General features: G+C 72.0%; 52 protein-coding genes and 2 pseudogenes (1 of these 54 cut by a window edge). 31 read left to right on the plus strand and 23 right to left on the minus strand.

What is annotated here, in order from left to right; translation table 11 throughout:
* The first annotated feature begins 98 nt into the window (after positions 1–98).
* From IH61_RS0123875 to IH61_RS0123890, 4 genes are all read left to right on the plus strand, one after another.
* Positions 99–1,082, plus strand: a complete 984-nt coding sequence (locus IH61_RS0123875) for an aldo/keto reductase (RefSeq protein ID WP_031073148.1) — start codon at positions 99–101, stop codon at positions 1,080–1,082.
* Between the two features lie 295 nt (positions 1,083–1,377).
* Positions 1,378–1,641 carry a hypothetical protein gene (locus tag IH61_RS0123880; protein WP_031073149.1) on the plus strand — a complete coding sequence of 88 codons (264 nt, stop codon included), beginning with the start codon at positions 1,378–1,380 and terminating at the stop codon, positions 1,639–1,641.
* Positions 1,638–2,702: a polyprenyl synthetase family protein gene (locus IH61_RS0123885; RefSeq protein WP_031073151.1), complete on the plus strand. Its 1,065-nt coding sequence runs from the start codon at positions 1,638–1,640 to the stop codon at positions 2,700–2,702. Before IH61_RS0123880 ends, IH61_RS0123885 begins: the two co-directional genes overlap by 4 nt.
* A gap of 13 nt (positions 2,703–2,715) precedes the next feature.
* Positions 2,716–3,876 (plus strand): oxygenase MpaB family protein, encoded by a 1,161-nt coding sequence (locus tag IH61_RS0123890; RefSeq protein WP_031073152.1) that lies wholly within the window; start codon positions 2,716–2,718, stop codon positions 3,874–3,876.
* 30 nt (positions 3,877–3,906) lie between these two features.
* On the opposite strand, the gene IH61_RS0123895 is transcribed toward IH61_RS0123890, so the two are convergent.
* Positions 3,907–5,025 (minus strand): beta-ketoacyl synthase N-terminal-like domain-containing protein, encoded by a 1,119-nt coding sequence (locus IH61_RS0123895; RefSeq protein ID WP_031073154.1) that lies wholly within the window; start codon positions 5,023–5,025, stop codon positions 3,907–3,909.
* Complete coding sequence (locus IH61_RS0123900) at positions 5,022–5,408, minus strand: hypothetical protein (protein WP_158845235.1); 387 nt, start codon at positions 5,406–5,408, stop codon at positions 5,022–5,024. The genes IH61_RS0123895 and IH61_RS0123900 overlap by 4 nt, the downstream gene beginning before the upstream one ends.
* A gap of 197 nt (positions 5,409–5,605) precedes the next feature.
* On the opposite strand from IH61_RS0123900, the gene IH61_RS0123905 reads away from it, so the two are divergent.
* The 6 genes from IH61_RS0123905 to mmsB all read left to right on the plus strand — a co-directional run bounded on the left by IH61_RS0123905 (position 5,606) and on the right by mmsB (position 13,378).
* A complete protein-coding gene (locus IH61_RS0123905) occupies positions 5,606–6,292 on the plus strand; it encodes a GNAT family N-acetyltransferase (protein WP_051837801.1) in 687 nt (228 codons plus the stop codon).
* Between the two features lie 369 nt (positions 6,293–6,661).
* Positions 6,662–7,681, plus strand: coding sequence for a LysR family transcriptional regulator (locus IH61_RS0123910; protein WP_078911348.1), 1,020 nt, complete (start codon positions 6,662–6,664; stop codon positions 7,679–7,681).
* Between the two features lie 85 nt (positions 7,682–7,766).
* Complete coding sequence (locus IH61_RS41315; RefSeq protein WP_051837802.1) at positions 7,767–8,945, plus strand: S1 family peptidase; 1,179 nt, start codon at positions 7,767–7,769, stop codon at positions 8,943–8,945.
* Between the two features lie 433 nt (positions 8,946–9,378).
* Entirely contained in the window at positions 9,379–10,473 is a 1,095-nt protein-coding gene (chvE, locus tag IH61_RS0123920) for a multiple monosaccharide ABC transporter substrate-binding protein (RefSeq protein WP_031073161.1), read from the plus strand.
* Positions 10,474–10,591: 118 nt separating this feature from the next.
* On the plus strand, positions 10,592–12,139 hold the full coding sequence (mmsA, locus tag IH61_RS0123925) for a multiple monosaccharide ABC transporter ATP-binding protein (protein ID WP_031073163.1): 1,548 nt from the start codon (positions 10,592–10,594) through the stop codon (positions 12,137–12,139).
* A 3-nt stretch (positions 12,140–12,142) separates the two neighbouring features.
* Complete coding sequence (mmsB, locus tag IH61_RS0123930; RefSeq protein WP_031073165.1) at positions 12,143–13,378, plus strand: multiple monosaccharide ABC transporter permease; 1,236 nt, start codon at positions 12,143–12,145, stop codon at positions 13,376–13,378.
* A 162-nt stretch (positions 13,379–13,540) separates the two neighbouring features.
* Here the strand turns inward: mmsB and IH61_RS0123935 are convergent, their stop codons facing one another.
* The 3 genes from IH61_RS0123935 to IH61_RS0123945 form a co-directional block, all read right to left on the minus strand.
* Positions 13,541–15,550: a PTS fructose transporter subunit IIABC gene (locus tag IH61_RS0123935; RefSeq protein ID WP_031073167.1), complete on the minus strand. Its 2,010-nt coding sequence runs from the start codon at positions 15,548–15,550 to the stop codon at positions 13,541–13,543.
* Between the two features lie 108 nt (positions 15,551–15,658).
* On the minus strand, positions 15,659–16,618 hold the full coding sequence (gene pfkB / locus IH61_RS0123940; RefSeq protein ID WP_031073169.1) for a 1-phosphofructokinase: 960 nt from the start codon (positions 16,616–16,618) through the stop codon (positions 15,659–15,661).
* Positions 16,615–17,376: a DeoR/GlpR family DNA-binding transcription regulator gene (locus tag IH61_RS0123945; RefSeq protein WP_031073171.1), complete on the minus strand. Its 762-nt coding sequence runs from the start codon at positions 17,374–17,376 to the stop codon at positions 16,615–16,617. Before IH61_RS0123945 ends, pfkB begins: the two co-directional genes overlap by 4 nt.
* Positions 17,377–17,729: 353 nt before the next feature.
* Between IH61_RS0123945 and IH61_RS0123950 the strand changes: the two genes are divergently transcribed.
* From IH61_RS0123950 to IH61_RS0123965, 4 genes are all read left to right on the plus strand, one after another.
* On the plus strand, positions 17,730–18,002 hold the full coding sequence (locus tag IH61_RS0123950; protein ID WP_031073173.1) for an HPr family phosphocarrier protein: 273 nt from the start codon (positions 17,730–17,732) through the stop codon (positions 18,000–18,002).
* A gap of 212 nt (positions 18,003–18,214) precedes the next feature.
* Positions 18,215–18,565, plus strand: a complete 351-nt coding sequence (locus IH61_RS0123955; protein WP_031073175.1) for a hypothetical protein — start codon at positions 18,215–18,217, stop codon at positions 18,563–18,565.
* A 203-nt stretch (positions 18,566–18,768) separates the two neighbouring features.
* Positions 18,769–19,359: a carbonic anhydrase gene (locus IH61_RS0123960; protein WP_031073177.1), complete on the plus strand. Its 591-nt coding sequence runs from the start codon at positions 18,769–18,771 to the stop codon at positions 19,357–19,359.
* Positions 19,360–19,406: 47 nt separating this feature from the next.
* Complete coding sequence (locus tag IH61_RS0123965; protein ID WP_234327311.1) at positions 19,407–20,870, plus strand: SulP family inorganic anion transporter; 1,464 nt, start codon at positions 19,407–19,409, stop codon at positions 20,868–20,870.
* Between the two features lie 85 nt (positions 20,871–20,955).
* Here the strand turns inward: IH61_RS0123965 and IH61_RS0123970 are convergent, their stop codons facing one another.
* Entirely contained in the window at positions 20,956–22,395 is a 1,440-nt protein-coding gene (locus IH61_RS0123970; protein ID WP_031073180.1) for an amino acid permease, read from the minus strand.
* Positions 22,392–23,069 (minus strand): FadR/GntR family transcriptional regulator, encoded by a 678-nt coding sequence (locus IH61_RS0123975; RefSeq protein WP_031073182.1) that lies wholly within the window; start codon positions 23,067–23,069, stop codon positions 22,392–22,394. The genes IH61_RS0123970 and IH61_RS0123975 overlap by 4 nt, the downstream gene beginning before the upstream one ends.
* A 297-nt stretch (positions 23,070–23,366) precedes the next feature.
* On the opposite strand from IH61_RS0123975, the gene IH61_RS0123980 reads away from it, so the two are divergent.
* Both IH61_RS0123980 and IH61_RS0123985 read left to right on the plus strand, forming a co-directional pair.
* Positions 23,367–24,275 carry a LysR family transcriptional regulator gene (locus IH61_RS0123980; RefSeq protein WP_051837808.1) on the plus strand — a complete coding sequence of 303 codons (909 nt, stop codon included), beginning with the start codon at positions 23,367–23,369 and terminating at the stop codon, positions 24,273–24,275.
* 226 nt (positions 24,276–24,501) lie between these two features.
* A complete protein-coding gene (locus tag IH61_RS0123985; protein WP_158845238.1) occupies positions 24,502–25,056 on the plus strand; it encodes a hypothetical protein in 555 nt (184 codons plus the stop codon).
* Positions 25,057–25,217: 161 nt separating this feature from the next.
* Here the strand turns inward: IH61_RS0123985 and IH61_RS0123990 are convergent, their stop codons facing one another.
* The 4 genes from IH61_RS0123990 to IH61_RS0124005 all read right to left on the minus strand — a co-directional run bounded on the left by IH61_RS0123990 (position 25,218) and on the right by IH61_RS0124005 (position 28,998).
* Positions 25,218–26,537 (minus strand): aldehyde dehydrogenase family protein, encoded by a 1,320-nt coding sequence (locus tag IH61_RS0123990; protein WP_031073187.1) that lies wholly within the window; start codon positions 26,535–26,537, stop codon positions 25,218–25,220.
* Between the two features lie 112 nt (positions 26,538–26,649).
* Positions 26,650–27,663: an NADP-dependent oxidoreductase gene (locus IH61_RS0123995; protein ID WP_031073188.1), complete on the minus strand. Its 1,014-nt coding sequence runs from the start codon at positions 27,661–27,663 to the stop codon at positions 26,650–26,652.
* A gap of 59 nt (positions 27,664–27,722) precedes the next feature.
* Positions 27,723–28,298 carry a TetR/AcrR family transcriptional regulator gene (locus tag IH61_RS0124000; RefSeq protein WP_031073191.1) on the minus strand — a complete coding sequence of 192 codons (576 nt, stop codon included), beginning with the start codon at positions 28,296–28,298 and terminating at the stop codon, positions 27,723–27,725.
* A gap of 4 nt (positions 28,299–28,302) precedes the next feature.
* Positions 28,303–28,998 (minus strand): type 1 glutamine amidotransferase domain-containing protein, encoded by a 696-nt coding sequence (locus IH61_RS0124005; RefSeq protein WP_031073193.1) that lies wholly within the window; start codon positions 28,996–28,998, stop codon positions 28,303–28,305.
* 161 nt (positions 28,999–29,159) lie between these two features.
* On the opposite strand from IH61_RS0124005, the gene IH61_RS0124010 reads away from it, so the two are divergent.
* Complete coding sequence (locus IH61_RS0124010) at positions 29,160–30,110, plus strand: LysR family transcriptional regulator (RefSeq protein WP_031073196.1); 951 nt, start codon at positions 29,160–29,162, stop codon at positions 30,108–30,110.
* Between the two features lie 76 nt (positions 30,111–30,186).
* On the opposite strand, the gene IH61_RS0124015 is transcribed toward IH61_RS0124010, so the two are convergent.
* From IH61_RS0124015 to IH61_RS0124025, 3 genes are all read right to left on the minus strand, one after another.
* Positions 30,187–31,989, minus strand: a complete 1,803-nt coding sequence (locus IH61_RS0124015; RefSeq protein ID WP_031073197.1) for a cellulase family glycosylhydrolase — start codon at positions 31,987–31,989, stop codon at positions 30,187–30,189.
* A 261-nt stretch (positions 31,990–32,250) separates the two neighbouring features.
* Positions 32,251–35,010, minus strand: coding sequence for a beta-L-arabinofuranosidase domain-containing protein (locus IH61_RS0124020; protein WP_031073198.1), 2,760 nt, complete (start codon positions 35,008–35,010; stop codon positions 32,251–32,253).
* A gap of 193 nt (positions 35,011–35,203) precedes the next feature.
* Entirely contained in the window at positions 35,204–35,623 is a 420-nt protein-coding gene (locus IH61_RS0124025; protein WP_031073200.1) for a ribonuclease domain-containing protein, read from the minus strand.
* A gap of 485 nt (positions 35,624–36,108) precedes the next feature.
* Here IH61_RS0124025 and IH61_RS0124030 point away from each other — a divergent pair, with 485 nt between their 5' ends.
* The 4 genes and pseudogenes from IH61_RS0124030 to rbsD all read left to right on the plus strand — a co-directional run.
* Entirely contained in the window at positions 36,109–37,509 is a 1,401-nt protein-coding gene (locus IH61_RS0124030; protein WP_031073202.1) for an RICIN domain-containing protein, read from the plus strand.
* Positions 37,510–37,666: 157 nt separating this feature from the next.
* A pseudogene (locus tag IH61_RS0124035) lies at positions 37,667–38,023 on the plus strand (substrate-binding domain-containing protein); the annotation flags it as partial.
* 79 nt (positions 38,024–38,102) lie between these two features.
* Entirely contained in the window at positions 38,103–39,020 is a 918-nt protein-coding gene (locus IH61_RS0124040; protein WP_031073207.1) for a ribokinase, read from the plus strand.
* Positions 39,017–39,403 (plus strand): annotated as a pseudogene (gene rbsD, locus IH61_RS0124045) (D-ribose pyranase); the annotation flags it as partial. The gene IH61_RS0124040 and the pseudogene rbsD, both read left to right, overlap by 4 nt.
* A gap of 98 nt (positions 39,404–39,501) precedes the next feature.
* Here rbsD and IH61_RS0124050 read toward each other — a convergent pair.
* The 5 genes from IH61_RS0124050 to IH61_RS0124070 all read right to left on the minus strand — a co-directional run bounded on the left by IH61_RS0124050 (position 39,502) and on the right by IH61_RS0124070 (position 45,802).
* Positions 39,502–41,067, minus strand: coding sequence for an alpha-L-arabinofuranosidase B (locus IH61_RS0124050; RefSeq protein ID WP_031073210.1), 1,566 nt, complete (start codon positions 41,065–41,067; stop codon positions 39,502–39,504).
* A gap of 175 nt (positions 41,068–41,242) precedes the next feature.
* Positions 41,243–42,472, minus strand: coding sequence for an ROK family transcriptional regulator (locus IH61_RS0124055; RefSeq protein ID WP_031073212.1), 1,230 nt, complete (start codon positions 42,470–42,472; stop codon positions 41,243–41,245).
* A 40-nt stretch (positions 42,473–42,512) separates the two neighbouring features.
* Positions 42,513–43,796, minus strand: a complete 1,284-nt coding sequence (locus IH61_RS0124060) for a sugar ABC transporter permease (RefSeq protein ID WP_031073214.1) — start codon at positions 43,794–43,796, stop codon at positions 42,513–42,515.
* Positions 43,793–44,572 (minus strand): ATP-binding cassette domain-containing protein, encoded by a 780-nt coding sequence (locus IH61_RS0124065; RefSeq protein ID WP_031073216.1) that lies wholly within the window; start codon positions 44,570–44,572, stop codon positions 43,793–43,795. The genes IH61_RS0124060 and IH61_RS0124065 overlap by 4 nt, the downstream gene beginning before the upstream one ends.
* Positions 44,573–44,707: 135 nt before the next feature.
* Positions 44,708–45,802: a sugar ABC transporter substrate-binding protein gene (locus tag IH61_RS0124070; RefSeq protein ID WP_031073218.1), complete on the minus strand. Its 1,095-nt coding sequence runs from the start codon at positions 45,800–45,802 to the stop codon at positions 44,708–44,710.
* A 301-nt stretch (positions 45,803–46,103) separates the two neighbouring features.
* On the opposite strand from IH61_RS0124070, the gene IH61_RS47815 reads away from it, so the two are divergent.
* The 3 genes from IH61_RS47815 (at position 46,104) to IH61_RS47825 (ending at position 47,294) form a co-directional block, all read left to right on the plus strand.
* Positions 46,104–46,466 (plus strand): BlaI/MecI/CopY family transcriptional regulator, encoded by a 363-nt coding sequence (locus tag IH61_RS47815; RefSeq protein WP_031073220.1) that lies wholly within the window; start codon positions 46,104–46,106, stop codon positions 46,464–46,466.
* A gap of 127 nt (positions 46,467–46,593) precedes the next feature.
* The gene (locus IH61_RS47820; protein WP_031073222.1) at positions 46,594–46,809 is read left to right on the plus strand and encodes a hypothetical protein; all 216 of its coding nucleotides are present in this window, start codon (positions 46,594–46,596) and stop codon (positions 46,807–46,809) included.
* 134 nt (positions 46,810–46,943) lie between these two features.
* The gene (locus IH61_RS47825; protein ID WP_031073224.1) at positions 46,944–47,294 is read left to right on the plus strand and encodes a hypothetical protein; all 351 of its coding nucleotides are present in this window, start codon (positions 46,944–46,946) and stop codon (positions 47,292–47,294) included.
* Between the two features lie 59 nt (positions 47,295–47,353).
* Here IH61_RS47825 and IH61_RS0124090 read toward each other — a convergent pair whose 3' ends face one another.
* Positions 47,354–48,451: an FAD-dependent oxidoreductase gene (locus tag IH61_RS0124090; RefSeq protein ID WP_031073226.1), complete on the minus strand. Its 1,098-nt coding sequence runs from the start codon at positions 48,449–48,451 to the stop codon at positions 47,354–47,356.
* Positions 48,452–48,512: 61 nt separating this feature from the next.
* Here IH61_RS0124090 and IH61_RS41320 point away from each other — a divergent pair, with 61 nt between their 5' ends.
* From IH61_RS41320 to IH61_RS0124105, 3 genes are all read left to right on the plus strand, one after another.
* A complete protein-coding gene (locus IH61_RS41320; RefSeq protein WP_051837811.1) occupies positions 48,513–48,983 on the plus strand; it encodes a MarR family winged helix-turn-helix transcriptional regulator in 471 nt (156 codons plus the stop codon).
* A gap of 127 nt (positions 48,984–49,110) precedes the next feature.
* A complete protein-coding gene (locus tag IH61_RS0124100; protein WP_031073230.1) occupies positions 49,111–49,968 on the plus strand; it encodes a thermonuclease family protein in 858 nt (285 codons plus the stop codon).
* 20 nt (positions 49,969–49,988) lie between these two features.
* Positions 49,989–50,213: a hypothetical protein gene (locus tag IH61_RS0124105; protein WP_031073232.1), complete on the plus strand. Its 225-nt coding sequence runs from the start codon at positions 49,989–49,991 to the stop codon at positions 50,211–50,213.
* Between the two features lie 86 nt (positions 50,214–50,299).
* Here IH61_RS0124105 and IH61_RS0124110 read toward each other — a convergent pair whose 3' ends face one another.
* Entirely contained in the window at positions 50,300–50,788 is a 489-nt protein-coding gene (locus tag IH61_RS0124110) for a carboxymuconolactone decarboxylase family protein (protein WP_031073234.1), read from the minus strand.
* Positions 50,789–51,087: 299 nt separating this feature from the next.
* Here IH61_RS0124110 and IH61_RS0124115 point away from each other — a divergent pair, with 299 nt between their 5' ends.
* From IH61_RS0124115 to IH61_RS0124125, 3 genes are all read left to right on the plus strand, one after another.
* A complete protein-coding gene (locus tag IH61_RS0124115) occupies positions 51,088–51,507 on the plus strand; it encodes a hypothetical protein (RefSeq protein ID WP_031073237.1) in 420 nt (139 codons plus the stop codon).
* A gap of 171 nt (positions 51,508–51,678) precedes the next feature.
* Positions 51,679–52,032, plus strand: coding sequence for an ArsR/SmtB family transcription factor (locus tag IH61_RS0124120; protein WP_031073238.1), 354 nt, complete (start codon positions 51,679–51,681; stop codon positions 52,030–52,032).
* 71 nt (positions 52,033–52,103) lie between these two features.
* The gene (locus tag IH61_RS0124125) at positions 52,104–53,474 is read left to right on the plus strand and encodes an MFS transporter (RefSeq protein WP_031073240.1); all 1,371 of its coding nucleotides are present in this window, start codon (positions 52,104–52,106) and stop codon (positions 53,472–53,474) included.
* Between the two features lie 13 nt (positions 53,475–53,487).
* Here the strand turns inward: IH61_RS0124125 and IH61_RS41325 are convergent, their stop codons facing one another.
* Positions 53,488–54,393: a hypothetical protein gene (locus IH61_RS41325; RefSeq protein WP_158845241.1), complete on the minus strand. Its 906-nt coding sequence runs from the start codon at positions 54,391–54,393 to the stop codon at positions 53,488–53,490.
* Positions 54,394–54,604: 211 nt separating this feature from the next.
* Positions 54,605–55,405 (minus strand): FadR/GntR family transcriptional regulator, encoded by an 801-nt coding sequence (locus tag IH61_RS0124135; RefSeq protein WP_031073243.1) that lies wholly within the window; start codon positions 55,403–55,405, stop codon positions 54,605–54,607.
* Between the two features lie 364 nt (positions 55,406–55,769).
* On the opposite strand from IH61_RS0124135, the gene IH61_RS0124140 reads away from it, so the two are divergent.
* Positions 55,770–55,849: the beginning of an ABC transporter substrate-binding protein gene (locus IH61_RS0124140; protein WP_031073246.1), read on the plus strand. The gene runs 1,288 nt beyond the window's last position; 80 of the gene's 1,368 nt are visible here — the first part of the coding sequence; its start codon is at positions 55,770–55,772; the stop codon falls past the right edge of the window.

Genomic DNA, 55,849 nt, shown 5'->3' on the forward strand with positions numbered 1-55,849 from the left:
GCCCGCCCCCGCCCTCGGCTGACCCGGCCCGATCCCGCCGCGACGGCCCGAGCGCAGGGCGCCCCCGCGGCCGTCACCCCTCGTGAGAGGCTCGCGCCATGGAAAAGCGTGTACTCGGCCGCACCGGCCGTCCCGTCTCGGTCATCGGACTCGGCACCTGGCAGCTCGGCGCGGACTGGGGTGACGTCCGGGAGGAGGACGCCCTGGCCGTGCTGGAGGCGTCCGTGGAGGCGGGCGTGACCCTGTTCGACACCGCCGACGTCTACGGCGACGGCCGCAGCGAGCGGCTGATCGGCCGCTTCCGGAAGGAGCGCCCGGACGCGGAGGTGTTCGTCGCCACCAAGTTCGGCCGCCGGGTCGAGCAGCTGCCCGAGCACTACCACCTCGCCAACTTCCGTGCCTGGGCCGACCGTTCACGGGCGAATCTGGGCGTGGACCGGCTGGACCTGGTGCAGCTGCACTGCCCGCCCACGCCCGTCCACTCCTCGGACGAGGTGTTCGACGCCCTGGACACCCTGGTGGCGGAGGAGCGGATCGCCGCCTACGGGGTGAGCGTGGAGACCTGCGCGGAGGCGCTGACCGCGATCGCCCGCCCGGGCGTCGCGAGCGTGCAGATCATCCTGAACGCCTTCCGGCTCAAGCCGCTGGAGCAGGTCCTGCCCGCCGCCGAGGCCGCCGGGGTAGCGATCCTGGCGCGGGTGCCGCTCGCCTCAGGGCTGCTGTCGGGCCGCTACAGCGAGCAGACCGTCTTCGCCCCCGACGACCACCGCACCTACAACCGCCACGGCGAGGCGTTCGACCAGGGCGAGACCTTCTCCGGCGTGGACTTCGCGACGGGCGTCGAGGCGGCCCGTGAATTCGCCGCACTCGCCCCCGAGGGCGCCACCTCGGCCCAGACGGCGCTCCGCTGGATCATCCAGCAGCCGGGGGTGACGACCGTGATCCCCGGCGCCCGCAACGTGGCCCAGGCGCGTGCCAACGCCGCGGCCGCCGCTCTGGCACCGCTGCCCGGGGCCACCCTCGACGCCGTCCGGGAGCTGTACGACCGCCGCATCCGCCCGCAGGTGCACGAGCGCTGGTGACCCGCGCCCGAGCTCAGTCCGCGCGGCCCGTCCGGGCTGAGCTCGGGCGCCGTCACCGGTTCTGTTAGCGCTAACATTCCGTTCTCGTCGTCCTCGCGCACCCCGGCAGAGGGGCGCGCGAGGACGACCGGGGCGCGATCGCCGTTGCGCCGGCGCCCCGGTGGTGCGCCGCCCTCCCCTTCGGCGGATTCACTCGTTCGTGGTCACTCGGTTGGATCTGCTTGCCCGGTCCGCCTCGAGGCTGCCAGAGTCGCCCCGATTCGTGGTGGCGCGACGGGTGGACGGGGTGGTCGAAATGGCACGGGAGAGCCGCCCGGAAGAGCAGGCGATGCTGGTCGCGGCGGGGCTGGTCGATGTCGCCGTGGAGGCGCTGGGCGCGGCGGTCGGCGGTCTGCGCGGGCTGCTCGGGCGGGCGGACAAACGGGACCTGGCCACGGACGTCCAGCACGACCTGGCCGCCCGGGGGCGGCTGGCGCTGGACCGGTACGCGACGCTTCCGCCGGCCCATCTGGAGCTGCTGGCCCAGCAGGTGAAGGACCGCAGGGCGGGCGACCGTTGACGGCGACGGCGACCGAGCGGTACGAGCCGGCCGCGTTCAAGGCCAGGGTCGACCAGGTGCTGGGCCGCTTCGTGGCCGAGGAGACCGATCAACTCGCCGCCATCGACGAGGACTTGGGCCCGTTGGCGGACCGGGTGGAGGCGGCGGTCGGCAGCGGGAAGCGGCTGCGTTCCGCGTTCTGCTACTGGGGCTGGCGAGCCGCCGGACAGCCGGACAGCGAAGCGCTGGTGCGCGCCGCCGCCTCGCTGGAACTGGTGCACGCGGCGGCCGTGGTGCACGACGACCTGATCGACGACAGTCCGTTGCGCCACGGCGAGCCGACCACGCACGTCGCGCTGCGTACGGCGCTGGAGGGCCGCCCCGACGCGGACGGCGCCGCCCGCGCGCTGGCCATGCTGGTGGGCGATCTGCTGATGGCGCTGGCCGGGCAGCTGTTCGCGGGCTGCGGCCTGCCGGCGGCCTACCTGGGCCGGGCCAGGCCCCTCTGGGCGCAACTGGCCCGGGAGTTGATCGCCGGGGAGTGCCTGGAGATCCTGCGCACCGGTGCCGCCCCCGACACGGACTCCTCCCTCCAGGTGATCCGCTACAAGACCGCCAAGTACACGGTGGAGCAGCCGCTGCTGATCGGCGGCGTGCTGGCCGGGGCCGGCGAGGGGCTGCGCGCGGGGCTCTCCACGTACGGGCTGCCGCTCGGCGAGGCGTTCCAGCTCCGGGACGATCTGCTCGGACTGTTCGGCGACCCGTCCCGTACCGGGAAGGCCAACCTGGACGACCTGCGCGCCAACCGCCCGACCGCCCTGCTCGCGGAGACCTGGCGGCTCGCCGGTCAGGCCGAACGCGAGTGCCTGCGCGGGCTGTTGGGCCGAGCGGACCTGGACCCGGACGGCCTGGAGACGGTCCGCGGGCTGATGCGACGGCTGCGCGCGCCCGAGCGGATCGAGCAGATGATCACGGCCCGGGTGGAGCAGGCCGCCGACGCCCTCGACCAGCTGAACCTGCCCCCGAGGGCCGCCGACGCCCTGATGGCGCTGGCCCGATCCGCGACCACCCGCCACCACTGATCGAGAGGACCACATGCGCTACACCGAGGAGTCGATGGACGCGCTGCGGCAGGTCGGCGACGAACTTGCCGACGCCACCGTGGCCACCCTCTTCGAACGAGGGGAGGTCGGGAAGTTCAACAACCTGATGCGGCACGTCTCGGCCTCCGGCGCGCCCCTCCCGGACGGGCTGCCCGAGACCGCCAGGGAGTACCTGGCGGTCACCAGCGCCCCGCCGGACTGGGTGGACTGGACCCTGATGGAGAAGGCCCGGCTGTTCTTCATCGACAACAACGTGCACATCTCCACCGCGCTCTCCTTCGCCGCGATGCCCGCCTGTTACCTGGTGCCGAACGTCGCCCGACTGCTCTCCGCCACCCACGCGCTGAACTACCCGTCCAAGCGCATGGCCGAGACCGGGCAGTTCACGGTCTACCTGATGCAGCCCGGCGCCTTCGAGGCCGGCAGCCGGTTCATCCCGGCCGCGCAGAAGGTACGGCTGCTGCACGCCTCGATCCGGCACCACCTGCGGCGCGAGGACCGGTGGGACGTCGGGACGTCGGGGGTGCCGATCTGTCAGGAGGACATGATCGGCGGACAGATGTTCTTCTCCATGCTGGTTCTGGACAGCCTGCACCGACTCGGCATCCACATGAGCACCGAGGGCGCGGAGGCGTACCTGTACGCCTGGCAGGTGGTCGGCGCGATGCTCGGGGTGGACCAGTCCGCCGTACCGCAGACCATGGACGAGGCCAGGGAGTTCATGGACCTCTACATGCTCCGGCACATGGGCCCCTCCGAGGAGGGCGCCCGGCTGACCAGGCAGTTGATCGACCTCTACGAGGAGGTCGTCCCCGGCACCTTCTTCGACCCGATCGTCTCCTCGCTGATCCGCTACCTGGTCGGTGACACCAGTGCCGACTGGCTGAACGTCCCGCGCACCGCCTGGGACACCGTGGTCAAGGCAGCACCCCATCTGCTCGGCGTACTGGAGACCATCGAGGACCGTTCCCCGCTCGGCGCCTGGGCGTTGGACCGCCTCGGCCACCTGACCACCATCTTCGAGATCTCCTCCCTCACCCGGGGGCGGGTCATGCACTACGCGATCCCCGAGCACCTGAGGAAGGACTTCGGCGTCTCCGGCACCGTGCCGTCGACCCGGCGCTGGACCCCGCCCGCCCCGGTCTTCGGGTGACCCTGGCCGGACCCGCCGGACGGGAGGGCGTCAGTCCCTGCGCAGCACCACCGTGGCGTTGTTCCCACCGAAGCCGAAGCTGTTGACCGCCGCCACCCGCAGCCCGGGGTACGGCGTCTCCGCTCGCGGGTGGTGGACGCGGTCGGCGGGTTCGGGAGTGGTGAGGCCGGGCGTCGGGGGGACGATGCGCGTGCGCAGGCTGAGCGCGGCGGCGGCCAGGGCGGGAACGGCGGAGATGTGCAGGAGATGGCCGATCGCGCCCTTGTGGGAGGTGACGGGCACCTCCGGGGTGTCCAGCTCGGCGGCGATCGCGGTGACGGCGGCCAGTTCGGCGGTGTCGCCCTGCGCGGTGCCGGTGGCGTGGGCGTGGACGTGGTCGAGCCGGTCGGCGCCGGCTTCCGCGAGGGCGGTGCGCAGACAGTCCGTGACGGCCCCCGGATCGCTGGCCGCGGGCAGCTTGCCACCGACCCGGCAGGCGGCGCCGGCCACGGTCAGATCGGCCCGCAGGCCGCGCTCCCGGGCGCGGTCGGCGGTTTCGAGGATGACGGCGCCGCCGCCCTCGCCCAGCGAGATCCCGTCCCGGTCGACGTCGAAGGGCCTGGCCGCCGTACGGGCGACCGCGCGGACCACGTCCATGCTGGCGTACTCGTACCGGTTGAGCACCGAGGCTCCGACGACCGCCACCAGCGGCGCCGCTCCGGCGGCCAGTGCGGTGCGGGCCAGCGCCACCGCGAAGGCCGCGGACGCGCACGCGTGGGAGAGATGCAGCACCGCCGCACCGTCGGGCCGGAGTTCGGCGGACGGCCCGAACAACTCCCATTCCTCCCCGTCGAGTTGCCCGCCACCCTCGGGGGCGGGCGCCTGCCCCACGAGGATCACCAGCGCTCCCGGCGGCAGGACTGGCAGCCGGGCCGACCGCTGTGCCTCCGCGAGGGCCGCCCGGGCGTAGGCGCTCTTCCTGGGCTCTCCCCGCGGATCGAACTCCGGTACCTCGCCCACGGGTTCGCCCCGGTAGCCGGGGGCGTCCGCGAACCGCCGGGCCGGGCCGAGGGCGCCGCGACCGGAGCAGAGCCCGTCCCAGTACGGGGCAACGCCGCTGCCGTACGCCGAGACGAGGCCCGTCCCGCTGAGCACGATCCGGCGGTTCATCCGGCCACCTCCGGGCAGGCGAGCAGGGCGGGGAGCACGGTCGCGGTGGCCAGGCAGCCGGGTACCGGCAACCGGTCGTCGAGCAAGGTGATGTCGAGTTGCACCGCGTCCTCCCGACCGGCGATCCACGGTCCGAGCGCCGGCCAGTCGGGGCCGTCGAGCAGGAAGCACGGGCCGTGGTGGCCGGCGGCCGTGGTCCAGGCCCGTACGAGTTCGGCCGGCTCCAGCGCGGTGGAGTCCGAGGGCCGCAGCCGCCGGGTGTCGTCGTGGCAGCGCCCGACGTAGCGACGAGCGGCGAAGGCGGTGTACTCCCCGCACAGCACGTACAGCGGTGCGCGCTCCCGGGCCTGCTCCGGGAGCTCGGCGAACGCCGCCGTGAGCACCGCGCCCACCGCCGCGGCCGGGGAGGGGTGAGGGGCGTGCTCCGGTGGACCGGAGCGTGCACTGAATCGTGGGCCGCTCGTCATGGGGCACTCGCTCCCGCCTGGTTTCCCGTCTTTCGCACGCAACCGCATGTCAAGTAGAGTGATGATTGAGTCATCACTTGTCAAGAACTGTCATCGACCCCCAGGGGGAGCGCATGAAGGGCAGATTCGTCCAGCTCGAACGACCGACGGCCGAGGACTACGCGCTGACGGCCCAGTGGTTCGGCCCCAACTCGGCGGCCTCCACGATGGCCGCGACCGAGGGCGCCGTCGTCTCCGCCGAGGACTTCAGGAAGCTCGACGAGAGCGGTGAGCTGCGCCAGTTCGCGGTCCGCGACATGACCGGCGCCACCGTCGGAGCCGTGCACTACAAGGCGCACGGCCCGGTCGGCGGCTACTCGCTGGGCGGAGCCATCGGCGATCCGCAGCTGTGGAGCCGCGGCTACGGCACCGAGGCGTTCGACCTGCTCCTCGACCACCTCTTCCACGCCCGGGGCGCCCATCGCGTCCAGTTCACCACCGCGCTGTACAACAAGAACGTGCTGCGCCTGGTCACCAAGGCGGGGTTCGTCCTGGAGGGCCTCCTGCGCGAGTACTACTACCTGGACGGGCAGCACCACGACGCGGCGATCTGGTCGCTGCTGCGGCACGAGTACTACGCGGTACTGGCGGACCTGCGGCGCACCGATCCGGGCTTCGTGATGCCGGACTCCATACCGGAGAAGGACAAGGCGGAGGCCCGCCGGATCGTCGCCGGCTACATGACGAGCACGGAGGGCGAGACCTCCGCCCGGCTCCTGCTGGAACGCGTCGCCGGGGAGACCTCCCAGCCCGCGGGCTGAACCTCCGCCGGGCCCGAGCCCGACCGCGCCGGCCCTTGAAATACGGATGTTAGCGGTAACATTGCACCGCCGCGGCGTGCTATCGTTCACTCCGGAGCCGCCGGACGGAAAACCCCTGGGCGGCACCGAAATGATCCCGGACGGCCTGTCGAGAAATGCACCGTCCGGGCCCTGAACCGAGCCCTTCCGGTCCCCTGACCTCCCCTTTCCCGCCATCCCCCGTAGCGGAAAAGGGCTGGCAGCCGCCTTGCGCGGTGGAGACCGGAAGGGTTCGCCATTCCCCCTCCGAATTCATCCGCACCCCGGACCTTCGTCGAATCTTCACGCCGGCCGCTATTCCCCGGCATTTCGGCCGTATAGGTTTCCGCCATGGAGCTGGAGTTTCGTCATCTGAGGATGATCCGGGCCATCGGCGACGCCGGGAGCGTGACCAAAGCGGCGGACCGCCTGGGCCTCGCCCAATCCGCGCTCTCCGCCCAGCTGAAACGGATCGAGACCGCCGTGGGCGGACGGCTCTTCGAGCGGAGCAGGGAGGGCGTGCGGCCGACCCCGCTGGGAGTCCTGGTCCTGGAACGGAGCCGGGTGCTGCTGCCCGCGATGCGCCAACTCCAGGAAGACGCCCAGCGCTTCGCGAACGCGGTGCGCCCCGACGGCGGACTACGCGTGGGGGCGACCCGCGGCGCGCTCCTGGGCGCACTGGTGGACCGGCTGACCGCCGCCCGGCCCGAGCTGGTGGTGAGCACCCAATCGTCCTCCTCCGCCTCGGAGTTGGCGGCCCGGGTGGGTGACGGGCGGCTGGACCTCGCGCTCACCGGGTGCTGCGGGCACCTGGAACCGACGGGCGACCAGCGCCTGGAGTGGTGGGAGGTCGCCGTCGACCCGGTGTTCGTCCTGCTCTCCGACCAGCACCCGCTGAGCCGGGAGCGGGAGTTGGAACTCGGCCGGCTCGCGGGCGAGCGTTGGGCCCTGCCGCCCGGCGAGAGCTGCTTCGGCGACTGCTTCGCGGCCGCCTGCCTGCGCGCGGGCTTCCTGCCCCGGTCGGTCTACGAGGCGGACGCGGCCTCCTGCCTCCACCTCGTCCGCTCGAACCGGGCCGCCGCCCTGTGCCGGGCGACCTTCTCCCCACCCCCGGGCGTCGTGGTGATTCCGCTGGCACCGGCCCAGTTGAGCTGGCGTCAGCTGCTCTGCCGAGGTCGCAACACACCGGCCCGGGGGCTGGCGGACGAGGTGCTCCACCACGCCAGACAGGCGCACGCGGACGCCGTCGCCGGGAGCCCGGTGTACACCGCCTGGCTGCGCCGGCACGAGGAGGAGGCGGGGCGGCCCGGCTCCGACCGGCCCTCCCCGCCCGACCGGCCCTCCCCGCCCGAGTGGCCGACGGCTCCATAGCACCGGCACAGGGGTCATTTGACATGTCCCGAACTCTTTCGGGCCTGGCTAGGGTTCCGGCAACCCCCACTCGAAGGAGACCCCAATGCTCCTACGCCACAAGGCCGTTGCCACCAGTTTCCTGGCCGTCACCGCCCTCGCCGCCGCCGTCGCCCCGGCGGACGCCGGCACCGGCCGGTCCGAGATCGCCCGGGCCATGACGGTCCGTCAGGCGCCGGTCGCTCCGGCCCCCGGCGCGCTGCTCCAGGCCCTCCAGCGCGACCTCCGGCTCACTCCGCAGGCCGCCGAAGCACGCCTGGCCGGCGAGGCCCGGGCCGCGGCGACCCAGGAAGCGCTCCAGCGGGCGCTCGGCGAGCGCTGGGCCGGAGCCTGGCTCGGCGAGTCCGACACCACACTGACGGTCGCCACCACCGACCCCGCCGCCGCCCGGACCATCACCGACAACGGCGGCCGGGCCACGGTGGTCCGCAACAGCCTCACCGCGCTCGACCGGGCCAGGACGGCGCTCGACGAGGCGGCGCGCACCGCCGCCCCGGAGAGCACGCCGCTCTGGTACGTCGACCCTGCCGCCAACGCGGTCGTCGTCCAGTCCACCGACGCCGACCGCACGAACGCCTTCCTGGCCCGGGCCGGCGTGGACCGCGCCCTCGTCCAGGTCGACCGGGCGTCCGACGCCCCCCGGGCCCTCGCCGACCTGGTCGGCGGGAACGCGTACTACATCAACAACGCCGCCCGCTGCTCCATCGGCTTCCCCGTCACCCAGGGCGGCCAGCCCGGCTTCGTCAGCGCCGGCCACTGCGGCCAGGCGGGCGCCGCCGCGGCCGCCCCGGACGGCACGTCCATCGGCAGCTTCCAGGGCTCGACCTTCCCCGGCAACGACTACTCCTGGATCCAGGCCGACTCGAGCTGGACCGCCCAGCCCCAGGTGAACAACTACGCGGGCTCGGCGGTGACCGTCTCCGGCTCCGCCGTCGCGCCCATCGGCTCCTCGGTCTGCCGGTCCGGCTCCACCACCGGCTGGCACTGCGGCACCGTCCGGCAGTTCAACGCGACGGTCAACTACTCGCAGGGATCCGTCTTCGGCCTCACCCGCACCAGCGTCTGCGCCGAGCCCGGCGACTCAGGCGGCTCGTTCATCTCGGGCAGCCAGGCCCAGGGCGTCACCTCCGGCGGCTCCGGCAACTGCACCTCCGGCGGAACCACCTACTTCCAGCCCGTCAACCCGATCCTCGACACCTACGGCCTGACCCTCGCCACCGGCTGATCCCGGTCCGGCCAGACAGGGCCGAGGCGCCCGCTTCCCGCCCCCGGGGGAAGCGGGCGCCTCGGCGTTCCCACCCGCGCGGAGGCCGTCCGCGCCCGGCGCCGACGGCCGGCGCCCCGCGACACCCCGCAGCGCCCCCGGCATCCATCGACCGTTCGCCTGATGTTCACGCATTTCCCCCAGGATGTCCCCCTGTTCCCGCCGTTCCCACCCGGGAGGGCCCACCGCCGGAAGGCCGCTACCCAATGGTGATCCAGCGGCCCTTGACGGGGCTCTTGTTAGCGTTAACACTTCATTTCACGCCAGGCCAGAGCTACTGCCACCCCGACGTTCCACAGCGCGAGGGACCGCTCCGGCCGGCCCTCTCGGCCACACCCAGCCGCCCAGTCAGGGGCGCACTGCGCCGGTCGCGGAACATCACCTTGGAGGAAGTGTGCGGAAGCTTTCAGCTGGCCTCGTCGCGGCGGGCCTGACGCTCACGTTGGCGGCCTGCGGCCAGAGCGCCAACGGTGTCGGGGACGGCGCAACCAAGGGCGACGCCAAGGGCGGGCTCATCGGCATCGCCATGCCGACCAAGTCGTCCGCGCGCTGGATCGACGACGGCAACAACATGGTCAAGGAATTCCAGGCCAAGGGCTACAAGACCGACCTCCAGTACGGCGACAACGTCGTGGAGAACCAGGTCTCCCAGGTCGAGAACATGATCACCAAGGGCGCCAAGCTGCTGGTGATCGCGGCCATCGACGGCTCCTCCCTCACCAACGTGCTGCAGAAGGCCGCCGACGCCCACATCCCGGTGATCTCCTACGACCGGCTGATCAAGGGCACCCAGAACGTCGACTACTACGCGACCTTCGACAACTACAAGGTCGGCGTCCTCCAGGGCGGCTACATCGTCGACAAGCTCGGACTCAAGGACGGCAAGGGCCCGTTCAACGTCGAGCTGTTCGCCGGCTCGCCGGACGACAACAACGCCAACTTCTTCTTCAACGGCGCGATGAGCGTCCTCAAGCCGTACATCGACCAGAAGAAGCTGGTCGTGCAGAGCGGCCAGACCGACTTCAACCAGGTCGCCACCCTGCGCTGGGACGGCGGCCTCGCCCAGTCCCGGATGGACAACCTCCTCAGCAAGGCGTACACCGGCGCCCACGTCGACGCCGTCCTGTCCCCGTACGACGGCATCTCGATCGGCATCCTCTCCTCCCTCAAGGGCGTGGGCTACGGCACCGCGAAGTCCCTGCCCGTCGTCACCGGCCAGGACGCCGAGCTGGCCTCGGTGAAGTCGATCATCGCGGGCGAGCAGACCCAGACCGTCTACAAGGACACCCGCCAGCTGGCCAAGGTCGCGGTCCAGATGGGCGACGCGCTGCTGACCGGCGGGAAGCCCGAGGTCAACGACACCACCACGTACAACAACGGCGTGAAGGTCGTCCCCGCCCAGCTGCTCCAGCCGGTGAGCGTCGACAAGGAGAACTACCAGAAGGTCCTGGTCGACAGCGGCCAGTACACCGCGGACCAGCTCAAGTAGCCCGGCGGGGCCCGCTCGACGGGCCCCGCGCCGACCCGGCGGTGCGACGGGGCCCGGGCTCCCCCGGGCTCCCTGCGGGCCCCCACCGCACCGCCTCGAACGATACGGACGCACAACCATGGCTGGACCCGTTCTCGAAATGCGGTCGATCAGCAAGTCGTTCCCCGGCGTCAAGGCCCTCTCCGAGGTGAACCTGGCCGTGGCGGCCGGCGAGGTGCACGCCATCTGCGGCGAGAACGGCGCCGGCAAGTCCACCCTGATGAAGGTGCTCAGCGGGGTCTACCCGCACGGGAGTTACGAGGGCGAGATCCTCTTCGAGGGCGAGCCCTGCCAGTTCAGGGACATCCGGGCCAGCGAGCAGCGCGGCATCGTCATCATCCACCAGGAACTCGCGCTGGTCCCGTACCTGTCCATCGCCGAGAACGTCTTCCTCGGCAACGAGCACGCCACGCGGGGCGTCATCCGGTGGGACGAGACCCTCACGCACGCCGGCGAACTGCTCCGCCAGGTCGGCCTGGACGAGAACCCGCACACCAGGATCGCCGACCTCGGCGTGGGCAAGCAACAGTTGGTCGAGATCGCCAAGGCGCTGGCCAAGAAGGTCAAGCTGCTCATCCTGGACGAGCCGACCGCCGCGCTGAACGACGAGGACAGCCGCAAGCTGCTCGACCTGATCCTGGAGCTCAAGGCGCAGGGCATCTCCTGCATCATCATCTCGCACAAGCTGAACGAGATCGCCCGGGTCGCCGACTCCGTCACCATCCTGCGCGACGGCCGGACCATCGAGACGATCGGGATCGGCGCGGAGGGCATCTCCGAGGACCGGATCATCCGCGGGATGGTCGGCCGCGACCTGGAGCACCGCTATCCCGAGCGCACCCCCGAGATCGGCGAGGTCGCCTTCGAGGTCGAGGACTGGACCGTCCGGCACCCGATCGACCAGCAGCGCACCGTGGTGGACTCCGCCTCCCTGAACGTGCGGCGCGGCGAGATCGTCGGCGTCGCCGGACTCATGGGCGCCGGCCGTACGGAACTCGCGATGAGCGTCTTCGGCCGCTCGTACGGGCGCTTCGCCGGCGGCCGGGTCCTGCTGCACGGCCGCGAGATCCGCACCCGGACGGTGCCGGAGGCGATCGGCCACGGCATCGCGTACGTCACCGAGGACCGCAAGCAGTTGGGCCTCAACCTCATCGACGACATCAGCCGGAACATCTCGCTGAGCGCGCTCGGCAAGGTCGCCCGGTACGGCCGGGTCGACCGGCACGCGGAGACCAGGGTCGCCGAATCGTTCCGGCGGACGATGAACATCAAGGCACCGACGGTGTTCACCCGGACCGGCACGCTCAGCGGCGGCAACCAGCAGAAGGTCGTCCTCAGCAAGTGGATCTTCGCCGAGCCCGAGGTGCTGATCCTCGACGAGCCGACCCGCGGCATCGACATCGGCGCCAAGGCGGAGATCTACACCGTCATCGCCGAGTTGGCCGCCCAGGGCAAGGCCGTGCTCGTCATCTCGTCGGAACTCCCCGAACTCCTGGGCCTGTGCGACCGGATCTACACGATGGCCGAAGGCCGGATCACCGGCGAGGTCGCCCGCGAAGACGCCACCCAGGAATCCCTCATGCGGCTCATGACCATGAGCGCCGCATCCAGCAACGAGCAGGTGTGAGGCATGGCCCAGACCGAGATCATCCCGGACTTCCCCCAGAAGGGCGTTGAGCCCGATCCGAGCCCGTCCATCGGCTCCGTGCTGGCCCGCGCGCTACGCGGCAACGTGCGCCAGTACGGCATGCTGGTCGCCCTGGCCCTGATCGTGCTGCTGTTCCAGGTCTGGACGGACGGCATCCTGCTCCAGCCGCTCAACATCACCAACCTGATCCAGCAGAACGGCTACATCCTCATCCTGGCGATCGGGATGATGATCGTCATCATCGCCGGGCACATCGACCTGTCGGTCGGCTCGCTGGCCGCCTTCGTCGGGGCGGCCGCCGCCGTCATGATGGTCGAGCACCACGTGTCGTGGCCCGTGGCCACGATCGCCGCGCTGGTGATCGGCGCCCTCGCCGGCGCCTGGCAGGGCTTCTGGATCGCCTACCTCGGCATCCCGTCCTTCATCGTCACCCTGGCGGGCATGCTGCTGTTCCGCGGCGCCACCCAGATCATGCTCCAGGGCCAGTCCGTGGCGCCGTTCCCCAAGGGCTTCCAGAGCATCAGCAGCGGCTTCCTCCCCGAGGTCGGCCCGCAGACCAACTACCACAACCTCACCCTGCTGCTGGGCCTCGCCGTGCTGGCCGTCGCGATCGTGCAGGAGCTGCGCGGCCGGCGCCGGACCGCCTCGTTCGGGCTGGAGGTGCTCCCGCTCGGGCTGTTCCTGGCCAAGCTCGCCGTCATCACGGCGGCCGTGCTCGTGTTCACGATGCTGCTGGCCAGCTACCACGGCGTGCCGATCGTCCTGCTGATCCTCGGCGCCCTGCTGGTCGGCTTCGGGTACCTGATGCGCAACTCGATCATCGGCCGGCACACCTACGCCGTCGGCGGCAACGAGGCGGCGGCCAAGCTGTCCGGGGTGAAGAGCAAGCGGGTCGTCTTCCTCGCCTTCACGAACATGGGCGTCCTCGCGGCGCTGGCCGGGCTGGTGTTCGCCGCGCGGCTCAACGCCGGCACCCCGCAGGCCGGCATCAACTTCGAGCTCGAGGCGATCGCCGCCGCCTTCATCGGCGGCGCCTCCGCCAGCGGCGGCGTGGGCACCGTCATGGGCGCGATCATCGGCGGCCTGGTGCTCGGCGTGCTGAACAACGGCATGTCGCTGGTCGGCGTCGGCACCGACTACCAGCAGGTGATCAAGGGCATGGTGCTGCTCGCGGCCGTGGGCTTCGACGTCTACAACAAGCGCCGCGCCGGTTCCTGATCCGGCCTGCGGAGAGTGAGGAGGACGGGCACGGCGCCGCGGCGCCGTGCCCGTCCTTCCGTGTTTGAGGCGCTCGCCGAGGGCCACGGAGAGCTGCGGAAACCGCGCAGGGCGCCCGCTCGACGGAGCGGGCGCCCTGCGCGGTCGGGTCCGGCTTCCGGATCAGGCGCCGGCCAGCCCCTTCTCGGTGACGGGGGACTCCGGTACCGCCGCGGCGGCGTCCCTGCGTATCCCCTTGAGCAGGACGACCACCACCGTGGTGACCACCGTGCCCGCCACGACCGCGAGCAGGTACAGCAGCGGGCTGCCGATCAGCGGGAGCACCCAGATCCCGCCGTGCGGGGCCCGCAGGGTGGAGCCGAAGGCCATCACCAGCCCGCCGGCCGTCATGCTGCCGACGATGTTCGCCGGGATGACCCTCAGCGGGTCCGCCGCCGCGAACGGGATCGCGCCCTCGGTGATGAACGAGGCTCCGAGCACCCAGGCCGCCTTGCCGTTCTCCCGTTCCTCGGAGGTGAACAGCCTGCGCCGGACGACGGTGGCCAGGGCCAGCCCCAGCGGCGGGGTCATGCCGGCGGCCATCACGGCGGCCATCACCTTGAGGCTGCCGGCGTCCGGCGTGGTGCCCGCGGTGGTGAGCGCACCGGCCGCGAAGGTGTAGGCGACCTTGTTGAGCGGGCCGCCCATGTCGAAGGCCATCATCGCGCCGAGCAGCACGCCGAGCAGGACGGCGTTGGAGCCGGAGAGCCCGTTCAGCCAGTCGGTCAGGCCGTTCATCGCCGAGGCGATGGGCGAGCCGACCACCACGAACATCAGGAAGCCGACCGCCGCCACCGACAGCAGCGGGATGACCACGACCGGCATGATGCCCCTGACCGCGCGCGGCACGTTCCAGCGGATCATCCACAGCACCAGGAAGCCCGCCGCCAGGCCCGACACGATGCCGCCGAGGAAGCCCGCGCCGACCGCCACCGAGACGGCGCCGCCGGCGATGCCCGCGGCCAGGGCCGCCCGGTCCGCGACCGCCCAGGCGATGTATCCGGAGAGCACCGGCACGAGGAAGCCGAAGGAGGTCTTGCCGGTCTGGAACAGCATCGCCGCCCAGCTGTGCGAGGAGGTCCAGTCGAAGTGGCCCAGCACGGACGGCGCGGAGGCGATCTCGTAGCCGCCGATGGCGAAGGCGAGGGCGATCAGCAACCCCCCTGCCGCGACGAAGGGGATCATGTAACTGACGCCCGTCATCAGGTACTTGCGCAGCCGCTGGGCCCAGTGCTCGCCCACCTGCGTGCGCGGTGCGGGAACCGGTGCGGCAGCGGGACGCCCGCTCCCACCGGACTCGGCGACCAGCCTGGCCGCCTGGGCGATCAGGTCGTCGGCGCGGTTGACACCGGCCTTCACCCCCACGTCCACGGTCGGCTTGCCGGCGAAGCGTGCGCGGTCCCTGACCTCCACGTCGTGGGCGAGGATCACCGCGTCGGCGGCCTCGATCACCTCGGGCGCCAGGACCGTCGTCCCCGCCGACCCCTGGGTCTCGACCTCGATCCGCGCGCCCGCCCGGGCGGCGGCCAGTTCGAGGGCCTTGGCGGCCATGTACGTGTGGGCGATGCCGGTCGGGCAGGAGGTCACCGCGACGAGCCGCAGCCCGCCGACGGGCCCGGCCGCCTCCGCAGCCACGGCCGCCTCCGGTGCCACGGCGGCCGCCGGAGCCGGAGCCGGGGCCTCCTCGCCGTTGATCAGGGCCGCGACCTCGCCCGGGCCGACGGCCCCGCGAAGGGCGCCGGTGAAGGCGGGGTCCATCAGCCGGCGGGCCAGCGCGGCGAGGATCTGCAGGTGGCTGTCGTCCGCACCGGCCGGTGCCGCGATCATGAAGATCAGGTCGGCCGGCCGCCCGTCCGGGGCGTCGAAGTCCACGCCCCCGGAGCTACGGCCGAAGGCGAGGCTCGGCCGCGTGACGTGGGGCGATCTGCAGTGCGGGATGCCGATGCCGTCCCCCATCCCGGTCGGTGCCTGGGCCTCGCGGGCGGCCACGTCGGCGAGGAAGCCGTCGAGGTCGGTCACCCGCCCCTCGGCGACCAGCCGCTGGGCCAGGGAGCGGAGGGCTTCGCCCTTGTCCGAGGGGGCGAGGTGGAGATCAACGAGTGCGGGTGCGGTCAGTCCGCTGGTGTCGCTCATCGGGTCGGTCCTTCAACTGGTGCCTGACAGTCTTCCCTTGCCCCCGGGAATGGTCGCCGTTCCGTCCCACACGGTCGGGCGGTTCCGCCTCCGGTGCGGAGGCCGTTCTCAGCCGCGCAGCGGTCGTGCGAGCGGGATGTCCGCCGTCACGACCACGGCGGCCGGGTCCAGATCGGCCGGGGTCGGCATGGCGCTCCCCGGCAGCTGTACGGCGGCGGCGCCGTGCGCCAGGGCCGCCACGAGTGCCCCGGGGCCGGTTCCTCCGGCTCCGAGGAAGCCTGCGAGCGAGGCGTCGCCCGCTCCCACGTCGCTGCGCACGACGGCCACCGGCGCGCTCCCGAACCAGCTGCCCTCCTCGGCGACGAGCAGCATCCCGTCCGCGCCGAGGCTGGCCAGGACCTGCTGGGCGCCGCGCTCGCGCAGCTCCCCGGCCGCGCCCACGGCGTCGCCGACGGTGGCGACCGGACGGCCCACGGCCTCGGCGAGTTCCTCCCGGTTGGGCTTGACCACGTCGGGGCGGGCCGCGAGGGCGGCCACCAGGGCGGGGCCGGAGGTGTCCAGGGCGATCCGGGCGCCGCCCGAGTGCGCCCGGGCGACCAGCTCGGCGTACCACTCGGGCTCCAGCCCGCGCGGCAGGCTGCCGCAGCAGGCGAGCCACTCGACGCCGTTCCCGGTGCCCTGTCCGAACCTGTGGGCGTCACGGACGAGTTCCAGCAGCGCGGCCGACTCGGCGGCGCTCAGCTCGGGGCCCACGGCGTTGATCTTGGTGAGGCTGCCGCCCCGCTCGGCGATCGAGACGTTGATCCGGGTGTCCCCCGAGATCGCGACCGCCTCGACGTCGATGCCCTGGCCGCGCAGCAGATCGCTGAGCAGCCGGCCGGAGGGCCCGCCCAACGGCAGGACGGCGGTGGTTCGGTGGCCGGCGGCGGTGAGCGCGCGGGAGACGTTGACGCCCTTTCCGCCGGGGTCGAGCCGGTCGTGCGTGGCTCGGTTGACCTCGCCCGGTGTGAGCGTTCGCAGCTCGTAGGTGCGGTCGAGGCTGGGGTTCGGGGTGATGGTGACGATCATGCGCGGATGACTTCCGGTCCGTGGTTCTCGATCTCGGCGGCCTGCTCGTCGGTCAGTCCGACGTCCGTGACCAGGACGTCGACCTGGTCGAGCGAGCCGAAGCGGGCGAAGTGGCGGGCGCCGTACTTGGAGGAGTCGGCGACCAGGACCACGCGCCGGGCGCCGGCGAGCATGGCCCTCTTGACGGCCGCCTCGGCGAGGTCGGGCGTCGACAGGCCCCCCTCCGGCGAGAAGCCGTTGGTGGCGACCACCGCGACGTCCGCGTGGACGTCGGCCAGGTCGCGCAGCGCCCAGGCGTCGACGGCCGCCTGGGTGCGGTGGCGCAGCCGCCCCCCGACCAGGTGGAGGGCGAGTGCGGGGTGGTCGGCGAGCCGGGCCGCGACCGGCAGGGCGTTGGTGACGACGGTGAGGGCGCAGTCGAGGGGCAGCAGTCCGGCCAGGCGGGAGACGGTCGTCCCGGCGTCCAGGATCACGCTGCCCTCGCTGGGCAGCAGGGCCAGGGCCGCCCTGGCGATGCGCTCCTTCTCGGGCGCGGCGGTGGAGTCCCGTTCGGCCAACCCGGGCTCCAGGTTCAGTGCTCCGGCGGGCAGCGCTCCGCCGTGCACCCGGTGCAGCAGACCGGCCCGGTCGAGCGCGCTCAGGTCACGGCGGATGGTCTCCTGCGTGACGCCGAAGTCCTCGGCCAGGGTCGGCACGTCCACCCGGCCCTGCTTCTGGGCGAGGCGGAGGATCTCTTGCTGCCGCTCGGGTGCGTACATGTGGGATTGGGTCCGTTTCATGTCCGTTTACGCCTGGTGGGGTCCGACCATACGCGCATCGGCCGGAAAAGCAAGAGACGGTTCCATGACGGTTCCAGGACGGACGCCGCCCCGGGCAGGACGCCCGAATGTGTTGACATCTCCGTGTAATCGGGCGTACAACCAACCGAAACAACACGCCAACGGGCGTGAAACCACAGACTGCCCGCCCCGCGACCGCCCCCGCACGCGGGGACCGGGCAGCGATCCGGCGGCCCGCGCCTCACCCCGCGCGGGCTGCCGTGGCCCCTCCCCCGTCGACCCGGCTCCCACCCGGATCGACGACCCCTACTCCTCCTCCTCAAGGACTCCCCATGCACTCGATCCGGATCACCGTCGGCTCCACCAGCGGCCTGCACGCCCGTCCGGCGTCCCTGCTCGTCCAGGCCGCCGCCCGCCAGCAGGCCAAGGTCACGGTCGGCCGCCCCGGCCAGCCCCCGGTGGACGCCCGCAGCCTGCTGTCCGTCCTCGCCCTGGCCGCCCGCCACGGCGAGACCCTGGAGCTCACCGCCTCCGGCGACGGGGCGGAGCAGGCCCTCGAGGTGCTGGCGGAGTTGCTCGCCGCCGACCTCGACGCGGCGGCATGAGCGGCACGAACAGCATGAGCGGACGGTGAGTTGACGTCCGCTTCGCGAACGGTTCACCGGTCGACCGCATTCCGCGCCCGCACCGCACGGATCATCACCAGTCGGCCGAAGTGATTCACGGACCGTTCACCGACAACCGGAACCCTGACCTGCCCGCGTCCGTCAGAATTGATGACAGTTCAACAAGTCTCCGGGCAGGGAAGGGAACCGCGATGTCCATGGTCAGGAGGATGATCGGCGCCGTCGCCGTCGCCCTCGTGGCCGTCCTGGGACTGGTGGTGCTCTCCCAGTCCGCGTCCGCCCTCACCCGGGAGGAGCGCTGCTCCGCCCGGGTGGCCGCGGAGGCGAAGCTCGTCGAGGAAAGGGTGGCCCCCGAGTGCCCTCCCGGCCTCGGCTGGACACGCGTCCGTAAGGTCGAACTCCCCGGGTCCATCCGGGAGTTGAATCCCTCCATCACCAGCGGTGCCTGCGCCGACGACCCTTCGCCGGCCCGCGCCCCCCGCACGCCGCACGCGGCCCTCAGACAGCCCTCGGCGGCGCTCCTCCAGGTGTTCCGCTGCTGATCGGCGCCGACCGCGCCCGCACGCTCACCGGCGGCGGCACCCCGAGGAGGGTGCCCCACCGCCCGTCTCCCCGCAGTCCACGACGGCCCGGCAGTGACCACGCATGCCGGCGCCGCGCTGAGTGCTGCCCTCGTACAGAGCGAGCGGGCACGGTCCCGAAGTCACCGTTCCGACACGACTTCCGAAGGGTCCGAGGCACCGACATGCAAGGATTCATAGACCACGCCCGCACCTTCCGCCGCCGTGCCGCCCAGGACGGCCACACCCTCCGGCACCTGGCGGAGGGCCAGAGCCCGCAGGCGCTGTTCATCACCTGCTCCGACTCCCGCATCATCCCCTCCGCCGTCACCGGCGCCAAGCCCGGGGACCTCTTCGAGATGCGGACCGCCGGCAACATCGTCCCGCCGCACCGCCCGTCCGCCCCGTCGGCCGAGGCCGCCACCATCGAGTACGCGGTCGAGGTCCTCGGCGTCGCCGACATCGTGGTGTGCGGCCACTCCCACTGCGGCGCGGTGGGCGCCGTCGTGCGGGGCGAGGACCTCACCGGGCTGCCCTCGGTGCGCGACTGGCTCGCCGACGGCACCGCCCTGACGACCGGCGGGGAGGCGAGCCACGACCTCGCCACCCCGGTGCAGCGGCACGTCCTGGACCAGCTGGAGAAGCTGCACACCCACCCGAGCGTCGCGCGCCGGGTCCGCGAGGGCCGGCTCGGCCTGCACGGCTGGTTCTACGAGGTGCACACCGGTGCCGTCCTCACCCACCGGCCGGACTCCGACGTCTTCCTGCCGCTGTGACCACCCCGCGGCCCACCACCACCGGACTCCCACCGATGAGGGCTCCCATGCGATTTCCCACGCTCAAGTACGACCTGACCGCCTCGTTCGTCGTCTTCCTGGTCGCTCTCCCGCTGTGCGTCGGCGTCGCCGTCGCCTCCGGCGTACCCGCCGAACTCGGCCTGATCACCGGTATCGTCGGCGGCCTGGTCGCCGGCGCGCTCCCCGGCAGCAGCCTCCAGGTCAGCGGCCCGGCGGCCGGGCTGACCGTCCTCGTCGCCGAGACCGTGCAGCGCTTCGGCCTGCCCGCGCTCGGGGTCGTGGTCATCGCCACCGGACTGCTCCAACTGCTGCTCGGCGCACTGCGCTGGGGCCGCTGGTTCCGCGCGATCTCCGTCGCCGTGGTCGAGGGCATGCTGGCCGGCATCGGCCTGGTGATCATCGCCGGTCAGCTGTACGCGATGGCCGACCGGCCCGCACCCTCGAGCGGGATGGACAAGCTCCTGGGGCTTCCCGGCCTGCTGCTCCGGCTCGTCTCCGGACCCGCCGTCCTGTACCCCTTCCTGATCGGCGCCGGCACCATCGCGGTGATCCTGCTGTGGCAGCGGCTGCCCGCCCGGATACGGGTCGTCCCCGGCGCGCTGGTCGCCGTCGCCCTCGCCACGGGCGTCGCCTGGCTGCTCCACCGTCCGGTGAAGAAGGTCGAGGTCCAGGGCCTGCTGGACGCCGTCCAGCCCCCCGGCGCCGGCGTGATCGGGCAGCTCACCCCGGCGCTGCTCGTGACGATCGTGGCCTTCACCCTGGTCGCCTCCGCCGAGAGCCTGTTCAGCGCGGCGGCCGTCGACCGCCTCCACGACGGACCGCGCACCGACTACGACAAGGAGCTCATGGCCCAGGGCGCGGGCAACGCACTCTGCGGCGCCCTCGGCGCCCTGCCGATGACCGCCGTCATCGTCCGCAGCGCCGCCAACGTCCAGGCCGGCGCCCGGACCAGGGCCTCACGCGTGCTGCACGGGGTGTGGCTGCTGCTCTTCGCCGCCCTGTTCCCGGCGGCGCTCGGCGTCATCCCCGTCGCTGCACTGGCCGGGGTGCTGGTGCACGCCGGATTCAAGCTGCTGCCGCTCGGACAGCTCGGACCGCTGTGGCGCGAGCACCGGGCGGAGGCGCTCGTCCTCGTGGCCACCGCCGTCGCCATCGTCACGGTCAACATGTTCGAGGGTGTGCTGATCGGTCTGGGCCTGTCGGTCGTCAAGGCCGCCTGGGAGACCTCCCGCCTGCACGTGGAAACGGAGGAACGGCCCGGCGGCCTCCTCCGGGTCCGGCTGACGGGCAACGCCACCTTCCTCCGGCTGCCCAAGCTCCTGGACGCCCTCGAAGCGACACCGGCCGACCGCGTCGTGGAGCTGGACCTCTCCGGGCTCCGGCACCTCGACCACGCCTGCCAGTCCGCGCTGACCACCTGGACCGACCGCCACAACGCCCATGCCCCCGAAGAAGTGCGGCTGATCCCCGCACTGGCCGGTCGCGCCTGACCGGGCGCCACCGGATGCGCCGCCGCTCCCGGGTCGGGAGCGGCGGCGCGCCGTCGGCCGTCGTCAGCCGCGGTTTCGGCCTCCGTCAGCCGCGGTCCCTGGCCGCTTCGCGCGCGAGGCGGCCGCGGATCGCGTACCAGCCAGCGGCCAGCGCGGCGGCGATCAGCGGCACGCAGAGCACGGTGGTGCGTCCGGCGCCGCCGTCGGCGTACATCAGGACCAGGACGGCGGCGAGGAAGGCCAGCGTCACGAGTTCGGTCCAGGGCGAGCCCGGCAGCCGGTACGCGGGCCGGGTCAGCTCTCCGGCCCGGGTCTTCCGCCAGAAGAAGAGGTGGCAGACCATGATCATGCCCCAGGTGGCGAGGATGCCGATCGCCGCGAGGTTGAGCACGATCTCGAACGCGTCCGCGGGCACGACGAAGTTGAGGCCCACGCCGAGGACGCACGTGCCGCTGGTGAGCAGGATGCCGCCGTAGGGCACCTGACTGCGGCTCATCCGGGCGGTGAAGCGCGGGGCGGAGCCGTTGACGGCCATCGAGCGCAGGATGCGGCCGGTGGAGTAGAGCCCGGAGTTGAGCGAGGACATCGCCGCGGTGAGGACCACCAGGTTCATCACGCTGCCGGCGGCCGGCACGCCGATGTGGGAGAGCACGGTCACGAAGGGGCTCTGCCCGGCGGTGTACCTGCTCCACGGCATCAGCATCGACAGCAGGACCACCGAGCCGACGTAGAACAGGCCCACCCGCCACATGATCGAGTTGATCGCCTTCGGCATGATCTTCTCGGGGTTCTCGGTCTCACCCGCCGTGACGCCGACCAGTTCGACGGAGGCGTAGGCGAACACCACCCCCTGGATGATCAGCAGCATCGGCAGCAGCCCGTTGGGGAAGACCCCGCCGTTGTCGGTGATCAGCGAGGGGCCGGGCACGGCCCCGTCCACCGGGTGCCGGGTGACCAGGAGGACGATCGCGATGCCCATGAACACCACGAGCGCGCTGACCTTCACGATGGCGAACCAGAACTCCAGTTCGCCGAAGATCCGCACCGAGATGAGGTTCACGGTGAGGACCGCCGCCAGGGCCACGAGAGCGATCACCCACTGCGGGACGTCCGAGAACAGGTGCCAGTAGTGGGTGTACGTGGCCACCGCGGTGATGTCGGCGATCCCGGTGGTCGCCCAGTTGAGGAAGTACATCCAGCCCGCGGTGTACGCCCCCTTCTCGCCCAGGAACTCCCTGGCGTACGAGACGAAGGCTCCGGAGGACGGCCGGTACAGGACGAGTTCGCCCAGTGCCCGCACCACGAGGAAGGCGAAGACGCCGCAGACGGCGTAGGCGATGAACAGGGAGGGCCCGGCCTGGGCGAGACGACCGCCGGCCCCCAGGAACAGGCCCGTGCCTATCGCGCCGCCGATGGCGATCATGTTGACGTGCCGGGGTTTCAAGGACTTGCTGTAGCCGGTGTCCCCGGCATCGACGTGACGGGTGGAGGGGCGCTTCTCGTCTTTGAGGAACTGCTCGCTCACGCCTCGGGTCTGCCTTCTGTCGGAGTGCCCGCGCCTTGGGGGCGCAGGATGTCGGTGAGGGTCGCCTCGACGCGGCGCAGGTGGTGGGACATGGCCTCCACCGCGTCCGGCTCGGAGCCGTCGACCAGTGCTTCGAGGATCGCGCGGTGCTCGCAGTCGGACTGCTCGCGTCGATCGCCCAGTTCGTTGAGGAAGGCCGACTGGCGCGCCAGCGCGTCACGGATCTCCTCGATCACCCGGCGGAAGACCGGGTTGCGGGATGCCTCGGCCACCGCCAGGTGGAAGACGGTGTCCAGCGCGACCCAGGCCGTGGTGTCGGTCTCCCGCTCCATCCGGTCGAGCAGGTGGGCCAGCCGGTCCAGGTCCTCCGGAGTGCGGCGCAGCGCCGCGTACCCGGCGACCGGGATCTCCACGTGGCGGCGCACCTCCAGGAGGTCGGCTGCGGCGTAGTCGCCGAAGGTGGGGCCCTCGACCGTGGTCGCCACGACGAAGGTGCCCTTCCCGGTCTTCGAGACGGTCAGCCCCATCGCCTCGAGGGCCCGGAGTGCCTCCCGCAGCACGGGCCGGCTGACCTCCAGGGTGCGGCACAGCTCCGCTTCGGAGGGCAGCCTGTCCCCCACCGCGTACTCGCCGCGCTCGATGGCCCCGCGGAGGTGGCCGAACACCGCTTCCACGGCGCTCACCCGCCGGGGTCTCGGACTGACTGTCCGGCTGTCTGACAGGTTCACTGAGGTGCTCCCCGGGGGATGGCGTTCGGTGGCGTGCCGTGGCATGGCGTGCCGTGGCGTCAACGGCTCGGATCCGGAGCAACTCCCGTGGGACGCACGGCCTGTGCCCGCTGCGAATGATCGACCGGCCGCGGCGCGGGGGCGGAGGCTTGCGCATCGGGGCGGCAAGCAAGAATCCTGCTGCCGTTCACCGTCAGGCACAAGCAAAGACATCTTCGCGACAGATAAGTGAGCGTTAACACCATGCAGAGACTCGACCCCCGCCTCCTCGCCGCCCTCGAAGCCGTCGTCCGCCACGGGTCCTTCAACTCCGCCGCACGCGAACTGGGTTACACCGCGCCCGCCGTCTCGCAGCAGATCGCCGAACTCGAACGCCGCACGGGCCTCAGGGTGCTCGAACGCCGGCCCGTACGGCCCACCCCGGCGGGCGAGGTCCTCCTCGGCGCCGAACAGGGGGTCAGGAGCGTCCTGGCCGCCGCGTCCGCGGAACTCGACGCCATACGCGCCGGCACGGCCGGTCAGATCCGGCTGGGCGCCTTCGCCTCCGCCGCCACCGGCATCGTCCCGAAGGCGCTGGCGCAGCTGCACAGGACGTACCCCGACGTGCGGGTCAGCCTCTCCCAACTGGAACCCGAAGCCGGCTACAGCCGCCTCAAGCGGGGGGACATGGACCTGGCCCTCAGCTACGACTACGACTTCATCCCCATGCCGCCGCCCCGCACGCTGCGCCGGACGCTGGTCGCACGGGACCCGGTCGTGGCAGTGGTCCCGGCCGGCCACCACCTCGCCGAGCGGGACGTCATCGACCTGGCCGACCTCGCCTCCGAGACCTGGATCGCGGCCCCGGAGGCGGCGCTGCGCCTGGAACTGCTCGCCCAGATCGCGCAGACACCCGGCTTCCGGGCACGCCTCGACTACGACGGGGACGACTTCAACACGGTGCTCGGCTTCGTGGCCGCGGGCCTGTGCGTCGCCGTCATGCCGAAACTGGCGCTCCCCCCGGGCGCCACCCAGGTCGTGGCGCGCCCGCTGGCCGACCCGCAGCTGACGCGGTTCATCTACGCCGTCCGCATCGACACCCGGCACGCCCCACGGGCCCTGCTGGCCCTGGAGGAGATGCTCGCGACGCAGGCCCTGGCCGCGGTCTCCTGACGGATGCCCCGGGGATCCCGGCCGGCCCCTCCCCCGGGGGCCGGCCGGGGGTGAGGGCGACGCCCCGGGGCCCGCCGCCGAGCGGTCACCCGAACGAGATCGGTACGTACGGACGATCGATCGCGAGGCATGGCACGCGGTCAGGGGATTCGCTCCCGACGCCCTTGACAGTGCGTCACAGGCTGAGAACCCTGGTGCGTACTCCAGGAGCGTGAGGGGCCACGGCATGCCATGGTTTGACGAGAGCGGGCGCCACCAGGGTTTCCCGGCGGCGGTGTTGGCCGACGGCAGCGAGCCGGCACCGCTACCGGACGGCCGGACCACCTGGTGGCTCTACAACGGTGCGGACGGTCCCCGGGCCGCCTCGGTGCGCGGTGGGTGCAGCTGCGGCTGGCGGGGTGAGCGGGTGCACCTGCTGGACTTCGGTGACGACGCGGCGACCGAGGCGATCGGCGAGGCCACCGGGCCGTTCGCGGACTGGGAGTGGCACGTCGACCTGGCCGAGGGCGTGGTGCCGCGCGAGGTCGAGGAGCTGGTCGCGGCGCTGGTGGACCGGATCTGCGACCTGACGGAGAGCAGGCCGTACGCCGCCGCCCGTGCGGCCGCCCGGTTCGAGCGCGCCGCGGGTTCGACCGCGCTGCTGGCCGGTCGCAAGGCCCGCAGCAGCATGATGACCTGGGAGTACATCGGCCGCGCCTTCGGCTGCGGGCCGGAGGCGGCGCTGGAGCGGTTCGGCGAGACGCTGAACGACCTCGACCTCGGCCTGGGCGACGAGGCGTAGACCGTCGGGCTGGACACGGTCGTGGCCCTGCCCGTCAGCGCGTGGCGCTGTTCGGTTCCGTGGCGGCGGATCGTGCGGCCGGGACGGGGCGGCAGCACGGGCACCCCCTTGCGGCGCAAGGGGGTGCCCGTGTCCGTGGGGTGCGGCGGGAGGTGGTCGGGTCAGCCCAGCGGTACGTCGAGGCGGGCGCGGCGGTGGCTGAACGTGGCGATGGAGTGGGGGCCGTGGTAGCTGCCGAGGCCGGACTCACCGACGCCGCCGAAGGGCAGGTCGGGTACGCGCAGGTGCGCCATGGGCAGGCCGAACCCGATGCCTCCGGACGAGGTCTCGGCGACGAGGCGGGCGCGCGTGGTCTCGTTCCCGGTGAAGCCGTACAGGGCCAGCGGCTTGTCACGGTCGTTGATGAAGGCGATGGCCTCGTCCAGGTCCGCGACCTCGACGATCGGCAGGACGGGGCCGAAGATCTCCTCCCGCATGACCGGGTCCTCGGCCTTCACACCGGTCAGAACGGTGGGTGCGATGTAGACGTCGTCGCGGTCGGTCGTGCCGCCGAAGGCGAGGGTGCCGGAGTCGAGCAGGGCGGCGACCCGGTCGAAGTGGCGCTGGTTGACGAGGCGTCCGTACGCGCTCGAGGTCTGCGGGTCGCTGCCGAACAGGCGTTCCACGACCTCGGCGAGGGCGGCCGCCAGGCGCTGGGCGGTGGCCGGGTCGGTCAGGACGTAGTCGGGGGCGACGCAGGTCTGGCCGGCGTTGCGGAACTTGGCCTCGGCCAGGCGGGTCGCGACCGTGTCGACGTCGGCGTCGCTGTCGACGAACACGGGGGACTTTCCGCCCAGTTCGAGCGTGACGGGCGTGAGGTGCTCGGCTGCCGCGCGCATGACGATGCGGCCGACGGTGCCGTTGCCCGTGTAGAAGATGTGGTCGAAGCGCTGGGCGAGCAGCTCGGTGGTCTCGGGCACCCCGCCCTCGACGACGGCGACCGCGTCCCGGTCGAGGTACTCCGGCACCAGGCGGGCCATCAACGCCGAGGTGGCGGGAGCGAGTTCGCTCGGCTTGAGGACGACGGTGTTGCCGGAGGCGAGCGCCCCGGCGACCGGGACGAGCGACAGCTGGACCGGGTAGTTCCAGGGCGCGATAACGAGGACGGTGCCCAGCGGTTCGTAGTGGGTTCCGGCGGTCGTGCCCTCCGGCAGCCCGGCCAGGGCGTGGGCGCCGAGCGGCTCGGGGGCGAGCCACTCCTCCAGGTGGGCGAGGGTGTGGTCGATCTCGAGGATCGGGAGGTCGACCTCGGCGGCGTACGCCTCGGGGCGCGGCTTGCGGAGATCGGCGTGGAGGGCGTCGGCGATGGCCTCGCGGTTGTCGGTGAACAGGGCGCGCAGTGCGGTCAGTTGGGCGCGGCGCCAGGCGAGCGGCTTGGTCCTGCCGGAGCGGAACGTGGCGCCCAGCGAGGCGACGAGGGCTTGGGTGTCGGTGTCAGACATGGCGGTGGTACTCCTGGCGCCGCTCAGCGGGCGCTGAACAGCAGGTCGGTGCCTTGGGCCGACCGGCAGACGGGGGCGGCGTCGCGGCCCCCGTCTGCCGGTCGGTCTCAGGTCAGGCTTGCGGGAGACGGACGAGCATCTTGCCGGTGTTGGCACCGCGCATCATGGCCTGGAACGCCTCGAAGGTGTTCTCGATGCCGTCGACGACGGTCTCGTCGGTGACGAGCGAGCCGTCCTTGAGCCAGCCGCCCACCTGTCGGGCGAAGTCCGGCACGAGGTGGTAGTGGTCGCTGACGTTCATGCCGCGCAGGTTGATGCGCTTGCCGATGGCGAGCGGCAGGTGCGACGGGCCCGCGGGCAGCTCGGTGGCGTTGTACATCGAGATGGCGCCGACCAGAGCGACGCGGCCGCGCAGGTTCATGGTCCGGATCGCGGCGTCGAGGTGGTCGCCCCCGACGTTGTCGAGGTAGACGTCGATGCCTCCCGGAGCGGCGGCGGCGAGCTGACCGGCGATGTCGCCCGCGCGGTAGTCCAGACCGATGTCGTAGCCGAAGTCCTCGGTCAGCCGCTTGGCCTTGGCCGGGCCGCCGGCCGAGCCGATGACGCGCGAGGCGCCGAGCTTGCGGGCGAACTGCCCGGCGACGGAACCGACCGCGCCCGCGGCACCGGAGATGAAGACGACGTCGCCCTCCTGGACCGGGGCGACCTCCTTGAGGGTTGCCCAGGCCGTCAGGCCGGTGGTGCCGAGGACGCCCAGGTACGCCTGGGCGGGAGCGAGTTCGGGGTCGACGAGCTGAACGTCGGCGGCGCCCAGCAGGGCGTACTCGCGCCAGCCGAGGAAGTGGGTGACGGTCGCGCCGACCGGGACCTCGGGGGCCTGCGAGGCGACGACGGTACCGACGGCCGAGCCGGTCATGGCCTCGCCCAGTCCGAACGGCGGGATGTAGGACTCCCCTGCGTTCATCCGCCCGCGCATGTAGGGGTCGACGGAGAGGTAGTCGTTGCGGACGACGACCTGGCCGGGGCCCGGGTCGGGCACGACGGCGGTCTCGAACGCGACGTCCGAGTCCTTCGGCTCTCCGACGGGGCGGGTGATCAGGTGCCATTCACGGCTGGAAAAAGACATGACGATCCTAGGGAGTGGTGTGGTGCGAGTGAAGGTGTGGTGCGAGTGGAACAGGGAGGTCAGCTGCCCGCGGTCACGGCGGGGACGGGCACGCCCAGCAGTCCTGCCACGAGGGCGTCGGATCCCGGGGGCAGCAGGCGGTGCGCGTCCGGCGCGTTCTCCAGGCCGACCACGAGCGCGATGCAGATGTCCGCGGCCTCGACGGGCCCGACCCCCGCGACGGTGCCCGCCTCGGCGAAGAGATCGGCGAGCAGGAGGCGCAGGTCGGTGGTGAAGGCGGAGCAGATCCCGCCGAAGAGGCGGGCCTTGTCGTCGAGGAGCTCGGCCGTGTGCGGGGAGTCCTCGGACAGGGCGAGGACGAGTTCGAGCTTGGCGGCGAGGACGCCCCGGACGCGGGCGGCGTACGGAACCGTGCTGTCGGCCGCCGCCCGGCGGGCCCGCGCGAGCGCCTGCTCGTGCAGGCGCCCGGCGAGCCGCCGGAAGGCGTCGTCCTTGCTGCGGACGTACTGGTAGACCGCGGACCGGGACACGCCCATGGTGGTGGCGATGTCGTCCATCGTGGTGCGCCGGACTCCGTACCTGGTCAGGCAGTCGTACGTGGCGTCGAGGACCTCGTCGAGCCGGTCGGTGCCCATCGGGTCAGGCCAGCTTCCCGAGCAGCTCGGCGGCGAGCGGGGCGGAGGAGGCCGGGTTCTGGCCGGTGACCAGGTTCCGGTCAACGACCACGTTCGGTGCCCACGGCTCGCCGACCCGGACGTTCACGCCGGCCTCGGTGAGGCGGTCCTGGAGCAGCCACTTCGCCTTGTCGGCGAAGCCGGCCTGGGTCTCCTCGGCGTTGGTGAAGGCGGCGATCTCGTAGCCGGCGAAGGTGTTGGTGCCGTCGGCCCTGGTGGCGGCCAGCAGCGCGGCCGGGGCGTGGCAGACCACGCCGAGCGGCTTGCCGGACTCCAGGGCGAGGGTGAGGAGGCGGCCGGAGTCGGCGTCGACCGCGAGGTCCTCCATGGGGCCGTGGCCGCCGGGGTAGAAGACGGCCGCGTAGTCGTCGAGGTCCACGTCCTCGATCCTGACGGGCGAGCGCAGCTCGTCGAAGCCGGCCAGGGCGTCGGCGACGCGGTCGGCGCCCTCCTGGCCACCGTTGACCTCGGGGGCGAGGCTGCCCCGGTCGACGGTGGGAACGACGCCGCCGGGGGTGGCGACCACGATCTCGTGACCGGCCGCCTTGAACGCCTGGTACGGAGCGACGGCCTCCTCGGCCCAGAAGCCGGTGGGGTGCTTGGTTCCGTCGGCCAGCGTCCAGTGGTCGGCGCCGGTGACGACGAAGAGGATCTTCGACATGAGGGGTGCTCCGAGCGTGCGGATCCCGTACGGGGATCGGGGACGGTACGTCGCCGCCGCTGACGCTTCCGAAGCGCTGACACTTCGCACTCAGTTCGTCAGTGCGGCGACTTCCTCGACGGTAGGCCCCTTTCCCATCGGAATCCAATAGGCTCGTACATGTGAGAGATAGAGATCCCAATGGACAGCCGGGAATACCGTCACCGCAGGGGAACGGCCTCCTCGATCTGAACCTGCTGCGCACGTTCCTCGCGGTCTACCGGGCCGGAGCCTTCACCGCGGGCGCCCGCGTGCTGGGGCTGTCGCAACCGACGGTGACGACGCAGATCCGCTCCCTGGAGACCCAGCTGGGCCGGGAGCTGTTCGAGCGGCTGTCGCGCGGCGTCGCCCCGACCCCGTTCGCCGACGAGCTGGCCGCGCGGGTCATGGAGCCGTTGGACGCTCTCGGCCCGGTCAGCGGCGGCGCCCTCTTCGGGGAGGGCGACGCGGAGCCCGTGCACCTGGCGGGGCCCGCCGAGTACATCACGCACTGCGTCATGCCGACGCTCGCCCCGCTCGTCGACAAGGGGGTGCGCCTGCGCATCGCCTTCGGCCTCACCGACGACCTGCTGGACGGACTGCGCGCGGGCCGGCACGACCTGGTCATGGCCACCCTGCGCCCACGTGGCCGCGCGCTCGCCTCCGTGCCACTGGCCGACGAGGAGTTCGTCCTGGTCGCCGCGCCTTCCTGGGCCGAGCGGATCGGATCGCGCCTCGCCACCGAGGGGCCCGCCGTCCTGCACGGAGTGCCGCTCGTCTCGTACGCCGATGACCTGCCGATCGTCCGACGCTACTGGCAGCACGTGTTCGGCAGGCGGTTGAGCTGCCGGCCGGCCGTCACGATCCCCGACCTCAGAGCGGTCAAGGAGGCGGTGGTCGGCGGCGCCGGATTCAGTGTGCTGCCGCGCTACCTGTGCGCCGACGACCTGGCCTCGGGCGCCCTGACCCTCCTCAACGATCCGGACGACCCACCGATCAACACCGGCTTCCTGGTCCAACGCCCGGGAGCGTCCACGAACCCCCACGTCACGCTGGTCCGCGACCACCTGCTTCGCTCCGCCCACGACGCCTGAGGGTCGCCGCTCGAGTGGGCGCACCCTCCGCCCGGCGGTGCACACGGCCGGGCGGGGGCGCGGTTCCGGTCAGGCGTCAGGCCGCCGTGCAGGCGAGTGCCGGGGCGGTGTTGGTGCCCGACCAGGTGGCCTGGACCCCGAAGGCGGTCGAACTGCCCGCCGCCAGCGTGCCGTTGTAGGCCAGGCTGGTGGCCGTGACGGTGCCGGCCGTCTGTTGGACGGTGGCGTTCCAGGCGCTGGAGAGCTGCTGGCCGTCGGGCCAGGTCCAGTTCACCTTCCAGGAGTTGACGGCGGTGTCGGCGGTCACCGTCACCGTGGCGGTGAAGCCCGAGCCCCACTGGTTGTCGAGGTGCCAGGCGGCCTTGCAGCCCGTGGTGCTGCCGCCGGTCGCCGTGGTGGCGTTCACGGGCGGGGAGGCGGCCGAGACGTTGCCGGCCGCGTCGCGGGCGCGGACGGTGTACGTGTAGGTGGTGGCGGCGGCCAGGCCCGTGTCGGTGAAGGTGGTGCCGGTGGCCGTACCGGCCAGGGTGGTGCCGCGGTAGACGTCGTACCCGGCGACGTTGCCGGTCGAGGCCGTCCAGGCGAGGGAGACGGTGCTCGCGGTGGTACCGGTCACGGTCGCAGCGGCGGGGGCGGACGGCCCGGTGCTGCCTCCTCCGTCGCCGGTGCCGAAGGCGGGTGCCTTGATGTCCGCCAGGTAGGCGTCCTTGGCGGTGTTGACCGTGGTCCAGTCGTCGTTCAGGATCCCTCCGGTGTCACCGGAGTTGGGGTTCCACGACCAGAACGTCCAGCTGATGCTGTCCGCACCGTTCTGCGCGGTCGGGCGCAGGTACCGCACCAGTTCCTTCAGCCATGTCCGGTCGACGCTCGCCTGGAGGGTGGTGCCGAACTCGCCGACCCAGACCGGTGCGATGTTCTGCTGGAAGAGGTAGCCCCAGTTCCGGTCCCAGATGCCCGGCATGTTGGCCGGGAACGACGGGTCGCCGAACCAGCTCTGCTGCCCCACGCTCGTCGCGTAGTCGTGCGCGGAGTACACCAGCCGGTTCGGCACCTTCAGCCGCACCGGGTACTGCCCGGCGCCCTGGAGGTTGCCGCCCCACCAGTACGAACCGCCGTTGAAGGTCTGGACGCCCTCGACGAGGACCAGCAGCTGGGGGTTGGCCGCCAGTACGGCGTTGCCCGCCCGCTCGGCGGCCAGGCGCCAGTCGACCGCGGTGTCGCCGCAGCCCCAGCAGGCGGGGTCGTGCGGCTCGTTGTGCAGATCGATGCCGATCACGGTCGGCTTGCCCGCGTAACGGGCGGCCAGAGCGGTGAGGTCGGCGATCCAGGTCGACTCGGGGACGGCGGCGGTGTACCAGAGCGCCGACTGCCCGGCGGAGTCCGGGCGGTGGCGGTCGAGGATGACCTTCAGGCCGCTCGCTCCGGCGAAGTCGACGATCTTGTCCATGACCTGGAGCGAGTTCAGACCCTGAAGATCGGCGTTCATGCCGCCGGAGGTGTTGAGGCTCACCGGCGAGGTGCCCTTGAACAGGTCGTCGCTGTAGGGCATCCGGATGGTGTTGTACCCCAGCGACTTCATCTGGGTGATCATGCTCTTGTAGTCCCGGGCCCAGAGGCCGTGCGGGGCGTAGGTGGCGGTCTCGAAGCCGAACCAGTTGACTCCCGCGATGCGCACGGGACGGTTCGCCTCGTCGAGCAGTTGACGGCCGTCGGTGTGCCAGTAGCCGGAGCCGGCCGGGGCGACCGGAGTGGCCTGGGCGACCGGGACGACCGGGGCGGCCTGGACCGGAACGGCCGCGGCGGCGGGGGCGGCGAGCAGGGTTGACGCGAAGGCGACGGCCAGCAGGGCGTCGCGGAGGCGGCGTACGGGGTGGAGCACGTCGCTGGTCCTCTCTGCGCTGGCCCGGCAGAGATCTGTGGGAGCGCTCCCAGATTGCGCTTCGCGGAGGGCTCCGTAGGGTCCTGCCGGGCAGTGGGGGGTGGTCCGAACCTGGACGCGGCCCGAACGAGGGAGTGGCCCGAACGAGGGGGCGGGCAGGCCGAGTTCGGCGATGTCCAGTGAAGCCATGAAGCGATGGGGCGTCAAGGGAGGCCACCGCGTTCGTTCCTTGAACGCGGTGGCCTCAGCCCGTCGACCCGGTCAGACGAAGCGCCACAGATGGTCGTCCGTACCGTTGTCGTCCCACAGGACGACCTGGGCGCCGGCGGCGGTCGAGGCCCCGGAGACTCCCAGGACCCGGCCGCTGACGGCCGACTGGAGGCGGAAGGTGTCGCCGCCACCGTGCCGCAGGCGCCATCGGTGGTCGCCGGCTCCGTCGTCGGCCCACTGAACGATCCTGGCGCCGTTCGCCGTGCCGCCGCCCTCGACGGCGAGGACCTTGCCGCTGTTGGAGTTCCTGAGCCGCAGGTAGCCGCCGGTGTCGACCACCGCGGTCCACAGGTGATCGGCAGTGCCGTTGTCGTCCCACTGGATCGCCGTCGCGCCGTCGGCGGTCGACATGCCCAGCACGCCGAGCACGAGGCCGCTGCCCACGTTCCGGATGCGCCGCGCGCCGGTCGGCACGAACCACCACTGGCTGGTCGGCGAGCCGGTGTCCGCGACCTGCACGGCCGAGGCCCCCGGGGTGAGGGACCCGCCGGCGATGCCGAGCGCCTTGCCGCTGTTGGCGTTCACCAGCCCGTGCGCGCCGTCGGCCGCCGCGACGACGGACCACCGGTGGTCGGCGGTGCCGCTGTCCGACCACTGGAGCACCTGGGCGCCGTCGGCGGTGGACATGTTCTGCACGCCCAGGACCTTGCCGCTGTTGGCGTTGCGCAGGCGGAGCGCGGTGCCGTCGGCCACGAGCGCCCAGTCGTGGTCGGCGGTGCCGTTGTCGCTCCACTGGAGGGCGGGGGCGCCGTCGGCCGTGGACATGTCCCGGATGCCGAGCAGCAGCCCGCTGCCCGCGTTGAGCAGGCGGAACCCGCCGCTCCCGGTGCTCCCGCCGCTCTTGGTGCGCCAGTAGACGGTGTAGTTGAAGCCCTGCGCGTCGTGGAACGGGACGAGGCGGACGGACGAGCCGTCGGCGGTCGCGGTGAAGGCGAGGCCGGAGGAGCCGGTCCGGGTGATCGACGCCGGGTCGAGGACCGGGAGCGCCGCGAGATCGGTACTGCCGTAGTCGCCGCACAGCACGACCGGACCGTAGGTGACCGCGGCGACGTCCGGGTTGTCGGCGGCGGCCCGGAGCTCTGCGCGCATGGGCAGGGTGACGGTCACCGTGTCGCCGGAGGTCCACGAGCGGGTGACGGTGGCGTAGGTGCCGGGCGTGGTGGCGATGTTCTGCACCACTCCGTTGACGCTCACACTCGCGGCGGACGCCCAGGCGGGGATGCGGACGCGCATCGACCAGGTGCCGCCGACGCTTCCGGTGACCCGGATGGTCGTGGTGTCCTCCGCGGGGTACGCGGTGGTCTGGGTGACCGTGATGCCCCGGTCGGCCCAGGTGAGGACGGTGGGAACGAACAGGTTCACGATGAGGGTGGTGCCGTCGTGGAAGTAGACGGAGTCCGCGAGCTTGGTGTTGGACTCCATGCCGGTGCCCTGGCAGCACCAGAAGCTGTCGTAGTCGGTGCTCCAGGTGCCGCCGCCCCAGGCCGGGCCCACGCCCCTGCGGCCGCCGGGCTTGAGCGGGGTGAAGTAGGTGACGTGCCCGTGCGGGTCGGCGGGGTTCTGGGCGCCGAGGACGTGGTTGAGCAGGGTGCGCTCGTAGAAGTCGAAGTACGCGGCCCGGTCGGGGTCCAACTGCCAGAGCTCACGGGTGAGTTTGAGCATGTTGTACGAGTTGCAGAGCTCGCAGGTGTCGTTCGTCAGGTAGGCGGCGATCGCGCCCGGGGGGCGGAAGTGCTCGGCCTGGCTGTTCCCGCCGATGGCGTAGGAGTGCGCGGTGGTGCAGATCGTCCACGCGTTGGCGGCGATGTCGTGGTAGCGGGCCGTTCCGGTCGCCCGGTACTCGCTGACGGCGCCGATCCACTTGGGGACCTGGGTGTTGGCGTGCAGGCCGCTCAACCGGTCCTGGCCGGCGGCCAGCGGGTCGAACACGGCGGCGTGGTCGAAGCGCTGGGCGACCGTGAGCCAGCGCGAGTCCCCCGTCTGCCGGTGGAGGTCGGCCAGGACCGCGTTCATGCCGCCGAACTCGGTCCCCATGAGCGCCTGCATCTGACTCGGGGTGAGCGCGCCGGTGCGCCGGTCGACCCAGGCGGCCAACGCCAGCAGGACGTCCCGCGCCTGGGTGCTGCCCAGGAGGCGCCACACGTCGAGCAGGCCCGCCATGGTCTTGTGGACGCAGTAGTACGGCACGTTGCCGTTGTTGAGCGATCCGGACTCCAGCCGGGCGAAGTCCGCCTCGGGGAAGCCCGCGAGGTATCCGGGGCTGAACCCGGCGGCGGCGTTGTTGGCCTGGCACTTGGCGAGCTCGGCCACCATGGAGACGGCCTTGTCGCGGCAGGTGGTGTCGCCCGTGCCCACGTACGCCTGGGCCCACGCGCTGAGGAAGTGCCCCTGCACGTGGGTGCGGAAGGGGAAGGTCGGGGCGTCCCAACCGCCGACGGCGGCAGCGGCGTTGGTGGAGAGCCGGTGATTCGCTCGGAAGTTGTACAGCAGGCGGTCGACGTCGACGAAGCGCAGGTATGCCAGGGTGCGGTTCTGGTTGTCGAGCCACCGGCCGGTGGTGAGCCGGACCTGACCGAGGTCGAACGGCGACGCCGGGGCTCCGACTGCGTCCGCGTCGGCGGCGGCGTCGGCGGCGGCGTGGGTGGCGGCGTGGGCGGCTGTCGCGGCGGGACCGAGGCCGACGGCCGGGGTGAGGGCCAGAGCGCCGGTCGCCTTGAGGACGTTGCGGCGGCTCAGGGGGGAATGCGGCATCGCGAGTGACCTGTTCCTTCCGGGGTGGGAGCGGAGGAAATCGGTTCGTGGTTCTCCGTCAGCACTCTTGTTAGCGCTAACACTGCCCCTTGCGCGTCACCACTGTCCAGATGTGCGACGTCCGGATGTGCGACCGCCCCACCTGCGCCGCTCCTCGACGGAGCCGGCGCGGGCGGGGCGGTCGGCGCCGCGCTTACAGCTGGTAGAAGTCCGTGTAGTGGTTCGGCGAGTACCAGACCGCACCGGTGTTGGAGTCGACGACGATCCGGTAGGCGTCCCGGTGGGCGCCGCAGCCACGGGGGTAGACGTCGTACTCGTAGAACGTGTCGCCGGAGGGCAGCTGCCCGTCGTTGTTGTAGAACTCGCCACCGGCGAAGCTGCACCGGCCGCCGGGCCAGTTGACCCAGCCGCGGCTGGTCGGGTAACCGAGGGAGGACCAGGTCGAGTTGGCCGAGGCGGCGGCGGAACAGCCGGAGATGTTGCAGGAGTTGAACACCGCCGCGTTCGCGGCGGGGCTGTAGAGCACGGACACGCTGAGGACGGACGAGACGGCGGCGACGAGCACCGCGAACCGCTTCGCCCAGGACAGCCGGGGACGTCGCTGAGTCAGCACAGGGACCCTCCAGGGAATTCAAAGTGCGGATGGACATGACATATTGCGGGGTCCGCGTAACAGCCGGATGTACCGCGGGTTGCGGGGGCGGACGCGTTTCCGGAAGAAACTGTGATCGTTAACAGATCCGGACGGAGGCCAACCCGCTCCCTCCCCGCACAGCCGGCCCGACGGTCATCCGCGTCGCCGCCGTCGTGAAACTTTCGCCGGGAGGATCCGCCCCGACCTGCCCCGTCACCGGGAAACCGGGAGAGGAGCCCGGCCGTTCCTTGACAGGCTCCTACCGCTGATGGAGCGTCACAGTTCGAAACGCGCCCGTAACACGAGCAGGCCGCCCCCGGAGGCGCGAGCCTACATGTGAGCGCTCACTCAGCTCGCTGCCCCGGTACCGAGGCGATCGTCCGGCCCTGCAACGGCGGCGCCGACCAGCGGTGGACCCTCGGACGGTCGGTCTCCGCTGCGAACCGCAGTGGAAAGGAAGAGACATGAAGCGCAGATCCCTCTTCGCACGGCTCCTGGCTTCGACGGTTCTCGTCACGGCCGCGATCGGCATGGTGCCGGGCACCGGCCCCAGCGCGGCCGCCGCCCCGGCCACGACCCCGGCTCCGGCCCAGGCCCAGGCCCAGGCCGCGACCGCCGTTCCGGCCACGACCGCCGCGGGCACCGGTGGCTGCGGCAAGGCGCCGGCCTTGGCCGGCGGCACCCACACGATCACCAGCAGCGGCCAGAACCGCAGCTACATCCTGCGAGTCCCCGCCAACTACGACCAGAACCACCCCTACCGGCTGGTCTTCGGGTTCCACTGGAGGGGCGGCACCGCCAACGACGTCGACTCCGGCGGCACCGACGGCTACAACTGGTCCTACTACGGCCTGCGGCGGCTGGCTGACAACACGGGCAACGCGAACAACGGCACCGTCTTCGTCGCGCCCCAGGGCTTCGACAACGGGTGGGCCAACTCCAACGGCCAGGACCTCACCTTCGTCGACGACATGGTCAGGCAGCTCGAAGCCGGGCTGTGCATCGACACGACCCAGCTCTTCTCCACCGGTTTCAGCTACGGCGGCGGGATGAGCTACGCGCTGGCCTGCGCCCGGCCGACGGTCTTCCGCGCGGTCGCGGTCTACTCCGGGGCGAACCTCAGCGGATGCGACGGCGGCACGCAGCCGATCGCCTACATGGGGCTGCACGGCCTGCGGGACAACGTGCTGCCCATCGACCTGGGACGAGGGCTGCGCGACCAGTTCGTCCGGAACAACGGCTGCGCCCCGCAGAACCCGCCCGAGCCGCCGTCCGGCAGCCTGACGCACACCGTCACCACCTATTCCGGGTGCAGGTCCGGGTACCCGGTCGTCTGGGCCGCGTTCGACGGGGCGGGCCACGACCCCGGCCCGATCGACGGATGCACCTGCGACGGCTGGCGCACCTGGACCTCGGGCGAGGTGTGGAAGTTCTTCAGCCAGTTCTCCTCCACCACGCCCCCTCCCATCCCCGGCGGCGACAAGGAGATCGTCGGCCAGGCGTCGGGCCGCTGCGTGGACGTCCCCGGCACCTCCACCACCAACGCCACCCAGACCCAGCTCTGGGACTGCCACGGCGGATCCAACCAGCGGTGGACCTCCACGGCGGGCAAGCAGCTCACGGTCTACGGCAACAAGTGCCTGGACGCCTCGGGTCAGGGAACCGCCAACGGCACCGCGGTGGTGATCTGGGACTGCAACGGTCAGGCCAACCAGCAGTGGAACGTCAACTCCAACGGCACGATCACCGCCGCCCAGTCGGGCCTCTGCCTGGACGCCACCGGCACGGGCACGGCGAACGGGACGAAGATCCAGCTCTGGGCCTGCTCGGGCGCGGGCAACCAGCAGTGGAGCCTGCGCGGCTGAACAGAGCCCCCGGGGGCGGGAGGACCGCCGCCGCCTCGAGGAACCCCGTCCGGGTATCGGCCGGGGTTCCTCGGGCTCGTCACCCTCAGGTCCGCCACCAGGGCCGGAATCGTCGACCTCGGCGGTCAGCGCGAGGCCGCCGCGCGGATCGCCGGGGCCGGCCGACTTCGACCGGGCCAAGGGTCTCGACGTGATGTCCAACCTGCTCCAGGCGCACCCGGACGTCCAGGGCGTCATCGCCGCGAACGACGAGATGGCGCTCGGCGCGGTGAAGGCGCTCGGGTCCAGGGCCGGTACGTCCGTGCAGGTCGTCGGCTTCGACGGAACCCCCGACGGGCTGAAGGCCGTCGAGCAGGGGACCCTGTACGCGTCCGTGCCCCAGCAGCCGTCGCAGCGCGGGAGGATCGCCGTGGACAACGCCGTCAAGGCGATCAAGGGCGAGAAGGTGGAGGAGACCGTCAAGGTGCCGGTGAAGGTGGTCACGAAGGAGAACGTGGCCGGGTTCAGCGGCTGAGACGGGAAGAGGGGTGGCCGGGTGCCCGCGGAAGCGGGGCTCCGGCCACCCCGTTCGGATGTCCTGATTGGGGAGTTTCATGTACGACTACGACGTGTTGGTCGTCGGGTCGGCCAACGTCGACCTCGTGATCGGTGTCGAGCGCAGGCCCGGGGCCGGGGAGACGGTGCTCGGGTCGGACCTCGCCGTCCATCCCGGCGGCAAGGGGGCCAACCAGGCGGTCGCGGCCGCGCGGCTCGGGGCGCGCACCGCGCTGCTCGCGCGGGTCGGGGACGATGCGAACGGGCGGCTGCTGCTGGAGTCGCAGCGGAACGCGGGGGTCGACACGCGGGGCGTCCTGGTGGGCGGGGCCCCTACCGGCGTCGCGCTGATCACCGTCGACCCGTCGGGGGACAACAGCATCGTGGTGTCACCCGGCGCGAACGGGCGGCTCACACCGGAGGACGTCCGGGCCGCCCGGCCCCTGTTCCACGCCTCGCGGGTGGTCTCGGCGCAGTTGGAGATCCCGTTGGAGTCGGTCGTGGAGGTCGTACGGCAACTGCCCTCCGGCACCAGGTTCGTGCTGAACCCCTCTCCTCCGCGGGCGCTGCCCGCCGAGGTGCTGGCGGCCTGCGATCCGCTGATCGTCAACGAGCACGAGGCCCGGGTGATCCTCGGCGGCGGGTCCATCGGCGACGATCCCGCCGACTGGGTACGGGAGTTGCTCGCTAGCGGCCCTGCCTCGGTCGTGGTGACGCTCGGTTCGGAGGGCGCGCTGGTCGCGTCCGCCGAGGAGGAGCAGGAGGTGGAGGTCGTGCGGGTCGCGCCGGTGAAGGTCGACGCCGTCGACACGACGGGAGCCGGTGACTCCTTCACGGCCGCACTGGCCTGGAAGCTGGGCGCGGGGGCCTCGCTCGCGGAGGCCGCCGCGTACGCCGCCCGGGTGGGCGCCGTCGCCGTGACGCGGCGCGGGGCCCAGGAGTCGTTGCCCACCGCCGAGGAGGTCGGGGCGCTGTGAGGAAGGGCGGGATTCTCAATCGCCATCTCGCAGGGGCCATCGCCGAGTTGGGGCACAGTGACCGGGTGCTCGTGTGTGACGCGGGGATGCCGATCCCGGGCGGGCCCCGGGTGGTCGACCTCGCCTTCCGGGCGGGCGTTCCGTCGTTCGAGGACGTTCTGACGGGACTCCTCGACGAGTTGGTGATCGAGGGCGCGCTCGCCGCGGAGGAGGTGCGGGCGGCGAACCCCGCCGCGGACGCACTGCCGGCCGGCTCCTTCGCCGAACTCGCGTACGTACCGCACGAAACGCTGAAGGAACTGAGCGCGGGGGCACGCCTGGTGGTGCGGACCGGGGAGGCCCGGCCGTACGCGAAGGTGCTGCTGCTGTGCGGCGTGTTCTTCCAGCACCCGGCGAGTAGCCGCACACGCGGCCGGCCGGCACGCCGAGGCAGGGGATGCCTCGGCGTGCCGGCCGTTGTGCGGGGGTGCTCACCCGGTGCTCAGACCCAGGGCCGGCCGACCAGCCAGCTGGTGTCGGCGGCCCAACTGGATGCACTGTCCCAGGCATTGGAGCCGCCGTTACCGGCGACGTAGGCGGTGTAGTCGTAATGACGGAGGTACTTCGTCGGGTAGTTCACCGACCGGAAGGACGTCCCTTGCCCGCTGTTGCCCGCGGTGGGGCAGAAGGTGGCGTCCTGGGCGAAGTTGCTGCCCCCGTCGTCGGTGTTCAGGTAGAGCTCGAACCCGTAGTGGCGCAGGAACTCTCCGGGCCTGTCGGCGGATTCGAAGGACAGGCAGGAGGTGTCGGCCAGGCCGGCTCGCACGATCCAGTTGGCGCGGGCCTTGTCGGTGGACGGGCTGGAGGAGTCAACGGCGGAGATGACGGCCTTGGTGTCGGTGTCGTTGTGGCGGAGGTAGTCGGCGGTGCAGCAGGCGGTGGTGGCCTGCAGGGAGACGCTGGAGCCGGGCGTCAGCGAGCCGCTGCCGGTCGGGGCGCTGCTGTATCCGGCCGCGGTGATGTTGGCCTGGACGGCGTTCTCGGTGGCGTCGCTCGGGTAGCCGGAGGTCATGACGCCTTCGTAGAAGGTGCCGGCGGAGCCGTTGCTGTTGTCGCCGCCGATGCCGAGGATGATGGCGCCCTCCTTGTGCATCGGGCGGTAGCCGGAGTCGCTGGGGCTCGGTCCGCTGTAGCCGGTGAACAGGCCACCGGACTGGGCGTTGCCGGCGCGGATGGCCCACTGGTTGGGCCCGCCCTTGACGATGGCGGTCACGAAGCGGTCGTTGATGGTGGGGTCACCCGGGTTCAGACCGCGGTTGGCGCCGGAGAACAGGCCGTTCTCCAGGTCGGCCATGACCCAGGGGCCGTTGCCGCTGCCACGGCCCCAGCCCGTGTTGGTGCCGAAGTAGATGGCCTCCATGTGGCCGTTGCCGGTGTCGGTGCCGCTGGTCTCGGCGTTGCCGTAGTCGAAGCAGCAGCCGCCGTTGGCGTGGGTGCCGTCGAGGACCGCGTACATGCCCTCCGGCTGGTCGCCGGTGGCGATGCCGTTGGTGTGGTTGTTCCGGTAGCCGGTGCCGGGGGCGATGTAGACGCCGTAGGCCCGGTGGCCGGCGACGGTGACCGGGGCCTCGAAGGCGTTGGCCAGGTTGTCGTTCCCGCCCGCGGCCGGCCCGGGAAAGCCGCCCTTGGGCGCCTGCGTGAGGCTGTTGCCCTTGCCGGACTGGTCGTAGATGACGGTGATGACGCAGCTGGTGGCGGCGCAGAAGGAGTCCTGGGCCGGGGCGTTGGCGTATCCGCCGGTGCTCAGCGGGCCGATGTCCCTGGTCGCCCCGTCGGAGGCGCGCCGCACCTGGTAGAGCGGGCCGCCGTACGCCCCGTACAGCGCCCGGGTGGTGCTGTGCGCGGCGACGCAGGGCGTGCCGCCCGCGGCGTAGATGTCGCACGGGCCCTCGGTGGCGGCCTGCGAGGTGGTGGCCGTGGCGGTGAGCAGGCCGGCGGCGAGTACGGCGGTGGTGCCGGTCGCGAGGATCGCGCGCCTGACGCGGCGTATCCACAATCGCTTGATCACGAAGAACTCCTTCACGGGGTGGGGCGTGAGGTGGGAGTGCAGTGTGAGGTGGGGTGAGGTGGGGTGGGGTGGGCCTTGGAGCTGCACGCCCTGGAAATTGTTATCGCTAACATCCACCGGGCGTCAATGCTCGTGCAGCTGATGCGGTGTCGACCCGGCCGGAATCGAACCGGGTTCAGGTGGCCGACGCGGAGCGGGTCAGCGTCTCCAGCGGGTTGGTCAGCACCTCGGTGAACGCCAGCTCGGCGGCGCCGATCAGGACGGTGTCGGCGCCGAGTTCGCCGACCCGCAGCCGCAGGTGCTCCCGTACCGCGGCGAGGGCGTTGGTGTTGATCCGGCTGCGCACCTGGGCGGCTGAGCCGAGGAAGACGTCCCGGAGCGTCCCGCCGAGGATGACCAGGTCGGGATCGAACACGTTGACCAGGTTCGCGATGCCGATGCCGAGCCAGTCGCCGACGCGGTGCAGCGCCTCGCGGGCGGTGATGTCCCCGCGGTCGGCGGCGGTGACCACCGACCGCACCGCCTCGGCCCCGGTGACGGTGGCGTCCCGGCCGGCGGCCTCCAGGAGGGCGCGCTCACCGGCCTCGGCCTCGAGGCAGCCGTGGGCGCCGCAGCCGCACGGCCGTCCGCGGTACGGGTTGACGGTCATGTGGCCGACCTCGCCCGCGTATCCGCGTGCGCCGCGCAGGAGTTCGCCCTCGATGATCACTCCGGCGCCGATCCCGATCTCGCCGTTGAGGTAGACCAGGTTCCGGGTGCCGCGGCCGACGCCCCTGCGGTGCTCGGCGAGTGCGGCGAGGTTGGCGTCGTTCGCGACCAGCACCGGCACGTCCAGGCCCGGCACACCCAGGCGGAGCCGCTCGGTGAACGCACCGGCGAAGTCGAGGTCACGCCAGCCCATGTTGGGGGTGAGGCCGACCAGCCCGTCGGGGTGGCGGACGATGCCGCGCACCGCCACCGCGATGCCGATGCACGAGCTGCCGGCCGGGGCGCCGTCCAGCATCTCGCGGGCGAATCCCGCGAGGACGGCGACCACCTGGGCGGGGTCCTGCGGGTGTCCGGAGGGCCAGGGGCACTCGCGGCGGTCCAGGAACACTCCGCCGAGTCCGATCAGGGCGGCCGCCAGCCGCTCCACGCCCAGGTCGACCGCCAGCACGTGCACCTGGGTGGACTCCGGTTTGACGACCAGTGAGGGCCGCCCGGCCCGGCGGGTCTCCTGCGGCAGTTCCTCACGGACCAGGCCCGCGGCCGTCAGATCGCCGACCAGGCCCAGGATGGTGCTGCGGTTGAGGCCGAGCCTGGTCGCCAGCTCGGCGCGCGAGGTGGGCCCGTCGTAGTGGACGTGGCGCAGCAGGGCTCCCAGGTTCTGCTGACGGACCTCTTCCTGGGAAGGACCGGCTTTCATGGCGGGGGGACTCTCATCGTCGGGCTGGACTCGGCGACCCTCATCGTAGGGCCGAGCGGCGGCGGGACATGGCGTCCACACCCGCCGCCACCAGCAGCACCGATCCCGTGACCGCGTACTTGACCCCCGAGGTGTAGCCCATCAGCCCCATGCCGTTCTGGATCACCGCGACGACCAGTCCGCCGAGCACGGCGTCGACCACCCGGCCGCGGCCGCCGAACAGGCTGGTGCCGCCGATCACGGCGCTGCCGACGGCGAGCAGCAGGACGTTGCTGCCGCCGGTGTTGGGGTCCACCGAGTTGCCCCGCGAGGCGGCGATGATGCCGCCGACGGCGGCCAGGCAGGAGCAGATGACGAAGGCGGCGGTGCGGATGAAAGCGACGTTGATGCCGGCCCGGCGGGCGGCCTCGGGGCTGCCGCCCACCGCGTAGACGTGCAGGCCGAAGCCGGTGCGCTGCAGGGTGAGGGTCCCGATCAGGAGGAGGACCCCGATCACGGGCACGACGATGGGAACGCCCTTGAGCGAGCCGACGAGGACGTTGCGGCTGCGCTCCTGGTTGAGCAGGTACACGGCCAGTCCGCCGAGCACGACGACGGCTCCGGTGCGAATCGCCAGCAGCGTCACCGGGGTTCCGGCGAGGCCCCGGCCGCGCCGGTCACGGCTGCGGCGCACCTGCACGGCGGCGTAGGCGGCGACGCAGCCGGCCAGCAGGACCCAGCCGATGACGGGGCTGAGGTTGTCGTTGGCGATGGCCAGGATGGTCGGGTCCTTGACGGAGACGTTGGTGCCCTCCTTCAGCAGCATCAGCACGACGCCCTGGAAGCCGAGGAACGCGGCCAGTGTCACCACGAAGGAGGGGATGCCGACCTTGGCGACCAGTGTGCCGATGAGCAGGCCGATGGCCGCGCCGGTCAGCATCGAGGCGGTCACCGCGGCGTACCAGGGCCAGCCGTGGTTCGTCAGCAGGATGGCCAGCACCGCGGCGCAGACCCCGCTGGCGTATCCGGCCGACAGGTCGATCTCGCCGAGCAGCAGGACGAAGACCAGCCCCATGGCGATGGCGATGCTGCCCGCGCTCTGGGTGAGCAGGTTGGCGAAGTTCAGGTTGGACAGGAAGACCGGCCGCAGCACGGCGAAGAACACGCACAGCACGACCAGGCCGGCCACGGCGGGAAGGGCGCCGAGCTCGCCCGCGCGCACCTGGTCCAGGTAGCCCCGGCCGAGGGCGGCCAGGCCGGCCGCCGGCGGCCGGCCCTCCGCGGGGTCGGATCCGGCGGGACGGTCCGGCCGCTCGGGCTTCTGCGGGGCGAGGGCGGCGGTCATGCGGCGGCTCCCTTGGGGGTGGTCTGCGGGCCCAGGTCGCCGCTGCGACCCGAGGTGATCAGTTCGACGACCTGGGCGTGCGTCACGTCGGAGGCCCTGACCTGGGCGGCCATCCGTCCGAGGTAGAGCGCGGCGATCCGGTCGGAGACCGCGAAGACGTCGTTCATGTTGTGCGAGATGAGCACGACGGCCAGCCCGTTGTCGGCCAGCCGGCGGACGAGTTCCAGGACCTGCGCGGTCTGCGCGACGCCCAGGGCCGCGGTCGGTTCGTCGAGGACCACCAGCTTGCTGTTCCACAGCACCGCCTTGGCGATGGCGACGGTCTGGCGCTGGCCGCCGGAGAGGCTGGAGACCTTCTGCCGGAGGGACTTGACCGTGCGCACCGACAGCCCACGGAGGGTCGCGGCGGCCATCTCCTCCATCGTCGCGTCGTCCAGCACCAGGCCGCGGCGCTTCTCCCGGCCCAGGAACATGTTCTGGACGATGTCGAGGTTGTCGCAGAGCGCGAGGTCCTGGTAGACGATCTCCACGCCGAGCGTGGCGGCCTCGCGCGGGCTGTGCACCTGGACGGGACGGCCTTCGAACAGGTAGTCGCCCGCGTCGAAGGGGTGGATGCCGCCGATGCACTTGACCAGCGTCGACTTGCCCGCGCCGTTGTCGCCGACGAGCGCCGTGACCTCCCCCGCGTGGGCGCTGAACGCGACGTCGTGCAGGACCTGGACGGGGCCGAAGCTCTTGTCGATCCCGCGCAGCTCGAGAATCGGTGTCTCTGTCATGGGTGAGGCTCCTGGGGATGTGACGGGAGTGGGCCTCGCGCCGCCGGCGGCCGGGGCCCACTGGTACGGCCGAGCGCTCACGCGCTACCCGCGGCCGGACTTCACTCGATGCCTGACTTCACTTGCTGCCGGCCCTCACTTGATGCCGGCCTTCGTGCACAGCGCGTCGTAGTCGCCGGTGCACAGCTGCGCCCTGGTGACGTAGCCGTCGGTGAGGACGTCCTGGATGTTGTTCTTGAAGACGGACAGGGGCGCGAGCAGCACCGACGGGACGTCGCGGTTGCCCGTCGGGTCGTGGACGGTGGCGTTCGTCTCGCCCTTCTTGCCACCGGCCAGGGAGACCGCGAGGGTCGACGCCGCGTCGGCCTCCTTCTTCACGGCCTTGTAGACGGTCATGCACTGGTCGCCCGCCAGGATGTTCTGCAGGCCCTGCACGGTGGCGTCCTGACCGGTGATCGGCACCTGCCCGTTGCGGTGGTTCTTGCGCAGCACGGCGACGGCCGAGTTGGCCAGGCCGTCGTTGGCCGCGAGCACGCCGCCGATGGCCGGCTGGCTGGTGTACATCTGCTCGAAGATGGTCTGCGCCTGGGCGTTGTCCCAGTCCGGCACCGACTGGTTGGGGCCCTTGGTGTACTGCCCGGAGGCGTAGAGCGGGTCGAGCACGCCGTTGTAGCCGTTGGCGAACAGCGTGGCGTTGTTGTCCGTCGGGGAGCCGTTGAGCTCGGCGACCACGGGGTTCTTCGCGCCCATGTCGGTCAGACACTTCGTCAGGCCCTCGCCCTGGAGCTTGCCGACCTGGGTGTTGTCGAAGCTGACGTAGTACTGGGCGGAGCCGCCGAGGGTGAGCCGGTCGTAGTCGATGGTGGCCACGCCCTGGGCCTTGGCCTTGTCGAGGACGGCCTTCCCGGTCCCGCTGTCGAGGTTGACGATGACCAGCACGTTCACTCCGCTGGTGATCATCTGGTCGGCGATGGTCTGGAACGCCTGCTTGTCGCCCTCGGCGTTCTGGATGTCGTAGTCCACACCCGCGGCCTTGAAGGCGGCCGCGAGGTACGTCCGGTCCGCGGTCTCCCAGCGCACGGACGACTTGCTGTCCGGCAGGATCACGCCGATCTTCGGCTTCTTGGCACTTCCCGAGCCGGTGCCGGAGCCCGAGGATCCGCAGGCGGTGACCGTGGAGAGCAGGGCCGCCGACACGGCGGCGGTGGCGAACAGGAGCCCCTTGCGCATGGGCAGGGTCCTTTCGAGGCGTGTCCGGCCGATGCCGGACGTGCGTGACTGAGGGAGGGGGTGCGGAAGGGCACGAGCCCGAACCAGGAGAAGCGGCCGGCCCTGTTTGTTGCCTGCGACAACATACGACTGCGAATGAGGTCCGCCAACCCCTCGCGTCGACCCTCGAACGTAACGATCGAGTCACCGGAACCCGGCCGCCGTCACATCCCCGCGTCCGGACCGCCGTTCCGGGGGCCTGTTCGCCGTGCCCCCGGCCGGGTAGGGTTCCCGCCACTGCGAGGGGACGGAGGGGAACGGGGTGGGTGAGCGGCGGCGCGAGTACGGGGCGCTGGAGGCCGAGGTCATGGGCCTGCTCTGGGCGTCGGCCGGTCCGATGACGGCGGCCGAGGTCCACGAGGCGCTCGACGACACGGACCTGGCCCCCAAGACGGTGCTCACCGTGCTGGTCCGGCTGCACGGCAAGGGCCTGCTGGAGCGGGAGCGGACCGGCCGGGCGCACGCCTACGCGCCCGTGCGCGGCCCGGCCGACCAGGCCGCCTCGCAGATGAACCAGGCGCTCGCCCGGGGCGCCGACCGCCTGGCGGTCCTTCAGCACTTCGTGGCGGGCCTCGGTCCCGAGGACGAACGGGCGCTGCGAGACCTGCTCGACACCCGCGAGTAGCGCCGGTCCGGCCCTCCGCCGAGATCGACGCCAACGGCAAGGTGTACGTCGCCCGGCAGGACTACCGCTTCCGCTCGGGCTGCCCGGCCAACGACATCGTCTGCGCCGCCTCGACGGACGGGACCACGTGGTCGGCGACTACCTCTCCACCTCGGTGGCCAACGGCAGGGCGGTGGCCGTCCTCGCCGTCGGCAAGGCGCCCGCCAACGGCCAAGCCTTCGACGAGGCCATGTACGCCGTCGCCGGGGGCCTCGCCCTCCGGGCCGGGTCCGCTCCCTGCACCACCGGTCCGGTGCTGTTCGCCACGCCCGACCGGGCAGACGCTCCGACCGTCCGCCCCTGATCGGCTCCCCCGCCGCCGCCCCATCGGCGCCCGGTCCGCTCACGTGGAGCGGGCCGGGCACCTTCGTCCCGGAACCGGCCCGGCGTCGCCGTCGTCCAACCCCGGAACCGTACGAGACCGGAGACGCCCGAACCGTGAAGACACCCCTCGCCACCTCGGCCGCCGTGCTGCTGCTCGTCCTGACCGCCGCCGGTTGCGGCTCGGGCGCCTCCCCCGCGCCCGCACCCGCGCCGGTCGGCACGACCGTCCCGAGCACCCCGCCCGCCGCTGTGGCCGGCGCATCGACGCCGGCCGCGCCCCAGCAGGGCGGCGCCATCGCCCCGAGCGCGCCCTCCTCCCAGGGCTCCGCACCGGCGGGCCTCCACACTCCCGGGACGACCGCGCCGCGCCCCGCCACCACGCCCACCCTGCCGCCGAACAACGGCGAGAACCCGGTCGACCTCCAACACCGCCCCGGTAGCGCACCCTCGCATCCTGCGGGCTGAACCTACAGCCGCCCCGCCCGGCGGCGCCCCGTCGACCGAGACCGGTCGAGAGGAGGGGGTCAGCCAGCGTGGTTCCGGCTGGAGGCCGCCACGGCGGCGAAGCCGTGGTCGAGCATCTCCCGCTCGTACGAGCGGAGGGCGTCCAGCAGGGGCGCGCCCGAGACGAGGCGCGCGGCGAGCAACCCCGCGTCGTGGATGGCCGTTCCCGCGCTGATCCCGGCCGGGGGCATGGGGTGCGCAGCGTCGCCGACCAGGGTGACGGGGACCGGCGGCCACGGGCCGGGGCGTTCGGAGCTCTGGATGTTCGCGGGCACGACGTACCGGAGGTCACCCAGGCGGACCAGGGCGCTCAGCGAGGGGTGCCAGTCCGCGATGCTGTCGGCGGCCAGGTTCAGTTGCTCGGCCGCGCCGAGGTCGAGGAGTTCGGGGCCGAAGTCGCCGGCCACGCTCCACATCACGTAGTCCTCGGCCTCCGGCAGGCCGAACTCGGCCGGGCTGCGCCGGAACTGCTGGGCGGACAGGGCCAGTTGGCGGCCGGCGGGGCCGACGATCCCCAGGAAGCCGCCGAGCGCCGGTTCCGGGGTCAGCGCCCGTACGTGCGCGGTGAGCGGGGTGCGGCCGTAGATCAGCCGGGTGTCGCGCACGGTCACCGGGAAGTCGGGCAGCAGTTGGCGCCGGACGCCGGAGTTGGCACCGTCCGTGGCGACCAGCAGGTCTCCCTCGGCGGTGGAGCCGTCGGCGAGGTGGACGCGTACGGTGCCGTCGTCGAGCAGGTCGTAGCGGGAGAAGGCGGCGCCGAAGCGGACCGAGCCCGTCAGGCCGCGCAGCATGATCCGGCGCAGCGTGAGCCGGTCGACGGTGAGGCCGGACGCCTCGGGGGGAACCTCGATCTCGCGGAACTCCCGCAGGTCGGGCCCGGCGAAGGCGACGCCTCGGGTGGTCAGGCAGGAGGTGGCACGGGCCTGTTCGTAGTCCGCCGGGGGCAGCCACCGGCGCAGCGCCGCGTCCCCGTCGGCGTTGATGTGGATCCGGTAGCCCTGTGCGCGGGCGTCGACGGCGGCGTCCCGCTCGAGGACTCGTACGTCGTGGCCGTGCCGGAGCAGGCCGTGGGCGAGGCACGGGCCGGCCAGGCCGGCCCCGATGACGAGAACGCGCATGATGCAACCCCAAGGTGAGATCGTCTCATGTGAGACCGTCTCGCACGCTAGCATCGCCCCCATGGAAGCTCAAGAAGCCCAACCGGTCGATCCGGCCGCCCTCGGACTGCTGCTGTACCGGGCCCACCAGCTCGCCCGCGCGAAGGCCAACCAGGCGGCCCGCCCGACGGGCCTCGAACTTCAGCACGCCGGGGTCCTGTCCGCGCTCCGGGAGGGCCGCGCCCGCAGCCAGCGCGAGCTGGGGGCGGCGCTCGGCATCGACAAGTCGACCCTGGTGCGGATCGTGGACGACCTGGAGGGCCGGGGCCTGGTGCAGCGGCGCCGGGCGCCGAACGACCGCCGGATGTACGAGGTCGCGATCACCGGGGAGGGCGAGCAGCGGCTCCGGGAGGCGGGCGAGCTGTTCAGCGGCGCGATGCTGGAGCTGCTGGAGGTCCTCGGCACCCGGGAGCAGCGCCATCTGCACGAACTCCTGACCCGGTTCGTCGCCCAGGACCGGAACCCGCCGGCCCCCGCCGCTGAATCCGAATAGGTGACTACGCCCGGCCGACCGCGTCGACCCGTGGCGATGATGACGTGTGCGACGACGCCGCCGCACGGCTCCCGGCAGGACGCCGGTCGAGCCGGCGTCGCCCACCCCTCATCCTGCGGAGGCCACCATGACCATGCTGTTGATCCAGGGCTCGTTCCAGGTGATCGGCGCCCAGCCGGACGGCGACTCGATCCACTTCACCCCCGACGACCCCAACGACTGGAACCTGCTGCACGGCACCAACACCGTCCACCACAACGGCCAGGGCCGCACCCAGCTGCGGCTGGACGCCATCGACGCCACCGAGACCCACTACGGGCCCAACCGCGACCACCAGCCGCTCGTCCCCGGCCACGCCGCCGCCGACGAACTGCTCGCGTTCCTCGGCTTCAGCAACATCCAGCGCGACGCGCACGAGACCATCACCGGCGTCACCCCGGCGACGGCCCCCGGCTTCATCCTGACCCGCGACGCCGACCAGTTCGGCCGCTGCATCGCCCTGGTCGGCGCGGGGCAGGGCCCGGCCGCCAGCGGCACCGACGTCGCCGTGGACGTCCCCCTGCTGCAGACCACCGCCAACCACCACCTGGTGAAGACGGGCCTGGCCTTCCCCACCTTCTACCGCAGCCTCTTCCCCGACCTGCGCAACGAGCTGACCACCGTCGCCGTCGCCGCCCGCGCCGCCGGGCTGGGCCTGTGGCCGCAGGACGTCACCACCACCGGCGTCAAGATCACCGGGCTGACCTCCGTCACCGAGGACGCCGTGATCCTGCCCAAGCTGTTCCGCCGACTGATCGACTACTTCCAGCTCGGCAGCTTCGACATCAGCGGCTTCCCCGCCTACCTCGCCCAGCGCGCCGACAAGTACACCATCCTGTCGACCAGCCACTTCACCACGGGCCTGGACCTCGTCGTCCAGGTCACCAACGGCGACACCCTGCGGATGACCAACCCGCCCGAGGACCTCGTCTTCGACGAGTCGTGACGGAGTGCCCGAGTGACGGAGTGCCGGACCGACGGAGTAGCGGAGCGGCCGGAGCCGTCACCGCCCACCGGATCAAGACCGCCGAACCGGGCACCCGCAACCTGGTGAACCACCTGGCCAACGAGGTCGTCGGCCTGTTCGACCGGCCGCTCTTCGCGTTCCGCGGGCCGCAGTCCGCCCTGGGGCTGGACACCTTCCGCGACGGCGCCTTCCGCACGGCGGACCCCCTCGCGGCCACCCTCTGACGCGCGCCACTACTCCCGTATTGGCACTACGGAAGTAGTGGCACTACAGAAGTAGTGCAGCGGCGGCGCGGGTCAGGAGGCCGGGCTCACGCCCAGGGGTCGCTGAAGGACCGTCCGGGGACGGGCTTGGCGATCAGGGCGATGGCGATGAAGAAGTTGACCTGCCCGATGGCCATCATCAGGGTGGCGAGCGCCTTGTCGTCGTACTGCCGCGACGCCTCGGCGTACACCTCGTCGGAGACCCGCTCGCCGTGCACCGACGGCTGGAGCACACCCTCCACCAGGGCGAGGGCGGCCCGCTCGGCGGCGGTGAAGTACGGCGCGTCCTGCCAGGAGGACACGGCGGTGATCCGCTCCTCGGACTCCCCGGCCTTGCGCAGGAACCCCGTGTGCAAAACGGTCAGGTAGGTGTTGGCGACGATCTGGCCGGCCCTCAGCTGGACCAGGCTGATCGTGGTCCGCGGCACCGTGCGGTTGCCGGTGGCCTTGAACAGTGCCGCCGACACCTCCGCCAGCTCGGGGACGAGCTCCAGCGGGTCCCGGGTCATCCGCGGGGTGATCGAACGCGTTTCCATCGTCATCTGCTTCCTCTTCGGCATCACGTGCTTTCACCGCCCATGACGGAGAGGGGCCGGGGAAGGTAACAACGCACCCGGCCGAGAGGAGTCCCCGGCCCGCCGGACCGCCTTCCTCCCTCACTGTGGTCTCGACCAATCCAGCCAGTGGTTCAGACCTGTCGAGATGATGCGGACCCCGTCGAATCAGGTGTCAACACCCGTGCCGCAAACGGAATATGGGACGCCGGACGCCGCCCGTGACTCCGGTACGCTGGCCACGGGTACCAGCCCGACGCGCACCGACCCCGGGGGACCGATTGATCCGCCTACAGCAGCGCACGTTCACCCTGATCCCGTGGCCCTGGCGGGCCATGTCCTGGGCCCAGGTGCCCGAGGGGCTCGAGTTCACCCTCTACGACGTCGTCGGCCCGACCGTGCGCGGCGTCGAGGTGGCGGGCAGCGAGGAGGACGCCACCCGGTGGAAGGTGGGCCACGACGCGTACCAGAGCCTGCTGAGCCACGCGGAGGAGGTCGTCCGCCACGCCCACGGCGTGCGGTGCAAGCCCGGGTTCATGGTGGACATGCGCTCGGTACGGCTGTGGCGCTACGGGATGCTGCCCCACCGCAGGGCCCGCTCCCGGCGGCTGTTCGCCGAGTGCGAGGCCCTGATGCGCAAGGCGGAGGGGGCCTACCGCCCGATCCTCGAGGAGATCGAGGCCCTGATCGCAACCGCCTGAGCCCGCACCGGAGTGGGATCCCGGTCCGGCATCCGGCCGTGACGCGGCCTCGCCCAGGCCGGCGCCCTCCTGCCGAGTCGCCCCGGACGCGTGAAACCACATGTACGCACCTCTACCCCTCTACCCCTCTGCCCCTCTGCCCCTCTGCCCCTCTGCCCCTACGATGACCGCATGAGTACCGGCGCCGATCCAGCAGATGCACACCGCTCGCAGCAGCGGGGCGAGGAGCGGCTGGACGCCGCCGTGTCCGTACTGGCCCTGCTGGCCGACCGCACGCGACTCGCGCTGCTGGAGCGGCTCGGGCGGGGGGAGGCGGACGTGACGACGCTGACGGAGGTCAGCGGCGCGGCGCGGCCCTCCGTCAGTCAGCACCTGGCCAAGCTGCGGCTCGCCGGGCTCGTCACCACGCGCAAGGACGGGCGGCGGGTCGTCTACTCGCTGCGGCACGGGCACCTGCGGCGGCTCGTCGACGAGGCACTGAACGTCGCCGACCACCAGATCGCGCACCTGCCGCCGCACGACTGAGCCCCCGCCCCGAGCGAGGGCCGAATGCCATACAGGTGCACACGTATGCACGTGTTATTTATGCTGGTTCCATGCTGAGCGTGCTCCGCAACCGCGCCTACCGCCACCTGTTCACGGCCCAGGTCGTCGCCCTCGTCGGCACCGGGCTGGCCACCGTGGCACTCTCGCTGCTCGCGTACAGGATCGCGGGCGACGACGCCTCGGCGGTGCTCGGCACCGCGCTGGCGATCAAGATGGTCGCCTACGTGGCCGTCGCGCCCGTCGCGGGGGCACTCGCCGGGCGGATACCCCGGCGGGCGCTGATGGTGGCCATGGACCTCACCCGGGCCGGGGTCGCGCTCGCCCTGCCGTTCGTCGACCAGGTGTGGCAGGTCTACGTCCTGATCTTCCTGCTGCAGGCCGCCTCCGCCGCCTTCACCCCGACCTTCCAGGCCACCATCCCGGACGTGCTGCCCGCCGAACGCGACTACACCAACGCCCTGTCGATGTCCCGGCTCGCCTACGACCTCGAGTCGCTGTTCAGCCCGGCGCTCGCGGCGGTCCTGCTGTCGGCCGTCTCGTTCAACTGGCTGTTCGCCGGGACGACGGTCGGGTTCCTCGCCTCCGCCGTCCTGGTCGTCTCGGCCGTCCTGCCCGGACCGGCGCCCGTCGAGCGCGGCGGCGGGATCTACGCCAAGGCGGCGTTCGGCTCGCGGCTCTTCCGGGCGACGCCCCGGCTGCGGGCGCTGCTCGCGCTGGACCTCGCGGTGGCGGCGGCGGGTGCGATCGTCTTCGTCGACACCGTCAACGTCGTCCGCGACCACTTCCACCGGCCCGCCGGGGCGGTCTCGCTCGCCCTCGGCGCGTACGGCGTCGGCTCGATGCTCGCGGCGCTCGTACTCCCCCGGCTCCTCGACCGGGTCGGCGACCGCGCGGTGATGCTGGCGGCGGCCTTCGCCCTGCCCGGCGTCCTGGCCGCCGTCACGGCGATCACCTCCGCCTCCGCCGACACCGGCACGTGGTTCGCCCTGCTCGCCGCCTGGGCCCTGGTCGGCGCCGCCAGCTCCGCCGTCCTCACCCCGGGCGGGCGGGTCATCCGCCGCTCGGCCGCCGACCCCGACCTACCCGCCGCCTTCGCCGCCCAGTTCTCCCTCTCCCACGGCTGCTGGCTGCTCACCTACCCCCTCGCCGGCTGGCTCGCCGCCGGAGCCGGACTGCCCGCCACCGCCGTCGTCCTCGGCCTCCTCGCCCTCGGCGCAGCCGGTACGGCGGCCGCCCTCTGGCCGCCCCGCGACCCCTCAGCCCTCGGCCACACCCACACCGACCTCCCCGCCGGCCACCCCCACCTCGCCGACGCCCGCCCCGCCGCCCACGGCACCTGGCGCCACGACCACCACTACGTCATCGACCAGCACCACCACACCTGGCCCCGCCCCGTCCGCACCCACACCCCGGCCGCCTGAGGCGGTTGAACCGTCAGCCGTCCCAGCTCTCGAAGACGTGGGTGTCCACCAGGTAGCTCGGCGGGAAGCCGAGGCCGACGTCGGTGAGCAGGCGAGCGAGGAACTCGCCCAGGCCGCAGTCGATCCGCTGCCAGCCCGCGGTGTACTCCTTACGAACGAGCACGGGCCAGGCGGACGGGTCGTCCGCGCCGGTCTGCCAGACGAACTCGACCTCCTGCTCCGAACTGCCCCACTGGAGCAACCCGTGCGGCGCCGGGAACGCCGGGTGCGGATCGAACCGGTCGGCGCCGCTCCTCGACCAGCCGATGAGGTCCAGGCCCGTGTGCGGGACGAGCAGGTCGACGTATCCGTCGAAGCTGCCCGGGCCGAACGCGTCGACGATCTCCTTGTAGTCGTCCGGCAGAGCGGTCCCCAGGGCGGCCTCCACCGCCTGCCAGTCGACGGCGGGGCGGTCCCTCGGCTTCCAGCCGGTGATCGCGCAGAGCCTCTCGGTCCAGGAGCTCTCTTCGGGCAGCCCGGCCCACGCGGGGTCGGGCCGCTCCGCGACGACCACGACCGGCTGGGTTCCGGCTCCGGCTCCGTTGCCGACGGCGATCCGGCCCAGGCCGATCCAGTGGGCCCGGTACCCCCAGCCGGCCAACTCCACCAGCTCGTCGCCGAACGGCTCCAGCAGTGAGAGGCCCCGCGCCTCGGTCACGGTCGGGTCGACGAAGCGGTCCATGGCCAGGCTGCGCGGCCGCCCCGCCCACTGCCCGAGCGTGGCCCTGAGCCCGGCCAGCTCGTCCGGGTCCGTGTCCTCGGGAAGCCGAAGGACCGTCGGCCGCCCCTGACGGTCCGGATCGTGGCTGTCCAACAGGTCCCGGACCATCACGACGAGTTCGGTGTGCGACTGCTCTGACGGCTCTGGTATCGAAGGCATCGAAGATATCGAAGGCATCGGACCAGTCAACACCGTCACCCTGTCAGTCGTCGGCGGCGACGAGGAGGGTGAGGACCCCGGTGTTCCGGCCGATGAGGACGAGTTCGTGGAACTCGATGTCGATGGGGCCGTAGTCGTGGCGCGCGGCGCACCGGCGGAGGTAGTCGCCGCTGCGGGCGACAACACTCCCGCCGTCGGGCGGTTTCCGGCGTCAGCCGAACAGGCGTCTCTGGATCTCCCGCCGGTAGTCCTCGAGCGTCCGGTCGAGGTGTACGACGGTGGCTGCGGCGGCCTCCTCGGGGCGGCCGTCGCGGATGGCCCGGTAGATCGCCTCGTGCTCCTCGACCGCGGACTGGGCGCCTTCGCCGAGCGTGTCGTGGAGACCGATGGCGCTGGACTGCCGTTGCAGTCGGCGTGCGTCGCGTACGGCGCTGAGGAGGAAGGTGTTGTGCGCGGCGGTGGCCACGGCCGTGTGGAAGTCTTCGTCGGCCTGGTTGAACACGTCCACCCGGGCGTGGTCGACTCCGTGCCGGCACTGCTCCGTGGCGATTTCGATGGTGCGCAGTTCGGCCGGTGTGGCACGGGTGGCCGCGAGGCTGCTGGCGGCGGTCTCCTGGACCTTGCGGAACTCGAACAGCATGAGGACGTGGTCGATGTCGACGGGGCGGAAGAAGCCGCCCCAACGGCTGGTGATGAGCATGCCCTCGTCGTCGGCGACGAACAGCCCGCGCCCCTTGTGGGCCCGGACGCGGCCGAGTGCCGAGAGGATCTTCACGGCTTCCCGCACCACCGCCCTGCTGGTGTTGAGGATCTTGGCCAGGTCCTGCTCGGTGGGCAGCCGGTCGCCGGGCTCCAGGCGCTGCCCGGCGATGTACTCGAGGATCTGCTCCGACACGATCTCGTACCCGGGGCGGTAGTCCCGACGCTCCTCGACCGAGCCGTTCACCGCTGCCGCGACAGCGGGAGATGCCTGCGGAGGCACGGCCGTGTCGGTCGTGGGCGTCTCGTTCATCTGTCCTGCCTCCGGGTGACGGCGCGAGGGGCGGCTGATCGCTGTGGAGCCGGCCCATCGTACCGCAGGGGGCGATGAATCCTACTCATTACCCAGAGCCCGCCGGCCTTGATCCGAAGGTGGAATCGGGCAGAACAGGGATGAACAGGTCGCAAATCCACTGAAATAGCGGGACATCGGTCGGAAACCTCCCTGAAATGAGGCTGCGACAACCCTTGACGCCCCTCGAAATAGGGCGGCTAATTTATCCCGAGGCTGACGGCGGACCATCAGCCCTTCGGCACCCGACGCCCGGCCTGGGACGGCTCGGCGTCACCCGTCCCCCACCTCCCGACGTGTTCGGGCCCCTGCAGTGGAGTCGCTCATGACCGTCAACCAGCCGCAGGCCGGCAAGGCCAAGGCAGCACTGTCCAGCAGGAGACGAGCGGTGGCGGTGGCCGCCTG

The sequence above is a fragment of the Streptomyces sp. NRRL WC-3742 genome, from assembly GCF_000720635.1.
GTDB lineage: Bacteria > Actinomycetota > Actinomycetes > Streptomycetales > Streptomycetaceae > Kitasatospora.

Excerpts from the sequence above, each read along its gene's own strand:
- IH61_RS0123875 (WP_031073148.1), top strand. The coding sequence starts at position 99 with ATGGAAAAGCGTGTACTCGGCCGCACCGGCCGTCCCGTCTCGGTCATC.
- IH61_RS0123880 (WP_031073149.1), top strand. The coding sequence starts at position 1,378 with ATGGCACGGGAGAGCCGCCCGGAAGAGCAGGCGATGCTGGTCGCGGCG.
- IH61_RS0123890 (WP_031073152.1), top strand. The coding sequence starts at position 2,716 with ATGCGCTACACCGAGGAGTCGATGGACGCGCTGCGGCAGGTCGGCGAC.
- IH61_RS0123895 (WP_031073154.1), bottom strand. The coding sequence starts at position 5,025 with ATGAACCGCCGGATCGTGCTCAGCGGGACGGGCCTCGTCTCGGCGTAC.
- IH61_RS0123905 (WP_051837801.1), top strand. The coding sequence starts at position 5,606 with ATGAAGGGCAGATTCGTCCAGCTCGAACGACCGACGGCCGAGGACTAC.
- IH61_RS0123910 (WP_078911348.1), top strand. The coding sequence starts at position 6,662 with ATGGAGCTGGAGTTTCGTCATCTGAGGATGATCCGGGCCATCGGCGAC.
- IH61_RS41315 (WP_051837802.1), top strand. The coding sequence starts at position 7,767 with ATGCTCCTACGCCACAAGGCCGTTGCCACCAGTTTCCTGGCCGTCACC.
- mmsA (WP_031073163.1), top strand. The coding sequence starts at position 10,592 with ATGGCTGGACCCGTTCTCGAAATGCGGTCGATCAGCAAGTCGTTCCCC.
- mmsB (WP_031073165.1), top strand. The coding sequence starts at position 12,143 with ATGGCCCAGACCGAGATCATCCCGGACTTCCCCCAGAAGGGCGTTGAG.
- IH61_RS0123935 (WP_031073167.1), bottom strand. The coding sequence starts at position 15,550 with ATGAGCGACACCAGCGGACTGACCGCACCCGCACTCGTTGATCTCCAC.
- pfkB (WP_031073169.1), bottom strand. The coding sequence starts at position 16,618 with ATGATCGTCACCATCACCCCGAACCCCAGCCTCGACCGCACCTACGAG.
- IH61_RS0123945 (WP_031073171.1), bottom strand. The coding sequence starts at position 17,376 with ATGTACGCACCCGAGCGGCAGCAAGAGATCCTCCGCCTCGCCCAGAAG.
- IH61_RS0123950 (WP_031073173.1), top strand. The coding sequence starts at position 17,730 with ATGCACTCGATCCGGATCACCGTCGGCTCCACCAGCGGCCTGCACGCC.
- IH61_RS0123955 (WP_031073175.1), top strand. The coding sequence starts at position 18,215 with ATGTCCATGGTCAGGAGGATGATCGGCGCCGTCGCCGTCGCCCTCGTG.
- IH61_RS0123960 (WP_031073177.1), top strand. The coding sequence starts at position 18,769 with ATGCAAGGATTCATAGACCACGCCCGCACCTTCCGCCGCCGTGCCGCC.
- IH61_RS0123965 (WP_234327311.1), top strand. The coding sequence starts at position 19,407 with ATGCGATTTCCCACGCTCAAGTACGACCTGACCGCCTCGTTCGTCGTC.
- IH61_RS0123980 (WP_051837808.1), top strand. The coding sequence starts at position 23,367 with ATGCAGAGACTCGACCCCCGCCTCCTCGCCGCCCTCGAAGCCGTCGTC.
- IH61_RS0123985 (WP_158845238.1), top strand. The coding sequence starts at position 24,502 with ATGCCATGGTTTGACGAGAGCGGGCGCCACCAGGGTTTCCCGGCGGCG.
- IH61_RS0123990 (WP_031073187.1), bottom strand. The coding sequence starts at position 26,537 with ATGTCTGACACCGACACCCAAGCCCTCGTCGCCTCGCTGGGCGCCACG.
- IH61_RS0123995 (WP_031073188.1), bottom strand. The coding sequence starts at position 27,663 with ATGTCTTTTTCCAGCCGTGAATGGCACCTGATCACCCGCCCCGTCGGA.
- IH61_RS0124000 (WP_031073191.1), bottom strand. The coding sequence starts at position 28,298 with ATGGGCACCGACCGGCTCGACGAGGTCCTCGACGCCACGTACGACTGC.
- IH61_RS0124005 (WP_031073193.1), bottom strand. The coding sequence starts at position 28,998 with ATGTCGAAGATCCTCTTCGTCGTCACCGGCGCCGACCACTGGACGCTG.
- IH61_RS0124020 (WP_031073198.1), bottom strand. The coding sequence starts at position 35,010 with ATGCCGCATTCCCCCCTGAGCCGCCGCAACGTCCTCAAGGCGACCGGC.
- IH61_RS0124030 (WP_031073202.1), top strand. The coding sequence starts at position 36,109 with ATGAAGCGCAGATCCCTCTTCGCACGGCTCCTGGCTTCGACGGTTCTC.
- IH61_RS0124040 (WP_031073207.1), top strand. The coding sequence starts at position 38,103 with ATGTACGACTACGACGTGTTGGTCGTCGGGTCGGCCAACGTCGACCTC.
- IH61_RS0124055 (WP_031073212.1), bottom strand. The coding sequence starts at position 42,472 with ATGAAAGCCGGTCCTTCCCAGGAAGAGGTCCGTCAGCAGAACCTGGGA.
- IH61_RS0124060 (WP_031073214.1), bottom strand. The coding sequence starts at position 43,796 with ATGACCGCCGCCCTCGCCCCGCAGAAGCCCGAGCGGCCGGACCGTCCC.
- IH61_RS0124065 (WP_031073216.1), bottom strand. The coding sequence starts at position 44,572 with ATGACAGAGACACCGATTCTCGAGCTGCGCGGGATCGACAAGAGCTTC.
- IH61_RS0124070 (WP_031073218.1), bottom strand. The coding sequence starts at position 45,802 with ATGCGCAAGGGGCTCCTGTTCGCCACCGCCGCCGTGTCGGCGGCCCTG.
- IH61_RS0124090 (WP_031073226.1), bottom strand. The coding sequence starts at position 48,451 with ATGCGCGTTCTCGTCATCGGGGCCGGCCTGGCCGGCCCGTGCCTCGCC.
- IH61_RS41320 (WP_051837811.1), top strand. The coding sequence starts at position 48,513 with ATGGAAGCTCAAGAAGCCCAACCGGTCGATCCGGCCGCCCTCGGACTG.
- IH61_RS0124100 (WP_031073230.1), top strand. The coding sequence starts at position 49,111 with ATGACCATGCTGTTGATCCAGGGCTCGTTCCAGGTGATCGGCGCCCAG.
- IH61_RS0124110 (WP_031073234.1), bottom strand. The coding sequence starts at position 50,788 with ATGGAAACGCGTTCGATCACCCCGCGGATGACCCGGGACCCGCTGGAG.
- IH61_RS0124120 (WP_031073238.1), top strand. The coding sequence starts at position 51,679 with ATGAGTACCGGCGCCGATCCAGCAGATGCACACCGCTCGCAGCAGCGG.
- IH61_RS0124125 (WP_031073240.1), top strand. The coding sequence starts at position 52,104 with ATGCTGAGCGTGCTCCGCAACCGCGCCTACCGCCACCTGTTCACGGCC.
- IH61_RS41325 (WP_158845241.1), bottom strand. The coding sequence starts at position 54,393 with ATGCCTTCGATACCAGAGCCGTCAGAGCAGTCGCACACCGAACTCGTC.
- IH61_RS0124135 (WP_031073243.1), bottom strand. The coding sequence starts at position 55,405 with ATGAACGAGACGCCCACGACCGACACGGCCGTGCCTCCGCAGGCATCT.